Origin of the sequence: Anaeromyxobacter sp. SG64, from assembly GCF_022690745.1 — a bacterium.
GTDB lineage: Bacteria > Myxococcota > Myxococcia > Myxococcales > Anaeromyxobacteraceae > Anaeromyxobacter > Anaeromyxobacter soli.
On the sequence record NZ_JALCZB010000035.1, the window covers coordinates 1 to 44,080 of the forward strand.

Annotated in this window: 47 protein-coding genes; 39 read left to right on the forward strand and 8 right to left on the reverse strand. The window is 73.5% G+C overall.

The window, feature by feature from the left end; all coding sequences use genetic code 11:
- On the forward strand, window positions 1–885 hold an 885-nt coding region (locus tag MNZ29_RS12280), incomplete at its 5' end, for a response regulator (RefSeq protein WP_242355399.1).
- On the opposite strand, the gene MNZ29_RS12285 is transcribed toward MNZ29_RS12280, so the two are convergent.
- Window positions 863–2,701 (reverse strand): PKD domain-containing protein, encoded by a 1,839-nt coding sequence (locus MNZ29_RS12285; protein WP_242355402.1) that lies wholly within the window; start codon window positions 2,699–2,701, stop codon window positions 863–865. The two genes, MNZ29_RS12280 and MNZ29_RS12285, sit on opposite strands and share 23 nt — an antisense overlap.
- 292 nt (window positions 2,702–2,993) lie before the next feature.
- Here MNZ29_RS12285 and MNZ29_RS12290 point away from each other — a divergent pair, with 292 nt between their 5' ends.
- The 4 genes from MNZ29_RS12290 (at window position 2,994) to MNZ29_RS12305 (ending at window position 7,492) form a co-directional block, all read left to right on the forward strand.
- A complete protein-coding gene (locus tag MNZ29_RS12290) occupies window positions 2,994–3,644 on the forward strand; it encodes a hypothetical protein (RefSeq protein ID WP_242355404.1) in 651 nt (216 codons plus the stop codon).
- Between the two features lie 11 nt (window positions 3,645–3,655).
- Window positions 3,656–5,221: a PQQ-binding-like beta-propeller repeat protein gene (locus tag MNZ29_RS12295; protein WP_242355406.1), complete on the forward strand. Its 1,566-nt coding sequence runs from the start codon at window positions 3,656–3,658 to the stop codon at window positions 5,219–5,221.
- Window positions 5,218–6,945 carry a hypothetical protein gene (locus MNZ29_RS12300; RefSeq protein WP_242355408.1) on the forward strand — a complete coding sequence of 576 codons (1,728 nt, stop codon included), beginning with the start codon at window positions 5,218–5,220 and terminating at the stop codon, window positions 6,943–6,945. Before MNZ29_RS12295 ends, MNZ29_RS12300 begins: the two co-directional genes overlap by 4 nt.
- Before the next feature lie 88 nt (window positions 6,946–7,033).
- A complete protein-coding gene (locus tag MNZ29_RS12305; RefSeq protein WP_242355410.1) occupies window positions 7,034–7,492 on the forward strand; it encodes a thioesterase family protein in 459 nt (152 codons plus the stop codon).
- On the opposite strand, the gene MNZ29_RS12310 is transcribed toward MNZ29_RS12305, so the two are convergent.
- Window positions 7,493–8,866: a neutral/alkaline non-lysosomal ceramidase N-terminal domain-containing protein gene (locus tag MNZ29_RS12310; protein WP_242355412.1), complete on the reverse strand. Its 1,374-nt coding sequence runs from the start codon at window positions 8,864–8,866 to the stop codon at window positions 7,493–7,495.
- Window positions 8,867–8,893: 27 nt separating this feature from the next.
- Between MNZ29_RS12310 and purF the strand changes: the two genes are divergently transcribed.
- From purF to MNZ29_RS12330, 4 genes are all read left to right on the forward strand, one after another.
- The gene (gene purF / locus MNZ29_RS12315) at window positions 8,894–10,348 is read left to right on the forward strand and encodes an amidophosphoribosyltransferase (protein WP_242355414.1); all 1,455 of its coding nucleotides are present in this window, start codon (window positions 8,894–8,896) and stop codon (window positions 10,346–10,348) included.
- 101 nt (window positions 10,349–10,449) lie between these two features.
- Window positions 10,450–11,586, forward strand: coding sequence for a hypothetical protein (locus MNZ29_RS12320; protein ID WP_242337062.1), 1,137 nt, complete (start codon window positions 10,450–10,452; stop codon window positions 11,584–11,586).
- A 160-nt stretch (window positions 11,587–11,746) separates the two neighbouring features.
- Window positions 11,747–12,034: an HU family DNA-binding protein gene (locus tag MNZ29_RS12325; protein ID WP_242337065.1), complete on the forward strand. Its 288-nt coding sequence runs from the start codon at window positions 11,747–11,749 to the stop codon at window positions 12,032–12,034.
- Window positions 12,035–12,148: 114 nt separating this feature from the next.
- On the forward strand, window positions 12,149–12,586 hold the full coding sequence (locus MNZ29_RS12330) for a GNAT family N-acetyltransferase (RefSeq protein WP_242337068.1): 438 nt from the start codon (window positions 12,149–12,151) through the stop codon (window positions 12,584–12,586).
- 41 nt (window positions 12,587–12,627) lie between these two features.
- Here MNZ29_RS12330 and MNZ29_RS12335 read toward each other — a convergent pair whose 3' ends face one another.
- Entirely contained in the window at window positions 12,628–13,371 is a 744-nt protein-coding gene (locus MNZ29_RS12335) for a TIGR02266 family protein (protein WP_374109397.1), read from the reverse strand.
- Window positions 13,372–13,469: 98 nt separating this feature from the next.
- Here MNZ29_RS12335 and MNZ29_RS12340 point away from each other — a divergent pair, with 98 nt between their 5' ends.
- The 7 genes from MNZ29_RS12340 to plsY all read left to right on the forward strand — a co-directional run bounded on the left by MNZ29_RS12340 (window position 13,470) and on the right by plsY (window position 18,352).
- Complete coding sequence (locus MNZ29_RS12340; protein ID WP_242337075.1) at window positions 13,470–13,985, forward strand: NAD(P)H-dependent oxidoreductase subunit E; 516 nt, start codon at window positions 13,470–13,472, stop codon at window positions 13,983–13,985.
- Window positions 13,982–15,307, forward strand: a complete 1,326-nt coding sequence (nuoF, locus tag MNZ29_RS12345) for an NADH-quinone oxidoreductase subunit NuoF (protein ID WP_242355416.1) — start codon at window positions 13,982–13,984, stop codon at window positions 15,305–15,307. The genes MNZ29_RS12340 and nuoF overlap by 4 nt, the downstream gene beginning before the upstream one ends.
- A gap of 3 nt (window positions 15,308–15,310) precedes the next feature.
- The gene (locus tag MNZ29_RS12350) at window positions 15,311–15,823 is read left to right on the forward strand and encodes an NADH-quinone oxidoreductase subunit J (protein WP_242337080.1); all 513 of its coding nucleotides are present in this window, start codon (window positions 15,311–15,313) and stop codon (window positions 15,821–15,823) included.
- A gap of 3 nt (window positions 15,824–15,826) precedes the next feature.
- Window positions 15,827–16,129, forward strand: coding sequence for an NADH-quinone oxidoreductase subunit NuoK (nuoK, locus tag MNZ29_RS12355; RefSeq protein ID WP_242337083.1), 303 nt, complete (start codon window positions 15,827–15,829; stop codon window positions 16,127–16,129).
- Between the two features lie 68 nt (window positions 16,130–16,197).
- Window positions 16,198–17,337, forward strand: a complete 1,140-nt coding sequence (locus tag MNZ29_RS12360; RefSeq protein WP_242337086.1) for a YIP1 family protein — start codon at window positions 16,198–16,200, stop codon at window positions 17,335–17,337.
- Window positions 17,334–17,744 carry a DUF2752 domain-containing protein gene (locus MNZ29_RS12365; protein ID WP_242337089.1) on the forward strand — a complete coding sequence of 137 codons (411 nt, stop codon included), beginning with the start codon at window positions 17,334–17,336 and terminating at the stop codon, window positions 17,742–17,744. The genes MNZ29_RS12360 and MNZ29_RS12365 overlap by 4 nt, the downstream gene beginning before the upstream one ends.
- Window positions 17,741–18,352 carry a glycerol-3-phosphate 1-O-acyltransferase PlsY gene (gene plsY / locus MNZ29_RS12370; protein WP_242337093.1) on the forward strand — a complete coding sequence of 204 codons (612 nt, stop codon included), beginning with the start codon at window positions 17,741–17,743 and terminating at the stop codon, window positions 18,350–18,352. The genes MNZ29_RS12365 and plsY overlap by 4 nt, the downstream gene beginning before the upstream one ends.
- Before the next feature lie 28 nt (window positions 18,353–18,380).
- Here the strand turns inward: plsY and MNZ29_RS12375 are convergent, their stop codons facing one another.
- A complete protein-coding gene (locus tag MNZ29_RS12375; RefSeq protein WP_242355418.1) occupies window positions 18,381–21,158 on the reverse strand; it encodes a DNA translocase FtsK in 2,778 nt (925 codons plus the stop codon).
- Window positions 21,159–21,352: 194 nt separating this feature from the next.
- On the opposite strand from MNZ29_RS12375, the gene MNZ29_RS12380 reads away from it, so the two are divergent.
- From MNZ29_RS12380 to MNZ29_RS12425, 10 genes are all read left to right on the forward strand, one after another.
- Entirely contained in the window at window positions 21,353–22,792 is a 1,440-nt protein-coding gene (locus MNZ29_RS12380; RefSeq protein WP_242355420.1) for a zinc-ribbon domain-containing protein, read from the forward strand.
- Window positions 22,793–22,797: 5 nt separating this feature from the next.
- Window positions 22,798–23,139: a zf-TFIIB domain-containing protein gene (locus MNZ29_RS12385; protein ID WP_242337102.1), complete on the forward strand. Its 342-nt coding sequence runs from the start codon at window positions 22,798–22,800 to the stop codon at window positions 23,137–23,139.
- 7 nt (window positions 23,140–23,146) lie between these two features.
- Complete coding sequence (gene gatC / locus MNZ29_RS12390; RefSeq protein WP_242337105.1) at window positions 23,147–23,434, forward strand: Asp-tRNA(Asn)/Glu-tRNA(Gln) amidotransferase subunit GatC; 288 nt, start codon at window positions 23,147–23,149, stop codon at window positions 23,432–23,434.
- The gene (gene gatA, locus MNZ29_RS12395) at window positions 23,431–24,906 is read left to right on the forward strand and encodes an Asp-tRNA(Asn)/Glu-tRNA(Gln) amidotransferase subunit GatA (protein ID WP_242355422.1); all 1,476 of its coding nucleotides are present in this window, start codon (window positions 23,431–23,433) and stop codon (window positions 24,904–24,906) included. Before gatC ends, gatA begins: the two co-directional genes overlap by 4 nt.
- 2 nt (window positions 24,907–24,908) lie before the next feature.
- Complete coding sequence (locus tag MNZ29_RS12400; RefSeq protein ID WP_242355424.1) at window positions 24,909–25,346, forward strand: hypothetical protein; 438 nt, start codon at window positions 24,909–24,911, stop codon at window positions 25,344–25,346.
- Window positions 25,346–26,797 carry an Asp-tRNA(Asn)/Glu-tRNA(Gln) amidotransferase subunit GatB gene (gene gatB / locus MNZ29_RS12405; RefSeq protein WP_242355426.1) on the forward strand — a complete coding sequence of 484 codons (1,452 nt, stop codon included), beginning with the start codon at window positions 25,346–25,348 and terminating at the stop codon, window positions 26,795–26,797. The genes MNZ29_RS12400 and gatB overlap by 1 nt, the downstream gene beginning before the upstream one ends.
- 76 nt (window positions 26,798–26,873) lie before the next feature.
- Complete coding sequence (locus MNZ29_RS12410) at window positions 26,874–27,086, forward strand: hypothetical protein (protein ID WP_242337117.1); 213 nt, start codon at window positions 26,874–26,876, stop codon at window positions 27,084–27,086.
- Window positions 27,083–28,096 carry an S-methyl-5-thioribose-1-phosphate isomerase gene (gene mtnA, locus MNZ29_RS12415; RefSeq protein WP_242337120.1) on the forward strand — a complete coding sequence of 338 codons (1,014 nt, stop codon included), beginning with the start codon at window positions 27,083–27,085 and terminating at the stop codon, window positions 28,094–28,096. The genes MNZ29_RS12410 and mtnA overlap by 4 nt, the downstream gene beginning before the upstream one ends.
- Window positions 28,097–28,148: 52 nt before the next feature.
- Window positions 28,149–29,048, forward strand: coding sequence for a potassium transporter (locus MNZ29_RS12420; RefSeq protein WP_242355428.1), 900 nt, complete (start codon window positions 28,149–28,151; stop codon window positions 29,046–29,048).
- A gap of 78 nt (window positions 29,049–29,126) precedes the next feature.
- Window positions 29,127–29,591, forward strand: a complete 465-nt coding sequence (locus tag MNZ29_RS12425) for a YkvA family protein (RefSeq protein WP_242337126.1) — start codon at window positions 29,127–29,129, stop codon at window positions 29,589–29,591.
- Between the two features lie 30 nt (window positions 29,592–29,621).
- Here the strand turns inward: MNZ29_RS12425 and MNZ29_RS12430 are convergent, their stop codons facing one another.
- The gene (locus MNZ29_RS12430; protein WP_242355430.1) at window positions 29,622–30,503 is read right to left on the reverse strand and encodes an MBL fold metallo-hydrolase; all 882 of its coding nucleotides are present in this window, start codon (window positions 30,501–30,503) and stop codon (window positions 29,622–29,624) included.
- A 71-nt stretch (window positions 30,504–30,574) separates the two neighbouring features.
- A complete protein-coding gene (locus MNZ29_RS12435) occupies window positions 30,575–31,069 on the reverse strand; it encodes a hypothetical protein (protein ID WP_242337132.1) in 495 nt (164 codons plus the stop codon).
- A 210-nt stretch (window positions 31,070–31,279) separates the two neighbouring features.
- Between MNZ29_RS12435 and rplU the strand changes: the two genes are divergently transcribed.
- The 6 genes from rplU (at window position 31,280) to MNZ29_RS12465 (ending at window position 36,168) form a co-directional block, all read left to right on the forward strand.
- Window positions 31,280–31,585 (forward strand): 50S ribosomal protein L21, encoded by a 306-nt coding sequence (gene rplU, locus MNZ29_RS12440; protein WP_242337135.1) that lies wholly within the window; start codon window positions 31,280–31,282, stop codon window positions 31,583–31,585.
- Between the two features lie 47 nt (window positions 31,586–31,632).
- On the forward strand, window positions 31,633–31,890 hold the full coding sequence (rpmA, locus tag MNZ29_RS12445; protein ID WP_242337138.1) for a 50S ribosomal protein L27: 258 nt from the start codon (window positions 31,633–31,635) through the stop codon (window positions 31,888–31,890).
- 105 nt (window positions 31,891–31,995) lie between these two features.
- Entirely contained in the window at window positions 31,996–33,063 is a 1,068-nt protein-coding gene (gene obgE / locus MNZ29_RS12450; protein WP_242337141.1) for a GTPase ObgE, read from the forward strand.
- Entirely contained in the window at window positions 33,060–33,773 is a 714-nt protein-coding gene (locus MNZ29_RS12455; protein WP_242355432.1) for an RNA methyltransferase, read from the forward strand. The genes obgE and MNZ29_RS12455 overlap by 4 nt, the downstream gene beginning before the upstream one ends.
- A 191-nt stretch (window positions 33,774–33,964) precedes the next feature.
- Window positions 33,965–34,828: a hypothetical protein gene (locus MNZ29_RS12460; RefSeq protein WP_242355434.1), complete on the forward strand. Its 864-nt coding sequence runs from the start codon at window positions 33,965–33,967 to the stop codon at window positions 34,826–34,828.
- A gap of 146 nt (window positions 34,829–34,974) precedes the next feature.
- Window positions 34,975–36,168, forward strand: coding sequence for a PLP-dependent aminotransferase family protein (locus MNZ29_RS12465; protein WP_242337150.1), 1,194 nt, complete (start codon window positions 34,975–34,977; stop codon window positions 36,166–36,168).
- Here MNZ29_RS12465 and MNZ29_RS12470 read toward each other — a convergent pair.
- Both MNZ29_RS12470 and MNZ29_RS12475 read right to left on the reverse strand, forming a co-directional pair.
- Window positions 36,165–36,524, reverse strand: coding sequence for a hypothetical protein (locus tag MNZ29_RS12470; RefSeq protein ID WP_242337153.1), 360 nt, complete (start codon window positions 36,522–36,524; stop codon window positions 36,165–36,167). The genes MNZ29_RS12465 and MNZ29_RS12470 overlap by 4 nt on opposite strands.
- Window positions 36,521–37,486 (reverse strand): RluA family pseudouridine synthase, encoded by a 966-nt coding sequence (locus tag MNZ29_RS12475; protein WP_242337155.1) that lies wholly within the window; start codon window positions 37,484–37,486, stop codon window positions 36,521–36,523. The genes MNZ29_RS12470 and MNZ29_RS12475 overlap by 4 nt, the downstream gene beginning before the upstream one ends.
- Before the next feature lie 178 nt (window positions 37,487–37,664).
- Here MNZ29_RS12475 and MNZ29_RS12480 point away from each other — a divergent pair, with 178 nt between their 5' ends.
- The 7 genes from MNZ29_RS12480 (at window position 37,665) to MNZ29_RS12510 (ending at window position 43,981) form a co-directional block, all read left to right on the forward strand.
- The gene (locus tag MNZ29_RS12480) at window positions 37,665–38,303 is read left to right on the forward strand and encodes a hypothetical protein (protein WP_242337157.1); all 639 of its coding nucleotides are present in this window, start codon (window positions 37,665–37,667) and stop codon (window positions 38,301–38,303) included.
- 249 nt (window positions 38,304–38,552) lie between these two features.
- On the forward strand, window positions 38,553–39,284 hold the full coding sequence (kdsB, locus tag MNZ29_RS12485; protein WP_242337159.1) for a 3-deoxy-manno-octulosonate cytidylyltransferase: 732 nt from the start codon (window positions 38,553–38,555) through the stop codon (window positions 39,282–39,284).
- A 20-nt stretch (window positions 39,285–39,304) separates the two neighbouring features.
- The gene (locus MNZ29_RS12490; protein WP_242337161.1) at window positions 39,305–40,978 is read left to right on the forward strand and encodes a CTP synthase; all 1,674 of its coding nucleotides are present in this window, start codon (window positions 39,305–39,307) and stop codon (window positions 40,976–40,978) included.
- Window positions 40,975–41,805, forward strand: coding sequence for a 3-deoxy-8-phosphooctulonate synthase (gene kdsA / locus MNZ29_RS12495; RefSeq protein ID WP_242337163.1), 831 nt, complete (start codon window positions 40,975–40,977; stop codon window positions 41,803–41,805). Before MNZ29_RS12490 ends, kdsA begins: the two co-directional genes overlap by 4 nt.
- A complete protein-coding gene (locus MNZ29_RS12500) occupies window positions 41,802–42,305 on the forward strand; it encodes an HAD family hydrolase (protein ID WP_242337165.1) in 504 nt (167 codons plus the stop codon). Before kdsA ends, MNZ29_RS12500 begins: the two co-directional genes overlap by 4 nt.
- 100 nt (window positions 42,306–42,405) lie before the next feature.
- Window positions 42,406–43,380 (forward strand): lysophospholipid acyltransferase family protein, encoded by a 975-nt coding sequence (locus MNZ29_RS12505; protein ID WP_242337167.1) that lies wholly within the window; start codon window positions 42,406–42,408, stop codon window positions 43,378–43,380.
- A 199-nt stretch (window positions 43,381–43,579) separates the two neighbouring features.
- Window positions 43,580–43,981, forward strand: a complete 402-nt coding sequence (locus MNZ29_RS12510) for a hypothetical protein (protein ID WP_242337169.1) — start codon at window positions 43,580–43,582, stop codon at window positions 43,979–43,981.
- The last annotated feature ends 99 nt before the right edge of the window (window positions 43,982–44,080 follow it).

Sequence of the window (44,080 nt, forward strand, 5' to 3'; positions counted from 1 at the left end):
TCCCCGGCGGCGGCCACCTCCGGGGCGCCCGCCGGCTACACGCTCGCGGTCGAGCCCGCGCCGCCCGCCCTCGCCGCCGCGCTGACCGCGCACGTCGCGCCGCCCGCGCCGTCGCAGTGGGAGATCTCGCGCTCCGCCCCGCGGCTCGAGGTCCACGCGCCGGTGAAGGTGCTCGGCCGGATCGCGCTCCGCCCGGCCGAGGCGGCCTCCGCCATCGCCTGCGCCACGCTCGCCTACGAGACCGGCGCCGAGCTCGAGCAGGACTTCGTGGAGAACCTCTCCCAGGGCGGAGCGTTCGTGCGCACCGCGAGCCCGGCGGCGGTGGGCGCGCCCGTCGCGCTCGCGATCCGACTGCCGGACGGCGGCGACCTCCACACCCGCGCCACCGTGGCCTACGTGAGCGACGAGGGCATGGGCGTGCGCTTCCAGCTCGAGCCCGCGGAGGAGGCGCGCCTCTACGCGGCCATCGTCCAGCTCACCGCAAGGCCGCGCCGCGCGCTCGTGGTGGACGACGACGAGCTCCACCGCCGGATGCTGGGGGACGCGCTCACGGCCCGCGGCTACGAGGTGGTGACCGCCGCCGACGGCGCGGAAGGCCTGCGGGCGCTCGCCGACGAGCTCCTCACCCTCGACCTGCTGCTCACCGACGCCTGTATGCCGGGGATGGACGGCGAGGCGTTCGTCCGCACCATCCGCGAGGCCGGCGGCGAGACCGAGCTCGCGGTGGTCGCGGTGACCGGCCGCTCCGACCCCGAGCTCGCCCCCCGGCTCCGCGCCGCGGGCGCGGACGAGGTGCTCGAGAAGGCGCTCGGGGCAGAGCGGGTGGCGGAGGCGGCGGACGCGGTGCTCGAGCGGAAGCGGCTCACCACGCGCACGAGCGGGTGACCACGAAGGTGGCCGGAGTGCTCGCGGCCCCGTCGGTCGCGCTCATCGTGTAGGTGCGGCTGGTGCTCTCCGAGCACGTCCGATCCGCGGCGAACGAGACCTCCAGGGCGCACTGGGAGGCGAGGCAGACCTGGGTCTGGCCCGTCTGGCTCACGGTCCACTCCACCGGATCCCCGTCCGGATCGGTCACGAAGTCGGTCACCGTCCCGCTGGCGCTCGAGACGGCGAGCTCGTTGACGAGGCACTGGCCGTACTCCCAGCGACAGCAGGTCGCGGTCTCGACGCACTGTGCGCCGAGGCCGAAGGCGTTCTTCGTGAAGACGGGGGCACGGTTCTGGATCTGGATCTGCGCGACGCTCGCGACGGGAGCGGACTCCCAGGGGTCCCGGACCCGCTGCTGGATGTCGTGCGCGCCCACGAAGTTGCCGGCGACGGCGGCGACCGCCGAGGCGAGGGTGCACTGGATCACCACCATGCCGGAGGCGTCGAGGACGTAGCTCGGGCAGGCCGCGTCCCCCGTCGGATCTCCCTGCGCCATGGGATCGCCGTCCGGATCCCGCCACTGGCTCAGCTTGGCGGAGGCGCGGTACTCCCCGGCCGCCGCGTCGTACACGTGCTGCGGGGACACGACCGTCGCGGCCCAGACGACCTCTGGCGGCCGGTTGCCGATGACGACGGGCCACGTCTCGCTCGTCTCGGCGCCGTTCACGTCGCGAACCGAGAACGTGATGGCCCGCTCGAGACCCTCCCCGCCGATGAGGAGGAGCGCGTCCGCGGGGGCGGTGTACGGCAGCTCGATGCTGAAGGCGGCGCGGTCGCCGAGGTCCTCGACCTGGAACGTCGCCGCGCCGTCGCCGACGTGATGCCCCGCGACGGTCCGCCCCTCGAGCGGGTCGCCGTCGGGATCCTCCGCGAGGACGCCGATCGCGCCATGCGCGGAGAACCGCGACGAGGCCGCGTCGAAGGCGTGGTTGAAGACGGGGATCGTTTCCGTCACCACCGGCGGCGCGTTCCCGATGCTGAGGCGCGTGGCCGCGACGCCGATCACGCCGGCCTCGTCCCGGGCCTCCACGCGCAGCACCCAGTCACCCGCGATGGCGGTGCCGTCCGTCTCGATGCGCACGGTGGGGCTGGCGGCGTCGGGCCCCGGCTCGAAGATCGCGCGCCGCTGTGCGTCGAGCGCGTGCCCCGCTGGCGGCTCGACCGTCCAGTGGAAGCTCGCGCCGGCGACGGCCGAGGTCGCGGAGAGCGCGACCGCGCCGCCGAGCTCGGTGACCGGCCGGCACGTGATCGGCTCGCCCTCGCACCGGTGGTCCAACGCGACGTCGGCGCCAGCGGTCACGAGGGGCGCGCCGGAGCGCGGGGCGACCTCCACGAGCGCGCTCGCGGGCGCGCTCTGGACGGAGAGCTCGTCCGCCACGACGAGCGAGACCTCGTAGCGCCCGGGGCAGGCGAACCGCACCGGGGTGGTGGCGGTGGTGCCCGCGACGACGGGAGGCTCGCACGGCGCGTCCACGGCGCGGACCGTCCACGCGTACGCGACGACCGCGTCCTCCGGCGCGTCCGGGTCCGAGCTGCGAGAGCCGTCGAGGGTGACCACGTCGTTCGCCTGGACCGCGCTCAGCGGGCTGATGCGCGCGAGCGGCGCCGCGTCGGCGACGCACGCGCGCGCGAGGCACCGCGAGGCGGGCGGGCACGACTCGGTCGTGTCACAAGTGATGGGGGCGGGCCCGCCCTGCGAGCAGGCGAGCGCGGTCGCGAGCGCGAGGGGAAGCGCGACGTGGAGCGCGGGGACCGCTGTGCGGTGGGTCGGCATCTCTGTTCTCCGGAGAGCGTCGGCTGGAACGACGAAGAGTAAAGGTTCGCCGAGGGTGGGTTCAATCGAGGCGCGCCAATGCGACGATCGTTCCAGCGCCCGCACCGCGTCCGGCGCGCTTCGTCGAGGGGCGAGGGTCCGCGGCGCGGCCGGTCCGGTCCGACACGGGGACACAGGTGCGCCGACGCGCCGATGGGTCGCTCGTCACTCCCGGCGCACATCACTTGCAGTCGCGGCGCGGCTGCTCGAAAATCCACGATCCGTCTCATCCACCCCGGAGGCACCGCCCGACATGGCTCTGTCCGGAGCGCTCACGCTGACCCTCGCGCTGCTCGCCGGCGCGAGCGGGGACCGCCTCCTCCTGTGCCGCCCGCGCGTGGGCGGGGACCCGGTGCTGGCGCGCGGGGACGCGATCGCCGAGGCCGCTCGCAAGGCCGGGAAGTTCCTCGACTACGGGGTCGCGTGCGAGGACGTCGCCGAGGGCGCCCGCGCCGCCCGCCGTGCCGGGCTCCCCTACGCGATCGCCGCCGGGGCCGAGGGGCGGGCGGAAGGGAGCCGCTACGTCCTCGTGCTCGCGGACGCGGCGAGCGAGACCGAGCGGGCGCGTCGCACGCTCGACGTGGCTCCGGGCGCGGACGCAGTGAAGCCGCTGCGAAACGCCCTTCGAGAGCTCGTCCGGACGCTCCCGCCCCCGCCCGGCCCGAGCCCGGCGCGCGTCGCCGCGTGGACGACCGTGGGTGCCGGTGTCGCCGCGGTGGCCGCCGGGACCCTCCTCGCCTTCTCCGCCCGCTCCGCGGCGGACGAGGCGAACGCCGCCGGCGACCCGGCCTCCTACACGCGCTCGCGCCAGACCTGGGAAGACCGGCGCCGCTGGAGCGGCATCTCTTTCGCAGCAGGGGGCACCGCGATCGCCGCCGGGCTCACCTGGCGCTTCGTCTTCTGAGGGGACATCCCATGAGGCTCATCGTCATCTCCGCCGCGGCGCTCGCCCTCGCGTGCAGCTCGGTCGAGGACCGCGCCGCGTGCGCCACCAGCGCGAGCTGCCCGTCGGGCCAGTACTGCGCGCGGACCTCCGACGGGAGCGTCTGCTGGGCGGACGCGGTCCGGCCGGCGGTCTCCCTGGTCACTGCCTCGTGCGCGATGACCCCGTGCGTGCGCGATGGCGTCCTGCGGGTCGAGGCCACGGTCACCGAGGACAAGGAGCTCGCGACCGTCGAGGCGGTGCTCGACCTCGACTCCGGGGCGCGCAAGATCGCGATGACCGCGGCCGGAGGCCGCTGGGTCGCGGAGCTCCCTCTCCGCGACTGGCCCTTCGAGGCCTACGCGCGGCCGGTGGTCGTGAGCGTCGTCGCGCGCGACGGCGCCCGGAACGAGGGCAGCGCAGAGGCGGTGCCGGTGGAGGTGACGAGGTTGAGGTGGGTCTACGACGCCGGCGTGCCGATGAGTCCGGCGGCGGTCATGGATGACGGGACGATCGTCGTCGCGGGCTCCACCATCACCGACCAGCTACTAGCTATCGGCTCAAGCGGAGAGAGCAGATGGTCGGTGACAATCGGCAGCGCGTTCATCACCGCGACCCCGAGCATCGCGGACTCAGCGATCTGGGCTGCGAGTTCCGATGGGCGGCTGTACGCGACGAGCCATGATGGCGTCCGCAATGGAAACGCACCTTGCGCAACGGGTGAGGCGCTGCACGGCGGAGTGGCTCAGGTTCGCGACACGACCGGGAAAGTCGTAGCCGGATCTCAGGCCGCCGTGCTCGCTCTCGCCGACTTGTCTGGCTTCTGTAACTTACCGGCAATCTCTGGTCCGGCTCGGATGTCGCCGGTGGTGCTTCGATCAGGGCTAATCATCGCAGCGGGCGGCTCGCTTCTCGAGGCGTTCTCACTCCAGCCAAACGGTTCGGTCAGACCGACTTGGTCGAGCACCCAAATTCCGAACGTTGGAGACTCGGTTACGGCACCGCTCGCCGTGGACTCAGAAGACGCGACTTGGAGCGTTGCAACCGATGGCTCAGTTCATAGAACGGCACTTGATGGATCAACGTTGCGGGTCGCGACCCTAGGCTCCAGTGCCACAGGAGCTGTCGTGTTGGCTGGTGACGATGTGGTGGTGGGCGACCAATCGAACGTACTTCATCGCATTAATGCCACTCGCCCGCCTTTATGGACTGCGAGCGCGGTCCTAAATGGCATACCGTCCGCTCCACTCGTCGTGAGCGGTCCATCCACCCATCTGATCGTCCCCACCTCGACCGGCCGCCTCTATGCGATCCGCGAGTCCGACGGCAGCATCGCCTGGTCGGTGAAGCTGTCCGCCGCTGGCGCCGCGCTCCAGCCAGCCAACATCTACACGCCGCCCGGTCAGCCCGCGGGCGCGGTGATGAGCACCGCCTACGCGGCGGGGGCAGACGGGAAGCTGTACGCCGTGATCGTGGACGGCGAGCTCGACACCGCCGCGCCCTGGCCGAAGGCATTCCACGATCCGCGAAACACCAACAACGCGGGGACGCAGCCGTGAACGCGCGCGGGGTCCTCGCCCTCGCCGGCGCCCTGTTCGCGCTCGGCGCGGGCGCCTCCGAGCGGCTCGGCGTCATCTCCGTCGCCGATCCGCCGGGCGGGCCGGACGCCGACCTCGCCGAGCTCGCGCACCAGCTCCGCGCCGCTTGCCGCGATCGCATCGGCGGCGTGGTGGACGTGCCGACCATGCGCGCGCGGCTCCTCGGCCAGGCGTCGAACGCCACCCTCTCCGAGCTCGACCGAGCCTACGGCGGCGCGCTCGCCGTGTACCAGAACGGCGAGTTCGAGAGCGCGGTGCGGACGCTCCGCGCCATCGTCGAGGACCTGGAGAGCCTCCCCGAGAGCGACGACGCCTACGCGCAGTGGACGCGGGCGCTGCTCCGCCTCGCCCACGCCGCCGCGACGATCGGGATGGAGCGCGACGCCCAGGCCGCGCTCCTGAAGCTCGCGCGGATGGAGCCCACTCTCCAGCCGGATCCCGACCAGTACTCCCCGGGGTACCGGCGCAGGTTCGAGGAGGTGAAGGCGAAGGTCCGGGCGCTTCCGAAGCGCCGGCTGACCGTCCTCGCCGAGGGCAGGTCCGGCGTCGTCTACGTGAACGGTCGCAACATGGGACCGGCTCCCGTCGCCGTCTCGCTGCCCGCCGGCGCGTACCGGATCGGCGGCGCGGCGGACGCGTTGCGGGTCCCGAGCTTCACCGTCGACCTCGAGGCCGAGGATCGCACCGTGGTGCTCGACTTCGCCCTCGCCGACGCGATCCGCGTGAACGCGGGGCCGGGCCTCGCGCTCGCGCCCGAGCAGCGGGCGTACGGCATCATCCGCGGGGGTGCCTGGCTCGGCGTGGACAAGCTCGTGGTCGCGAGCCGCGTGGTGGAGGGCGGCGCCCAGTTCCTGCTCGGCTCCATCTACGACGTTCGTCGCGGGGCGCTCCTGCGTGAGGGGAGCGTCCGGATGGTGGCCGGCAGCGTGCCTGCGGTGAACCTCGGCGCGCTCGCGTCCTTCCTGCTCACCGGCCAGTCGTCGCGCGACGTGAAGGATCGCACGCCCGACCTGCCTCGCCAGCCGCCCGCGCCGCTCATCGTCGCGACTCCGGCGCCGGTGCAGGCCCCGCCGCCATCCGCAGCGGCGCAGCCCGCTCCGCAGCCGGCACCCGTCACGGCGGCCCAGCAGTCGGGACGGGCTGGCGCCGCGGCGCCGACGGCTGTGGCGAAGCCGGCCTCGCTCGAGAGCGTCAAGCAGCCGCCACCTGCCTCCCCATCGCCCGCTCGTCCCGTGGCCGCGCTGGGGTCCGCGACGCCGGACCCGAAGGCCGCGCGGCCGACGCCTGCGAGCGCCTCGCTCGCCTTCACTCCCCCGGCGGTCTCGAACGAACCGCCGCCATCGGCCCTCACCCTTCGGCCGCGGCGCGCCGCCTGGATGCGCCCCACCGCGATCGCGTCGGGCGCGGCCGCCCTGGTGCTCGCGGCGGTCGCCGTCCAGCAGGGCCTCTCGGCCTCGGGCAAGTCGAGCGACGCGGCCGCGATGGTCGTCGGCGATCCGCCGACGTTCAAGTCCGGCGCGGACCCGGCCCGGTACTACGCCCTCAGGCGCGACGCCGACGCGGCGCGGCGGAACGCCTACGTCTCGGCGGGGTTCGGCGTCGCGCTCGCCGCCGCCGCCGGCGCGCTCGGCTGGATGTCCTGGGATCGGACCCCGGAGCCCGCCGTCGTCGCGTTCAGCTTCTGACCCGCGTCCCTCCTGGCGCGCGCGGCCCGAGCGCGCTCGAGTTACAACGCCCGCCGCCGCGGCTCCGCCGCGCCCGGAGGAGCTCACCATGGACCGCTACACCCAGACCTTCACCGTCCGCTGGGGCGACTGCGACATGAACGGCCACGTGCGGAACACGATGTACAGCGAGTACGCCATCGAGACGCGCATGGCGTACCTGACCGCGAACGGCTTCAGCTACGAGCACTTCGGAGAGCTGCACCTCGGCCCGGTGCTGCTCCGCGAGGAGATCGACTACCTGCGCGAGATCCGCGCCGGCGAGACGGTCACGGTGGACTTCGTCCAGCTCGGCCTCTCGCCCGAGGGCGCGAAGTGGAAGCTCCGCCACGATCTCTGGAAACCGAACGGCAAGCAGGCCGCGAGCATCATCGTCGCGGGCGGGTGGATGGATCTCCACACCCGCAAGCTCGTCCCCGCGCCCGCGGCGCTCGCCGAGGCGATGCGGCGCGTGCCCAGGGACCCGGCCTTCGAGGTCCTGCCCGCGCTCGGCTCCTCGCGGAGGTAGTCAGCGCTCGCCAGCGGCCCGCGAGGCCGCCTCGGCCCCTGCGCCGCGCCGCAGCGGCGCCTCGCCCCGCACGGCCGGATCGGCGCGCACCGCGGCCACCGCCGCCTCGATCCCGTGGCCGAGCCGCGCGGCGAGCTCCGGACCGTAGTACGTGCGCACCGCCTCGCCGCGGCGCGCCGCGATCTGCTCGGGCGTGTCCACGTAGCCCACGTAGCCACCGGCGAGCGAGACGATCTCCGTGCCGGGACCCGCCTCGGCGCGCCATGCCTCCCCCACCTCGGCCACCGGCTCGCCGGGCACGAACGCGAGCACCACCGGGCCGAGGCGCAGCGCGGACAGCGGGGCGCGCGCCGGGACCGCGCGGTAGGCGAGGTTGCCCGCCGCGGAGCGGAGGATCGCCGGCAGCGCGCCGGGCGCGGGCGCCGGGAGGACCACCTCGCCCGTCGCGAAGCCGAGCGCCGGGGAGGCGACGCGCTCGAAGCGGAGCGCCTCCACCGTGCGTGAGAGGGCGTCCGCGTAGCGCTCCGGCGTCACCGGACCCCCCTCGGGCAGCGCCACCGACTGATCCCCGAGCGCTCCCTGGAAGAAGAGCCGCACGCCCGCGCCCGCCGCATCCTCGTGCAGGAAGCGGCCCGGCCAGTCGCCGGAGATGAGCCGGTTCCGCTTTCCGAGCGTGGTGGGATGCGCGGCGAGTACCGTCAGCTCGGCGAGCGGCACACCGCCCCGCCGCGCGAGCCGCACGGCGAGGAGCCGCGCGTCCTTCGGCCCGCCGCCGCGGCCCCGCACGAGCGCCTCCGCCCGCCCGCGCGCGAGCTGGACCTCGACCGGGGTGAGGGCGCCCGCGGCGCGCCGGATCGCCTCCGCGATCCCCGCGACGACCGCCTCGCGCATGCGCGGCTCGTAGGGTGCCGCGCCGATGCGCTCGCCGAGCAGGTTGTCCCAGTAGCCGCCCGGTCCGGCGTGCGTGTGCGTCGCGGCGAGGACGAGGCCGTCGAGGCCGAGATCCTCGACGCGCGCGCGGACGGCGGCCTCGAGCTCCTCGGGGACGACGAGCAGCTCCGCGGACGCGAGCGCGATCCTGCAGCCCGGCGCGCCCAGGACGAGCGCGCGAGCGCCCACCGGGTCGCGGACTCCCTCGCTCGTCCAGCGCAGGCGTGCGAAGCCGGCGATGGGCGCCTCGGCCGGAAGGGTGAAGGCGGCCTCTCCCACGCCTGCCGAGAGGGCGCCCGCTCCGCAGGGGGCGACGGCGATGCGCGCCGGCTCCTCGGGCCGCTCCGGCCGCCACGGGAGCGACGCGATCGCCAGCACGATCACGGGGATGGCGAGGGCCATCGCGGCGCCGCGCAGCGCGCGGGTGGCGGGCAGCTTTTTCAAGCGTGCATCGTTATACTCCGGCGCCTCATGGGGTACGACGCCGTCTACGACAAGATGAAGGACGAGTGCGGGGTCTTCGGGATCTGGGCGCTCGGCCAGTCCGAGGAGGCGTCGAACTACGCCTACCTGGGGCTGCACGCGCTGCAGCACCGCGGGCAGGAGTCGGCCGGGATCGTCGCGACCGACGGCGAGACCCTGCACGTTCACCGCGACATGGGGCTCGTGGCGGACGTGTTCACCGCCGAGACCATCGCGCGCCTCAAGGGCGGCGCCGCCATCGGGCACGTCCGCTACTCGACCGCCGGCGGCTCGCACGTGAAGAACGCGCAGCCGCTCGCCGTGCAGTACCAGGGCGGCGCGGTCGCGGTCGCGCACAACGGCAACCTCGTGAACGCCGAGGCGCTGCGCGCCGATCTCGAGCGCGACGGCTCGATCTTCCAGGCCTCCACCGACACCGAGGTGATCGTCCACCTCCTCGCCCGCGCGCGCGCGCCGGGCGCGCCCGGCTCGGTCGAGCAGCTCGTCGGCGCGGTGCGCGAGGCGCTCTGGCGCGTGACGGGCGCCTACTCGATGCTCTTCCTCTCGCCCAAGGCGCTCGTCGCCGCGCGCGATCCGATGGGCTTCCGCCCGCTCGTGCTCGGCAGGCTCAAGGGCAGCTGGGTGCTCGCGAGCGAGACGACCGCCCTCGACCTCATCGAGGCGGAGTACGTCCGCGAGGTGGAGCCGGGCGAGCTCATCATCGTCGACGGCTCCGGGCTCCGCAGCGAGCGGCTCTTCCCCGCCCAGCCGCCCTCCCGGCTCGGCCGCTGCGTCTTCGAGCACATCTACTTCGCGCGGCCGGACTCGGTGCTGTTCGGCAAGTCGGTCTACGAGGTGCGCCACGCCTTCGGCAAGCGGCTCGCCGAGGAGCACCCCGTGCCGGCGGACCTCGTCATCCCGGTGCCGGACTCGGGCGTGCCCGCCGCCATCGGCTACGCCGAGAAGGCGGGGATCCCCTTCGCGATGGGGCTCGTCCGCTCGCACTACGTCGGCCGCACGTTCATCGAGCCGCAGCAGTCGATCCGGCACTTCGGCGTGAAGCTCAAGCTGAACGCGCTCCGCGGGGTGCTCGCCGGCAAGCGCGTGGTGGTGGTGGACGACTCGGTCGTGCGCGGCACGACGAGCCGCAAGATCGTGAAGATGATCCGCGCGGCCGGCGCGACGGAGGTCCACCTCCGCATCAGCTCGCCGCCCACCGCCTGGCCCTGCTACTACGGCATCGACACGCCCACGCGGCAGGAGCTCATCGCGAGCACGCACTCGATCGAGGACATCGCGACCTACGTCACCGCGGACTCGCTCGGCTACCTCTCGCTGCCCGGCCTCTACGCGGCCATCGGCGAGGACCGCGCCACGTACTGCGACGCGTGCTTCTCGGGCGAGTACCTCGTGGCCTTCCCGAAGCGCACCCCCGCGCCGCCCCTGCGCGTCGTCGGCGCCTGAGCCGCCGGAGCTCCCGAAGCCCGAGGTGAGCGCGCTCAATCGGGGCGGCGCCGCGCCTCGGGCGCACCGCGCGGCCCGAGCGTGCATAAGCTCGGGCGCGCATGGCGGCGAACCCCGAGCGCTTCGTCATCGCGGACGGCAGCGTCCACGTGTACCGCCTCTTCGACGTCGCGGACGCGATCGACCTCGCCGCCGCGGAGCGCGCCGTCGAGGTGGCGATGGCGGCGCCCAAGTCGCGCGCGCGCCTCACCGGCGCGCAGTCCGCCACCGCGCTCGAGCTGCCGCGCCCACCGCTGCGCGTCGCGCTCGGCGCGCGCGAGGCCCCGCTCCGCTCCCGCGGCGCGCGCACCGCCGAGGCGAGCGCGCACGTCTTCGACTACGGCGTCGTCTCGATCCTCTACAAGCTGCCCATCGCGCCCGGCACCGCGCTCGAGGAGCTCGTCGGCCTCGCGGAGGAGCTGTTCGTCTCGCCGCCGCCGGAGATCGACCAGGGGGCGCGGCGCGAGGCGGAGGAGCTCTGCCGCGCCCTGGGCGGCGCGCTCGAGCGGCCGCACCGCTGGGACGGCCTCGAGAGCTACCAGATCTTCTTCGTGCGCCGCTTCGCGGACGGACCCCTCCGCGCCCAGGAGCTGCTCGCCAGCGCCCCCGTGGCGGAGCTGCTCCTCGGCGAGACGAGCCCGGTCCGCCTCTCGACCGCCGAGCGCCAGGAGGTGCTCTCCCACCACTACACCTACCTGGAGGACGACCTCGCGGTGGTGCACTGGAACAGCGCGCTCGTGGTGGAGCCTTCGGGGGTGGAGGACATCCCCGACCTGCTGGAGTTCGCGACCGCCCACCTGCTCGAGCTGCGCTATTACGACGCGCTCCTCGACCGCGAGCTGCACCTCATCTACGACGAGATCGAGCGGGGCGGGAGCCCGGTCGCGAACATCTTCACCCGCCGGTACCGCGGCCTGCAGCGCCGCACCGCCGCTCTCCTGCTCGAGCTCTCCGAGATGGTGGAAAGGCTCGAAAACGCAGTGAAAATCGTGGGGGACTTCTACCTCGCGCGGCTCTACCAGAGCGCGGTCCGCCGCTTCCGGCTCCCGGCCTGGCAGGAGACGGTCCTGCGCAAGCAGCGGCTCCTCGCCGAGGTGAACGACCTCATCGGCGACGCCGCCGACACGAGCCGGAGCGAGCTCCTCGAGCTCGCCATCATCCTCCTCATCGTCTTCGAGATCGTCGCCGCCTTCCGCTGAGGGTGTGGCACGGCTCCCTCCCTGGAGCGGGATCGATCGTCACGATCGGCCCGTTTTTCAGGCCGATCGTGACGGCGTGAAGTTGACGGGGGGATCGGGAAGCGATATCTCCGAGCCATTCGCCGCCCTGGGCGGGCGGTCGACAGGAGGGCTTTCCAACATGACGCAGGCTCAGTTCTTCCAGGCGGTGGCCGAGGGCGCGCAGCTGTCGAAGGCCCAGGTCCGTCAGGTGTTCACGGCGGTCGAGGAGGTCGTGACGAAGCGGCTGAAGGGCGAGGGGAAGATCCCGCTCGGCGGCCTGGGCGCGGTGAAGCTCGTCGATCGCAAGGCGCGCATCGGCCGCAACCCGGCGACGGGCGAGCAGATCAAGATCCCGGCTCGCACCGCCATCAAGATCACGCCCGCCAAGGGCCTGAAGGACATCTTCAACAAGAAGGGCAAGAAGTAGCCCTTCCTCGATCGAGGTCCTCGGCGCCCGCCTGGCCCTGCGGCTCGGCGGGCGTCGCTTTTTCCGGTCATCACCCTTCGTGAACCCAGGGCGCCGCCCCGAGGGAGAGCAGCGATGAGCGTCGTCGTCGTCCCCGCCGACACCCCGGCCCTGCGCGAGCAGGCGTACGCGCTGCGCCACGACGTGTTCGTCGGCGAGCAGCGGGTGCCCGTCGAGCTGGAGCGCGACGAGCACGACGACGCGGCCTTCCACGTCGTCGCGCTCGAGGGCGCGCGCTGCGTCGGCACCGGCCGCCTCGTGCGGCAGGCGGGCGGCGTCGGGCGCGTCGGGCGCATGGCGGTGGAGCGCGGGCACCGCCGCCTGGGCGTGGGCGAGCAGCTCCTCGCCGCGCTCGAGGAGCGGGCGCGCGCCGAGGGGCTCGCCGAGATCGAGCTGCACGCCCAGTGCTACGTCGAGGCGTTCTACGCGCGGGCGGGTTACGCGCGCGCCGGCGAGCGCTTCGAGGAGGCCGGCATCCCGCACGTCGTGATGCGCAAGCGGCTCGTGCCGTGAGCGCCGCGCGGCGAGGCCGGATCAGGCGAAGGTCGTGACCTTCAGCGGATCCGCAGCAGCGTGCGGACCGTCGCGATGATGTCGGCGAACTGGACCGGCTTCTGGAGGTACACGTCGATGCCGAGCTCGGCGGCGCGGTCGCGGGCGTCGGGCCCGCCGGCGCTGATGATGACGATGGGCGTCCCGGCCAGCGCCGGATCGGCCCGCATCCGCTCGACGAGCGTGAAGCCGTCCATGACCGGCATGTACAGGTCGGCCATGACGAGGTCGACGCGGGGCGGCTCGACGAGCCGGGCCAGCGCCTCGTGGCCGTTCGGCGCGTACTCGACGGCGACGTCCACGCCGTCCCCCTCCGAGCGCAGCTTCCGGAGGGCGTACTGGTACATCTCGACCACCCGCGCGTTGTCCTCGACCACCAGCACGCGGTAGGTGCGCTTCGCCTTGCCGCTGCCGGTGCGGGCGGTCTCGGCGATGCGCGCGAGCTTGTGACGGTCGTCCACCCGGTCGATGGGGATCTTGACCGCGACCCCCCGCGGCTGGTCCTTGGCGGCGGCGCGCGTGCGCACGACCTCCACCTCGACCTCCACGGGCTCGAGCAGCCCGGGGAAGCTCACCTGCAGCGGGACGCGATCGCCCTCGCGCAGGGACCGATCCGTGCGTATGAAGAGGCCGCCGGCCGACACGTTCTCCGTGACGTCCCGGACGGCCTGCTGCATGCCTGGGTAATCCACACGGAGCACGAGCGGGACGCGGGGATCGCGACGCTTTTCTCGACCGATTTCCATCCGGAGCGGTCGAGTATACAGCGGCGGATCTCCTTGACAATCTTACATGTGCTCACTAGCCTCGCCCGCGCTTTACGCCCTGCCTTCATCGGACCTCTATGACGAATCCACCACTCGTCGGGACGGCCGAAGAACTGCCGCGGGAAAAGGTCGAGCACTTCGACCGTGAGCTCGCGGAGGTCCTTCGTCGCTACCCGCCCGATCGAAAGGCCGCGGCGATGCTGCCGGCCCTCCGCCTCGGCCAGGAAGTCTTCGGCTACCTCTCCCCCGCGGTTCAGCGGCTCGCCGCCGACCGGCTCGGCACCTCGCCGGCGCGCGCGGAGGAGGTGGCCACGTTCTACGTGATGTTCCACACCGCGCCGATCGGCCGCCATCTCGTGGAGGTGTGCACGAACGTCTCGTGCTGCCTCACCGGCGGCGACCGGCTGTTCGAGTACCTCAAGCACAAGCTCGGGGTCGCGAACGGCGGCACCTCGTCGGACGGGCGCTTCACGCTGCGCGAGGTCGAGTGCCTCGGCGCCTGCGGCACCGCCCCGGCGATGCTCGTGGACGAGGAGATGCACGAGCGGCTCGACCCGAAGAAGGTCGAGGAGATCCTGGGGAGGCTCGAGTGAGCGAGACGCTCATCCTGACGAAGCGCTGGGGGAAGCCCGACTCCGCCGCGCTGCGCACCTATCGCGCGGACGGCGGCTACGCCGCGCTCGACAAGGCGCTCGGCATGGAGCCCGCCGCCGTCGTCGACGAGGTGAAGAAGTCGAACCTCCGCGGCCGCGGCGGCGCCGGCTTCGCGACCGGGCTCAAGTGGACGTTCCTCCCGAAGGACGTCCGTCCCCGTTATCTCACGGTGAACGCGGACGAGTCCGAGCCGGGCACGTTCAAGGACCGCTACATCATCGAGCACGATCCCCACATGCTGATCGAGGGGATCGCCATCACCTGCTACGCGCTCGACATCCACGCCGCCTACGTCTACATCCGCGGCGAGTTCGCGAAGCAGGCGCGCATCCTCGAGGCGGCGGTCGAGGAGGCGCGCGCGGCCGGCATCCTCGGCTCGCGGCTCCTCGGGAAGAAGGACTTCGACCTCGAGATCGTCGTGCACCGCGGCGCGGGCGCGTACATCTGCGGCGAGGAGTCGGCCCTGCTCGAGTCGCTCGAGGGCAAGAAGGGCTACCCCCGCCTCAAGCCCCCGTTCCCGGCGATCGTCGGCCTGTGGGGCAAGCCCACCATCATCAACAACGTCGAGACCATCGCGAACGTCCCCTGGATCGTCGCGAACGGCGGCGACGCGTTCGCCGCGCTCGGCGTGGGCAAGTCGGGCGGCACCCGGCTCTTCGGCGTCTCCGGCCACGTGAACCGGCCGGGCGTCTTCGAGAAGCCGGTCGCCTACAACCTGAAGAAGCTCATCATGGAGGACTGCGGCGGGATCGTCGGCGGCCGGAAGCTCAAGGCCGTCATCCCCGGCGGCTCCTCCTCCCCGGTGCTGCGCGGCGACGAGATCGACATCTCGCTCGAGTTCGACGCGGTGAAGGCGGCCGGCTCGATGTCCGGCTCCGGCGGCGTCATCGTGTTCGACGACTCGACCTGCATGGTCCGCGCGCTCGCCCGCATCTCGAAGTTCTACGCGGAGGAGAGCTGCGGGCAGTGCACCCCCTGCCGCGAGGGCACCTCGTGGATGGAGGGCATCGTCGAGAAGATCGAGCACGGCCACGCCACCGCCGAGGACGTCGCCAAGCTCGAGCAGGTGGCGGGCAACATCGGCGGGCAGACCATCTGCGCGCTCGGTGACGCCGCCTCGATGCCGGTGCAGTCGTTCGTGAAGAAGTTCCGCGACGAGTTCCTGCGCCACGTCGAGGAGCGGCGCTGCCCGTACGGCGACCACGGCTGGGGTCTCGATCAGTCCTCTCGCCCGGCGGTGGTGGGCGGGGTGAGGTACTAGGCGATGCAAATCACGGCCGAGCTCGTCTGCTTCTGGATCTTCGCCATCCCCCTCGTCGTCACCGCGCTCGGCGTGGTGGTCGCGCGGAGCCCGGTGTACGCGGCGATGAACCTCGTCGCGGCCTTCTTCTTCATGGCCGGGCTCTACGTCCTCCTCGCCGCGCACCTCATCGCGTTCATGCAGATCCTGGTGTACGCGGGCGCGGTGATGGTGCTCTTCCTGTTCGTCATCATGCTCCTGTCGCTCGACGAGGAGCACCCGCAGCGCGAGCGCCGCAGGGCGATGCAGTACGTGGGCGTGCTCGGCGCGGTCTCGCTCCTCGCCGTGCTCGCCTCCGCCATCGCCCGCGTGCCCGACGCGGCCATGTCGACGCTCGCCCAGCCGGACCGCTTCGGCACGGTGAAGGCGGTCGGGCAGGTGCTCTACACCGAGTTCCTGCTGCCCTTCGAGGTGACGAGCCTGTTGCTCCTCGTCGCCATCGTCGGTGCGGTCGTCGTCGCGAAGGAGAGGATCTGAGCCATGGTCCCCGTCACCTGGTACCTCTGGCTCGCCGCGGTCCTCTTCACGATCGGCCTCTCCGGCGTCCTCCTGAAGCGCAACGCGCTCATCGTGATGATGAGCGTCGAGCTGATGCTCAACGCGGCGAACCTCACGTTCCTCGCGTTCGCGCGGCAGTCGGGGAACATCGGCGGGCACGCCATCGCCTTCTTCGTCATCGCGGTCGCGGCGGCGGAGGCGGCGGTCGGGCTCGCGGTGGTCATCGCCATCTACCGCACGCGCGGCAGCGTGAACGTGGACGAGGTCCGCGCGCTGCGCGAGTGAGCGTCGGTCCCTGACGGCGTCTCGGCCGACTTTCACCGCCCCGGCGCGCGCCGCGGTAAGCTCGCGGCATGATCGCTCGCTGCGCCCGGTGCCAGGGCACGTTCCAGACCGACCGCTTCGGCCGCCAGATCTGCCCGCACTGCGGCGCGGAGCTGCTCCTCGCCGATCCGAACGCGCCGCCGCCCTCGGCCGTCGAGCCGCCGCCCGCGGCGCCGGCGCAGCCCGAGGCCCCCGCTCCTGCGAGCGAGGCGCCGGCAGGTGCCGGTGCCGCCCCCGAGGTGCCGCGGGAGCCGCCGCCGCCCTCCCCCGAGGCCCCTGCGCCCGAGCCGGCCTGGGCGCGCACGTCCAAGCAGCCGGTGTGGGGCGCACCGCCCCTGCCGCCCGAGCAGGCGGCGGGCAGAGGTCCGGAGCTACCGCCTCCGCCCGGCCCGCCGCCGGGCGGCTACGGGCCGCCGCCCGGGGGATGGGGCCCGCCGCCGCCGGGTGGCTGGGGGCCGCCGCCGGGGGTTCCGCCTGGACCGCAGGGACCGGAGGCGTCCGCGCCGTTCGCCGAGCGGCGGCAGCGCGGCATCTTCTCGTCCTTCGTCGAGACCCTGAAGCTCGTCGCCACGCAGCCGGGCGCCTTCTTCCGGCGCGTGCGCGTCGACCAGCCGGGGAGCGCGGTGCTCTTCGCGGTGATCGCCTACACGGTCGGCACGCTGTTCCAGGGGCTCTACAGCCTCGCGACCGGCAGCCGCGTCGCGGAGATGCTCGAGTCGGTGGCGGAGAACATGCCCGAGGAGCAGGCGCGCTACGTGCGCATGTACGTCGAGAGCATGTCCGGCGCGTCCACGATCGCGCAGATCGTGCTCGCGCCCCTCGCCGCGCTCGTCGGCGTCTACCTGTGGGCGGCGATCGTCCACGGGATCCTGCTGCTCGTCCGCGGCGCGCCGCGCGGCTTCGGCGCGACGCTCACCGCCGTCGGCTACGCGCTCGGCCTCAACGTGCTGCTCATCGTGCCCGGCTGCGGCGGGTTCCTCGCGCTCGTGTGGGGCGTCGTCGCGATGATCATCGGCCTCGGCGAGACCCAGCGCTGCGGGCCCGGGAAGTCCACGCTCGCGGTGCTCTCGCCCGTGCTGCTCGTGCTCGTCTGCTCGTGCTGCGCCGCGATCGGCCTCGGCTTCGGCGGCATGCTGCAGGGCGGGCACGGCCACTCGGTGAGCCTGTGACGGAGGCGGTGCGCTGGCAGCGGACGGCGCGGTTCGGGCACGCCGAGGTGTTCGCGGTGATCGGCGCGCTCTCGTTCTTCGCGGCGCGCTTCCTGCCCCTCCTCTCCCTGCCCTTCGTGTGCCCGCTGCGCGGGCTCGCCGGCATCCCGTGCGCCACCTGCGGCATGACGCACGCCTTCGTCCACCTGGCTCACGGCGAGCTCGGCCGCGCGATCGCCGCGAGCCCGCTCGGCGCCGCGCTCGCCGCCGCCGCCTGGCTCTTCGCCGCGCTCGACCTGTCGCGCGCGGCGCTGGGCGCGCCGCTGCCGGTGCCCTCCGAGCGGCTCGCCCGCGGGGCCGTCGCGCTCGGGGTGCTCGCGCTGTTCGTCAACTGGGCGTACCTCGTCCTCCGGGAGATCGGCTCGTGAGCCACAGCGCGCTCGGCGTCCTGCTCGTCGTCGCCGGCTACCTGGCGGGCTCGATCCCGTTCGGCGTCCTCCTCGGCCGGCTGGTGCTCGGCGTCGACGTGCGCACCGTGGGCTCCGGGAACATCGGCGCGACGAACGTCGCGCGCGCCGGCGGCAAGAAGATGGGCGTCCTGGTCCTGCTCCTCGACGCGGCGAAGGCCATCGTGCCCATCCTCGTCGCGCGGGCGCTCCTCGCCGGCACGCCGCGGGCGGAGCTCTTCACCGTGCTCGTGGCGCTCGCCGCCTTCGTCGGCCACCTCTTCCCGGTGTGGCTCGGGTTCAAGGGCGGCAAGGGCGTCGCGACCGGGCTGGGCATCTTCGTCGTGCTCGCGCCGTGGGCCGCGCTCGGCGGGGTCGTCGCGTACCTCGTCGCCTACGGGACGACGCGCATCTCCTCGGTGGGCTCGCTCGCGGGCACCGCCGTCTGCGCGATCGTGACCTTCGCGCTCCACGGCCCCGCGAGCCCGGTGAGCTGGGCGGGGGTCGCCCTCGCGGCGCTCATCGTGCTGCGCCACCGCGAGAACATCGGGCGGCTCGTGCGCGGCGAGGAGAAGCGGATGCGCGTTTGAGCGCCGCGGCCTTCCCGCGCGCGCCGCGCTACACGTTCGGGATCGGCGAGACCTCGCCCACCGGCCGGATGAGCACCTGGCGAGGCTTCACGCCGTTCGCCGGGCCGACCACGCCCTCGCGCTCCATGCGCTCGATGATCTTCGCGGCCTTGTTGTAGCCGAGGCGCATCTCGCGCTGGAGCTTCGAGACCGAGACCTCCTCCATGCGCGAGACGAGGTCGAGCGCCTGGTCGTAGACCGGGTCGTCGTCGTCGGAGTCGTAGCGGCCATCCCCGCCGCCCTCGCGCGTCTTGAGGATCGAGTCGTCGTAGACCGGCTTGCCCTGCTCCTTGAGGAACTCGACGACGCGCTGCAGCTCCTCCTCGGAGACGAAGGCGCCCTGAACGCGCGTGACCGGCTGCGTGGCGGTCAAGACGAGCATGTCGCCGTCGCCGAGCAGGGCCTCCGCCCCCGGGCCGTTGATGATGGTCTGCGAGTCGTGGCGCGAGGCGAGCCGGAAGCTGATGCGGGCCGGGAAGTTGTTCTTGATCATCCCGGTGATGACGTCCGTCGACGGGCGCTGCGTCGCGACGATGAGGTGGATGCCGGTCGCGCGCGCCTTCTGGGCCAGGCGCGCGAGCGAGATCTCGACCTCGCGCGGCGCGGTCATCATGAGGTCGGCGAGCTCGTCGATGACCACCACGATGTAGGGCAGCTTCTGCGGCAGCTTCTTCTCGTCGCGGGCCGCCACCGGGTCCGCCGGCGGGGGCGCAGTGGGATCCTCGAACTCGGGGCTCGCGAGCACGGGCTCCGGCGCGGCCTCGGCGGCCGCCGCGCGCGCGGCGGCCTCCTCCTCGGTCTCGCCGGCGACCTCGTCGACCACCACGAGCTTCCGGGGCGGCGGCGCGTCCTTCTCCTCGAACGTGCGGCTCTCGGCGCGGAGCTTCTCGACCTTGCCGTTGTAGCTCTTGAGGTCCTTGGAGCCCGTGTCGGCGAGGACCTGCGTCCGGCGCTCCATCTCGTCCACCGCCCACTGCAGCGCCCGGGCGGCCTTCTGCGGATCGGTCACGACCGGGAGGAGCAGGTGCGGGATGTCCTCGTAGAGCGACAGCTCCGTCATCTTCGGGTCGACCATGATCATCCGCACCTCCGCCGGCGTCTGCCGGTAGAGGAGCGAGCAGATCATGGTGTTGAGGCCGACCGACTTGCCCGAGCCGGTGGTGCCGGCGATGAGGAGGTGCGGCATCCGCTGCAGATCCACGCAATACGGGATGCCCTCGATGTTCTTGCCCAGGCCGAGCGGCATGAACCCGCCCGCGGAGGCGAACGCCTCGGACTCGAGGATGTCGCGCAGGTAGACCGTGGCGCGGTCGCGGTTCGGGACCTCGATGCCCACCACGCCCTTGCCCGGGATCGGCGCGATGATGCGGATCCGCGTGGCGCTGAGCGCCATCGTGAGCTCCTTGTCGAGGTTCTCGATGCGGGCGAGCTTCACGCCCGCCACCGGAGAGAACTCGTAGAGCGTCACGACCGGGCCGGGCCGGATGTGCTTGATGACGCCGTCGACGCCGTGCTGCTCGAGCGTCGCGACGATGACGTCGGCGACGCGCGTGAGGGCCTGCTCGTCGACGGCCTTGGCCTTCTCCTCGTGCGCGTCGAGGATCTCCGCCGAGGGGAGCTTGAAGACGTCGCCCGCCTTGGTGAAGGCGAACGCGGGGACCTCCTTCTTCTTGTCCTTCTTCTTCCCGCGCTCGAGCATCGCCTGCGAGACGATGATCTCCGGGCGGGCGGGCGGCGTCGGCGGCTCGGGCAGCGGCTCGGGCGCGGCGGCCTCGGCGGCCGGCAGCTCCACCACCGCAGCGGCCTTCGCCGCGGCGGGCTCCTGCTCCTCGCGCGCCTTGCGGCGCTTCCGGGCCGGGGGCTCGGCGGGCTCCGGCTCCTCGGCGGGGGCCGGGGCGGCGAGGCCGCTCACCCAGGCCGGATCCTCGAACCCGGTGCGGCGCGCGTGCTCGATGGCGAGCGCGGTCGCGACGGCGCGCGCCTCCTCGCGCGAGTCGTCGTCATCCGCCTCGACCGAGGCGGCGTCCGCGAGCGCCTCCTCGCCGGCGCGGCGCTTCCGGTCGGCCTCCTCGTCCGCGCGCAGCTCGGCGACGGCGATGCGGTGCTCCTCGACCGCGGCCGCCACCCGGTCCGACGCGAACCCGAACAGCCCGCGCGCGAGGTCGGTGAGGAAGCCGCCGATCGTCTGCGGCTTCACGTCGGCCGCCACGATGAGGGCGACGACGCCGGTGGCGGTCACGACGATGGCGCTGCCCCAGGTCGAGAGGAGCCCCTCGGCGCTCGCGCTGAGCGCGCGGCCCACCGCGCCGCCCGCCGGGAACGACGCGACGACGTGGGCGCCGAGCGCGAGGTGGCCGAGCGTCGCCACGCAGAGCGTGAGGACGGCGTAGGCGACGGCGGAGACGATGGAGAGCCGCGGCGACGCGCCGCGGAAGAGCCGCCAGGCGGCGGCCCCGAGCGCGACGGGCAGCACGAGCGCGGAGAACCCGAGCACGCCGTAGACGGCCGCGGCGAGGCTGTGCCCGACCGGGCCGACGAGGTTCGAGGGGGCCATGCCGCGCGCGATGAGCGCGCCGTCGAGGGACGAGTAGGTCGCGAGGGCGAGGCCGCTCGTCGCCGCGAGGGCGAGGAGCACCACCGCCCCGACGTCGCGGGCCATCCCGGTGCGCGGCGCCTTCTGCGCCCCGCCGCGCGGCTCCGCCTTCCGATCGCCCTTCTTCGGGCGCTCCTTCTCGGGAAGACGACGGTTGGACCTGGCCTTGCCCATGCGCGCGACCACCTGCCCCTCGCTCCGTGAAACGCCCGCGCCGCGGTGCTGCCACGCGGGCGCACCCGGGCCCGCCTCGAACGGACGAGGTCCCGTCCAGCCGAGGATATCGGGGTGACCCCGGGGGTCAATTTTTCGGCGGACGGCGAAACCTCGCGTAAAATCCGCGGAACTCGCGACTTTTTCGGAGCGCCATGGACGTCCGCTGCGAGCGCTGCAAGGCCCAGTACGTCTTCGACGACGAGCAGATCACGCCGTCGGGGCTGGCGGTCCAGTGCACCAACTGCGGGCACCTCTTCAGGGTGAAGAAGAAGGAGCTCGTGGTGACCGTGCCGGTGAAGCCCGGCGAGCTCGACTTCGCGCCCATGCCGGCGAGCGCGGCCGCGCCCGGCGCGACCGCCTCGGCCGCAGCGCGGAGCAGCGCGCGAGAGTGGCGCGTGAGGCGCCCCGGCGGTGCCGTGCTCACCTGCCGCGAGCTCACGACCGTCCAGAAGTGGATCGTGGAGGGGAAGGTCGCGCGCGAGGACGAGATCTCGGCCGGCGGGGACTCCTGGAGGCGGCTCGGCGAGATCGAGGAGCTCTCGAGCTTCTTCTCGGTGGTGGCGGAGGCGGAGCGCGCTCGAGCGACGCCCGTCGAGACGCAGCGTCCGCCCACGCGCGTGCCGCCGCCGCCGCCCTCCGGCTTTCCGCCGCCCGCGCTGCCGCTCCCCCCGCCCGGAGAGCTCACGTGGCCGGCGCGAGCGAGCGAGGCACGCGCGGCCGAGCCGTCGGCGCGGCCTCGCCGCCGGGGCCTGCGCGCCGCGCTCCTCGTCGCGCTCCTGGCGGTCGCTGCGGGCGCCGGCGCCTACGCGCTCGTCCCTGGCAGGATGGGACGGATGGTGCGCGGGGTCCTGGGGATCGGCCCGACCGCGATCGCGACTCCGACGACGACCGCGACCCCGGCCCCGTCTCCGACCGCGACCTCGACGGCGACCGCGACCGCGACGCCGACCCCGACCTCGACCGCGCCCTCGGACGCGCCCGCTACCCCGACGGCGAGCGCGGCGGCGACACCAGCGGCCGACCCCTCCGCAGCGCCAGCCGGGCGCGCCCCCGAGCCCGCGCCTCCCGCTGAAGCCGCCCACGCGGACGGACGCCCTGCTGGCTCACCGGCTGCCCCGGGCCCTGAGCTCTCGCCCTCCGCCACGCCTGCCGTCCTCGCGCCCGGGGCGGCGCCCGCCGCCGTGGTCCCTGCCTCGGCAGAGGCCGCCCCGGCGGCGAAGCCGGCGCGCCCCCGCGGCCCCAAGGCGCTCCTCGCCGAGGCGGGGCGGCTCCGCGCGCGAGGCGATGCCACCGGTGCGCTCGAGCTCTACGGCCGGCTCGTCTCGGACGATCCCGAGAACGTCGCGGCCCTGACGGGCCGGGGGCTGTGCTATCTCGATCTGTCTCGTTACGCCCCGGCCGCGGCCAGCTTCGAGAGCGCGCTGAAGCTCGTCCCGTCGCACGCGGACGCGCTCCTCGGCCTCGCCGAGGCGTACCGGGCGCAGGGACGGGACGCGGACGCCATCCGCTGCTACGAGAGATACCTGGCGGAGCACCCCGACGGCGAAGAGGCCGCCGTCGCGCGCAACGCCATCGCCGAGCTGAGGAGATGACCGACATGCCGGATCGCGGAACCCCTGGGAAGCCGTCCACCACCGAAGACGAGTACTTCGTCCGCGAGGACGCGGAGAAGAAGCGCAGGCTCGCCCTCCAGGTGAAGAAGCAGACCGAGGCGGCCGAGCTGCAGCGGCTCAAGGAGCTGCACTGGATGCGCTGCCCCAAGTGCGGGATGCAGATGCACGAGGTGCGGCTGCGCGGGGTGGACGTCGACGTGTGCTTCTCCTGCAACGGCGTCTTCCTCGACGAGGGAGAGCTGAGCCACCTCGAGAAGCCCGAGTCGAAGGGCGTCATGGCCTCGATCCTGAACTGGTTCAAGCCCGAGACGAAGAAGCCGGTCTAGGCGCGACATGGCCCTCACGCTCGACGAGGTCCGGCGCATCGCGGCGCTGGCGCGGCTCCGGCTTTCGCCGGAAGAGGAGCAGACCTTCGCTGGTCAGCTCTCGGCCATCCTCGATCACGTCGCGCAGCTCTCCGAGCTCGACGTGTCGGGGGTGGAGCCGATGACGCACGCCCTCGCCGAGGGCGTGCCCCTCCGCGCCGACGAGGTCCGCCCCGGCCTCCTTCCCGACGAGGCGCTCGCGAACGCGCCCGCCCGCGAGGACACGTTCTTCGTCGTGCCGAGGATCATCGAGTGAGCGCGCCGTCCACGGAGCTGACGTCCCTCTCGCTCGCCGACGCGAGCGCGCTCCTCGCGGGGAGGGGCGCCTCGTCGCGGGAGCTCGTCGCCGCCGCGCTCGACCGCATCGCCGCGACCGACGGCCGGATCGGGGCGTTCCTCCGCACGACGCCCGAGCGCGCCCGCGCGGCCGCGGAGGCCGCCGACGCGCGCGCGGCGAAGGGGGCGCGCCGCTCGCCCCTCGACGGCGTCCCCATCGCCCTCAAGGACATCTTCCTCACGAAGGGCGTCGAGACGACCTGCGCGTCGCGGATCCTCGAGGGCTTCGTCCCGCCCTACGACGCCACCGTCGTCGAGCGGCTCGAGCAGGCCGGCGCCGTGGTCGTCGGCAAGCTCAACATGGACGAGTTCGCGATGGGCTCGTCGAACGAGAACAGCGCGTTCAAGCCGTGTCACAACCCGTACGACCTCGCGCGCACGCCCGGCGGCAGCTCGGGCGGCAGCGCCGCGGCCGTCGCCGCACGGCAGGTGTACGGGACGCTCGGCACGGACACGGGCGGCTCGATCCGGCTCCCGGCCGCGTTCTGCGGGGCCGTGGGCGTGAAGCCCACCTACGGCCGCGTCTCGCGCTACGGCGTCATCGCCTTCGCCTCCTCGCTCGATCAGGTCGGCCCGCTCGGCCGCACCGTGCGCGACGCGGCGCTCCTGCTCCAGGCCATCGCCGGCCACGACCCGCGCGACCTGACCTCCTCGACCCGGCCCGTGGACGACTACCTCGCAGGCCTCGAGGGCGGCGCGCGCGGGCTGCGCATCGGCGTGCCCCGCGAGTGGCTCGCGGGCGGGCTCGCGCCCGGGGTCGAGCGCGCGGTGCGCGAGGCGCTCGCACGGTACGAGCGGCTCGGCGCGACGCTCGTCGACGTCTCCCTGCCGCACTCGCGCTACGGCATCGCGGCCTACTACCTCATCGCCCCCGCGGAGGCCTCCTCGAACCTCGCCCGCTACGACGGCGTGCGCTTCGGGCTCCGCGCGGGCGAGGCGCGCGGCCTCAAGGAGATGTACTCGGAGACGCGCGAGCGCGGGTTCGGCGCGGAGCCGAAGCGCCGCATCATGCTCGGGACCTACGCGCTCAGCGCGGGCTACTACGACGCCTACTACCTGCGCGCGCAGAAGGTCCGCACCCTCGTCCGGCGAGACTTCGACGAGGCGTTCCGGGCCTGCGACGTGGTCGCCGGCCCGGTCGCGCCCACGGTCGCCTTCCGCCTGGGCGAGAAGACCGCCGATCCGCTGCAGATGTACCTCGCCGACGTGTTCACCATCACCGCGAACCTCGCCGCGCTCCCCGGCCTGTCGGTGCCCTGCGGGCTCGAGCGCGAGAGCGGGATGCCGGTGGGGCTCCAGCTCGTGGGGCGCCCGTTCGACGAGGCGACGCTGCTCCGGGCGGCGCGCGCGCTGGAGCGCGAGGCGGGGCCGCTGCCGGCGCCGGAGGTGTGACCATGACCCGCCGGATCGCCACGCTCCTGTGGGCGGCGCTCCTCGTCCTGCCCGTCGCCTTCCTGGGCGTGGCGGTGACCCGCGCGCGCGGCGCCTCGCCCGGCGGGCACGCCGCGCTGCTCCTCTGGCTCGCCGTCGTCGCGTCGGCCTTCAACGTGGCGCTCTCGCGCGTCATCCCGCCGCGCCTCGAGGCGGCGCGCCGCGGCGGCCGCGACGCGGTCACGCTCACGCGCTTCCTCGTCGCGTGGGCGCTGTGCGAGGCGGCGGCGCTCTGTCCGCTCGTCGCCTATCTCGTCACGCGCGATCCCCGCCTCGTCGTGGTGCTCCTCCTCGACCTGGCGGCGCTCGCCTTCCTCTATCCGAGCGATCGGCGGTGGGACCGGCTCGCGCCGGCCGGCCCCGGCGGCGCCGCGCTCGGGCCACGCCGGGAGGCGCGCTGATGCCGGTCTCGGACTTCCAGGTGGTCCTCGGGCTCGAGGTCCACGCCCAGCTCCTCACCCGCAGCAAGATCTTCTGCGCCTGCTCGACCGCGTTCGGCGCGGCGCCCAACACGCAGGTCTGCCCGGTGTGCCTCGGGCTGCCCGGCGCGCTGCCCGCGCTGAACGCCCAGGTGCTGGAGCTGGCGGTCCGCGCCGGGCTCGCGCTCGGCTGCGAGATCCGCGCGAAGAGCGTGTTCGCGCGGAAGAACTACTTCTACCCGGACCTGCCGAAGGGCTACCAGATCTCGCAGTACGAGCTGCCCATCTGCGTGGGGGGCGGGGTGGAGATCGCGGTCGACGGGGCGACGCGGTCCATCCGGCTCACGCGGATCCACATGGAGGAGGACGCCGGCAAGAACGTGCACGACGTCACGGCGGCCGGCTCCGGCGTCGACCTCAACCGCGCCGGGGTGCCGCTCCTCGAGATCGTCTCGGAGCCGGACCTGCGCTCGATCGACGAGGCCATCGCGTACCTCAAGACCCTGCGCGCGATCCTCATGACGCTCGGGGTGAACGACGGCAACCTGCAGGAGGGCTCGTTCCGCTGCGACGCGAACGTGTCGGTCATGCGGAAGGGCGCGACCGAGCTCGGCACCCGCTGCGAGCTCAAGAACATGAACTCGTTCCGCTTCCTCCGGCAGGCCATCGACTTCGAGGTGCGCCGACAGGTCGAGCTCATCGAGGCGGGCGGCAAGGTCCAGCAGGAGACGCGGCTGTTCGATCCCGATCGCGGCGAGACGCGCTCGATGCGCTCCAAGGAGGAGGCGCACGACTACCGCTACTTCCCCGAGCCGGATCTCCCGCCGGTCCTGGTCGACGAGGCGCTCGTCGAGCGGGTGCGGCGCGCGCTGCCCGAGCTGCCGCGGGCGCGCTCGGCGCGCTACCAGCGAGCGCTCGGGCTCTCCGCCTACGACGCGGAGCTGCTCGTCGCCGACAAGGCGGTGGCCGAGTTCTTCGACGCGACGCTCGCCGCGTACGGCAGCTCGCCGGAGGCGGCCAAGCGGGCGGCGAACTGGCTGAACGGCGACCTCGCCCGGCTCGCGAACGAGCTCGGGCAGGAGCCCGCCGCCTGGCGCATCACGCCGGCGCAGCTCGCCGAGATCCTGCGACTCCAGGACGCGCAGACCATCGGCGGCCCGGGCGCGAAGCAGGTGGTGGAGGAGGTCTTCCGCACCGGCGCCGCGCCGGCCGAGGTCGTGCGCGTGAAGGGGCTCGCGCAGGTGTCGGACGAGGGCGCCATCGAGGCGGCGGTGGATCGCGTGATCGCCGCGAGCGCGGCGGAGGTGGAGCGCTACCGCGGCGGCAACACGAAGCTCCTCGGCTTCTTCGTCGGGCAGGTCATGAAGGAGATGCGGGGCAAGGGCAACCCGGCCGTCGTGAACGCCCTCCTCAAGAAGAAGCTGGGCGAGTAGAGTCCCCGCGCGGGGTCCGCGCGTGACGGCGCCGGCGCGGGCGGTCTCGTGGCGCGGCGACGGATCGGAGCGAGCCATGGCGAGGTGGGCGGGATGGGGCGCCGGGCCGGCCGGTGCGGGCGCGGCGGGTCCGACGAAGGTGTTCCTGGGGATCGCGCTCGTGAGCTGCGTCGTCGTCGCGGGGGTGCTCGCGAGCGAGCGGCGCCTGCCGGCGGCCGCGGTGGCCGCGCTCGCGGCCGTTTACTTCGCCCTGCGGCTCTTCGCGGGGCTCGGAAGGGAGAGGCGATGAACGCGGAGCCGCTCAGGCCGGTGCTCTACGACGAGGCGCGGGACGTGGTCCGCGTGCTCGACCAGCGGCGCCTGCCGGCCGACGAGGTCTGGCTCGAGCTCGCCTCCGCGGACGAGGTCGTGCAGGCCATCAAGGACCTGACGGTGCGCGGCGCCCCCGCCATCGGCGTCGCCGCGGCGTACGCGCTCGCCCTGGAGTCGCGCCGCGGGGCCGAGCCGCCGCGCCTGCGCGAGGCCGCCGAGCGGCTGGTCCACGCGCGCCCCACCGCCGTGAACCTCGCCTGGGCGGTGCGGCGCATGTCGCGCCGGATGGGCCTCGGGGCGGTGGCGCTCCTCAAGGAGGCGCACGCGATCCGGGACGAGGACGAGGCCGCCTGCCGGCGCATCGGCGCGCTCGGCGCGCCGCTCCTCCCGCCGCGCGCGAGCGTCCTCACCCACTGCAACGCCGGCGCGCTCGCCACCGCCGGCTACGGCACCGCCCTCGGCGTCGTCCGCGCGGCCGTGGAGGCGGGGAACGCCGTCACGGTGTTCGCGGACGAGACGCGCCCGTTCCTGCAGGGCGCCCGGCTCACCGCGTGGGAGCTGAAGCGCGACGGGATCCCGGTGACGCTCCTCACCGACGGCATGGCCGGCTGGCTCATGGCGCGCGGAGAGATCGCCTGCGTGGTCGTGGGCGCCGACCGCATCGCCGCGAACGGCGACGTGGCGAACAAGATCGGCACCTACGCCCTCGCCGTGCTCGCCGCGTACCACCACCTGCCGTTCTACGTGGCGGCGCCGTGGAGCACGGTCGACCTGCAGACCGCGGACGGCGCGGCCATCCCCATCGAGGAGCGCGGCGCCGACGAGGTGCTGATGCTCGCCGGCCAGCGCATCGCGCCCGCCGGCGTGCCGGCCCGCTACCCCGCCTTCGACGTCACGCCTGAGCCGCTCGTCACCGCCCTCATCACGGAGCGCGGGGTGGTGCGCCGTCCGTTCGGGCCCGGCCTCGCGGCGCTCGCCGCGAGGTAGGCAAACCGGCGCCTTCCCGCGCCCGACACCCTCCGTCTAACATCCGCGCCGCATGGCCGACATCGGCTCGACCCGGGTGTTCGGGCACGCTCGCCGCAGCGTGAAGATCATCGGGCTCCGGCGGCGCCCGCTCGCGGACCTCTACCACCGGCTCGTGACCGGGAGCTGGACCCGCCTCGTCACGATCTACGCGCTCGTCTTCTTCGGCACGCAGGCGCTGTTCGGGCTCGCCCACCTCGCCCTCGCGGCGGAGTGGCCGCCGGGCGCGTCGGTGATCCCCGCGCTCCTCGCCGCCGCCGACGCGCCGCCCGCGCCGGCGCCGCCCCTCTCCGGCCGCTGGCTCGCCGGCGGGGCGGTCTCCGCGGTCGAGACCTTCGTGCGCTGGCTGCTCGCCGTCATCGGCGCCGGCATCCTCCTCGCCAAGTACTCGCGCATCCCCGCGCGCGTCATCTTCAGCCGGGTCGCGGTCGTCGGCCCGCACGCCGGCGGCCGGGCGCTCCTGTTCCGCATGGCGAACGAGCGGACGAGCCACATCCTCGACGCCAAGGTCTCGGTCATGCTCGTGCGCAACGAGCGCGGCGAGGACGGCGAGGTGGTGCGCCGCGCCCACGATCTCCCCCTCGCGCGCGACGGCTCGGCGCTCTTCTCCCACGCCTGGACGGCGGTCCACCCGGTCACCCGCGAGAGCCCGCTCTTCGGCGAGACGGAGGCGTCGCTCGCCGCCGAGGACGCCGAGCTCGTCGTGACGCTCTCCGGCTACGACGAGGGGCTCACCCGCGTGATCCACGCGCGCCGCACGTACCTGCCCGAGGAGCTCCGCTGGGACGTGCGCTTCCGCGACATCGTGAAGGTGCTCCCCGGCGGAGCTCAGGCCGTCGACTACCGCCGCTTCCACGAGGTGGTGGCGATCGAGCCTCCCGGCGAGCGGACCCCGCGGCGCGCCGCGCGCTGAGCTCCGCGCACACCGGGGCGGCCCACCGCGCCTGGAGCGCAGGCGGCCGCGACGGCCCCGCGCTAGATTGAGGAGACGATGGCCACCCGGACCTGCCCCGCCTGCGCGCGCCCGCTCGGCTCCAACGCGGACTGCCTCTCCTGCCGCGAGGCCGCCGCGAGCGAGCTCGCGCGCGAGGCGAAGGACATCACGCCCGAGAGCCTCCCCGGGCGCGCCTCGGCCGCCCGGCGCTTCCTGCGCCGGCCGCCGTGGTACGCCCGCCGCGCGCCGGGCGCGTTCCGCGCGAAGCTCAGGCTCCTCTGGATGGTGCTGCGCGATTACGCGAACGGGACGTACCGGAAGGTGCCGTGGAAGTCCGTCGCCGCGCTCGCCGCCGCGGTGGCCTACGTGCTCTCGCCCGTCGACCTCGTGCCGGACTTCCTCTTCCCGGTGGGCCTCGCGGACGACGCGGTGCTCGTCGCGCTGACCTGGGGGCTCGTGAAGCGCGAGCTGCGCGAGTACTGCGCTTGGAAGGGCCTCTCCCCGGCGCACTTCGGGCTGTAGACGGCGAACGATCCCGGGCGGCGGCGCCTCCTACCGCTCCCGCATCTCCGCGGCGAGGTCGCGGACCGCGGCTTGCGCCGCGTCGATGCTCTGCGCGCGCCAGGGTCGCCCGTGGCCGGGGATGACCCACTCGAACCGGTGCGCCGCCAGCCGCTCCATCGAGCGGGTCTGCGAGTCCCAGTCCCACCAGCACACCGACCGCGACGCGCCGAGCCTCCCCTCGGCGTCGCCCCACAGGTGGTCGCCCGTGAAGAGGTACCGCTCGCCGACGAGGAGCGCCGTCGAGCCGGCGGTGTGGCCGGGGACGGGGATGGCGAGGAGGTCGTTCGCGAGGGCGGTGGGCGCGTCGCCCTCGAGGCGGAGCTCGACGCCGCGGGTTCCGGCGGTCACATCGCGCGCGTGGAGCACGCGGGCGCAGCCGAGCGCCTCCGCCCAGCGGGCGTGATCGGCGACGTCGTCGCGGTGACTGAGGAACAGGAAGCGCGCCCCGCCCAGCGCGCGCAGGCGTGCGAGGAGCGGGGCCGTGAAGCGCGGCGAGTCCACGAGCACGTTCCCGCCGCGGCGCAGCACGAGCCACGACGCCGCGCCGAAGGAGGACTCCGCCGCGTAGCCGCAGTCGAGGATGTCGGGGGCGTCCTCCGCGAGCGGGACGGGGAGCGCGCGCGAGGCCTCGCGCACTCCCGCGCCGGAGGTGGAGCCGATCGCGGCGACGGGGCAGGAGACGAGCGCGAGGAGGGCCCGCCGCCGCGCCTCGCCGTCAGACGGCTGCGAGGCGACGAAGGCGCGGTCGTCCTCGCCGCCGCCGAACGTCGCGGGCGCGAGGCGGCGGCAGGTGTCGCAGGAGATGCAGCGATCGTCGACGAAGAGATCGCCGGGCGCGTTCTCCGGGACGGCGCGCGTGCGAAGGGCCACGCCGCTCTGATAAGCGGGCGTGGCCCTCGGGTCAGCGGGCTTCGCGCGAACGCTCCGCCCTAGTGCTTGCCCTAGTGCTTGCCCTTGTGCTTGCCGTTACCGTGGCCGCCGTGGCCGTGGTCGTCGTCGTGATCGCGGTACTCGCGGCGATCGTAGTCCCTGCCGCCGTCGCGGAAGTACGCGGGCGCGGGCTGCGGGCGGCCGCCGTAGTAGGCGGGGCCGTGCTTCTCCCCCTTCCAGCCCTTCTCCGGCTTCCAGTGCTTGTAGTGACCGGGCGGGACCTTCACGAGGGCCACCGGCACCGCGCGGGCGGGCGCCATGACCCAGCCGCCCCGGTGCGAGCGGGAGCGGTACCAGACGTCGTCCTCGCGGACCCAGTAGTAGCCGTTGGTGTAGAACACCTCGTGATCGCACTCGGGCACGACCTGAACGCCCGGGCTGACGACGACGAGCTGGGGCAGGACGACCGGCAGATCGAAGCTGATTCCAGCCGAGGCGCGGAGCTGGGCCTCGGCGATCGACGGCAAAAGGAGCGCTCCGGCGAGCGCGAGCGTGAGCTTTCGCATAAGGTCGGCAGGATCGGGTGATCGGGCGCCCCGCGCAATGTGAGGCGGGGAGGCAGGCGAGCCCACCCCGGGGCGGTCCGGTCCAAGCCCCGGGATTCCTTGACAGCCCCGGCGGCCTGATCGTATATGACCGCCCTTCCGGAGGCCCGGAGGCGCGCCGTTTCGCGGCCGCGCGCTGGTGAAATCCTCCCAGATTTCGAGGAGAAGGCGATGTACGCGGTGATTCGGACCGGCGGGAAGCAGTACCGCGTCGCGCAGGGCGATCGGCTCAAGGTCGAGAAGCTCGCTGGCGACGTCGGCGGCAAGATCAGCTTCGAGGTGCTGCTCGTCGGCGGAGAGGGCGAGGCCAAGATCGGCGCGCCGGTCGTCGCGGGCGCCGCGGTCGAGGGCGAGATCGTCGCCCAGGACAAGCACAAGAAGGTCGTCCACTTCCGCAAGAAGAAGGAAGGCTGGACGAAGAAGCGGGGCCACCGGCAGCCGTACACCGAGGTCCTCATCACGACGGTGCGCGCGTAACGCTCGCGCCCCCGACGACCCGGTTCCGGGTTCAGGTGGAGTAGAAAATGGCTCACAAAAAGGGACAGGGCTCCTCGCGCAACGGCCGTGACTCTCCCGGCCAGCACCGCGGCATCAAGGTCTACGGGTCCGAGAAGGTCGTGGCGGGGAACATCCTCGTCCGCCAGGTCGGCACCCTCGTCCACCCCGGCGCGAACGTCGGGATGGGCAAGGACTTCACGCTCTTCGCGCTCGTGGACGGCACCGTGAAGTACAGCCGCGCCCGGGGCGATCGGCGCTTCGTCTCCATCGTTCCGGGGGCGTAGCGCTCCGCCGCTCCGGTCCGCCCCCGGCGGACGAGGCGGCCTCCACTCATCACGGCGCCGCGGGCCACCCAGGTCCGCGGCGTTCGCGTTTGTAAAAGGCTCCGAATGAAGTTCGTCGACGAGGTCCGCATCCACGTGAAGGCCGGCGACGGCGGCAACGGCGCCGTGGCGTGGCGGCGGGAGAAGTTCATCCCGCGCGGCGGACCGGCCGGCGGCGACGGCGGGAACGGCGGGGACGTGGTGCTGGTCGTCGACCCGCAGCTCTCGACGCTGCTCGACTACCGCTACGTCCGGGAGCACCGCGCGAGGAGCGGCGAGCACGGCCAGGGCTCGGACATGAACGGCAGGGACGGCGACCCGCTCGTCCTGCGCGTGCCGCCGGGCACGGTCGTGAAGGACGCCGGCACCGGCGAGCTCGTCGCGGACCTCGGCGGCGAGGGCGAGCGGCTCGTCGTCGCCAAGGGTGGTCGCGGCGGCCTCGGCAACATGAACTTCGCCACCTCGACGAACCAGGCGCCGCGCTACGCCGAGGACGGCACGCCCGGCGAGGAGCGGGAGCTCGTCCTCGAGCTGAAGCTCCTCGCGGACGTGGGCATCGTCGGCTACCCGAACGCCGGCAAGTCGACGCTCATCAGCCGCATCTCCCGGGCCCGGCCCAAGATCGCGGACTACCCCTTCACGACGCTCGTGCCGAACCTCGGCGTCGTCTCCTGGCGAGGCGAGAAGAGCTTCGTCGTGGCCGACATCCCCGGCCTCATCGAGGGGGCGCACGAGGGCGCTGGGCTCGGCCACCAGTTCCTCCGTCACGTGGAGCGCTGCCGCGTGCTCGTGCACCTCGTCGAGGGCGCGAACCCCGAGGAGGGTCGCTCGCCGAAGGCGGACTACGAGGCCATCAACCGCGAGCTCGCGCTCTACTCGCCGGCCCTCGCGGAGAAGCCGCAGATCCTGGCGGTGACGAAGATCGACGTCCCCGAGTCGCGCGCCGCCGGGGAGAAGCTCAAGAAGGCGTTCGCGCGCCGCAAGCAGCCCGTCGACGTCCACCTCGTGTCGGCGGTCACCGGCGAGGGGATGCCGGAGCTGCTCGACGCGGTGGGGCGCGCCCTCTTCGAGGAGGCGCGGCCGCGGCGCGGCGGCCGAGGGCGCCGGCTCGGGAAGCCGAGGGCCGAGAAGTGAGCCGGCGGGGCGAGGGCGGCGCCGAGCGCGCCGCGGAGGCGCCGGAGCCGGGCGGGCCGGACTTCCTCGTCCCGGAGCGCCGCGCGCGCATCGACGCGGTCGTCGCGAACCGCACCCGGACCCTCACCGTGGTGATGGAGGCGTTCTGCGATCCGCAGAACGTGAACGCCGTCCTCCGCACCTGCGAGGCGTTCGGGATCCAGGAGCTGCACGCGATCGAGGGGCCGATGAAGCCCTTCGACCGCAACAAGAAGATCAGCCAGAACGCGGACAAGTGGCTGGACGTGCGGCGCTGGAGCTCCACGGGAGAGTGCCTCGCGCACCTCAAGGCGGAGGGCTTCGCGATCTACGCCACGCACCTCGGCGAGGGGACGCGCTCGCTCGACGCGCTGCCCTTCGCCGGCAAGGTCGCGCTCGTCTTCGGCAACGAGCACCGCGGCGTCTCGGCCGAGGCGCTGGCCCTCGCCGACGCCTCGTACGCCATCCCGATGCGCGGGTTCGTGCAGTCGCTCAACGTCTCGGTCGCGGCGGCGGTCTCGCTCGCGAAGGCGGTCGAGCGGCGCGAGGCCGAGCGCGGCCGTCACGGCGACCTCTCCGAGCTCGAGGCGGCGGCGCTGCGCGAGCGCTTCTACGTGCTCGCCGTGAAGCAGCGCGCGAAGATCGCCAAGGCCGAGCGCGCCGAGGCGCGGCGCGCGGCGCACCGGCGCTGAAACGGTGGCCGCGCGCGCCTCGCCCCCGCGTACGAATGCTGTCGCGGGTAGGAGCCCGCCGTGTCCGTATCGGTGGTCCGTCGCGCGGCCGGTGAAGGGCGAGTCGCGGTCTCCGCGCTCAGCCGTGCCGAACCTCCGGGGTGGAAGAGGCGGAGCGCCGCCTGGCATGAACGCCGCATCGCTCGTGGCGCATGATCATCGCCCACGTGCTGCTGCTCGTCACCGCTGCCGCCTCTGCCGTGTCGCCGATCTCGCGCGAGGGGCGGGTCTCTGCGCCCGAGGGGTTCCGCGCCGCGCTACCCGCCGGTTTCGAGTATCTCGTCCAAGCCGGCAACGATGGGCTTCCCATCTACGGGGCAACGGCGCGAGACGGCCGTTCGGCCGTGACCGTCTCCACCTCGGTCGCGCAGAGCTCGTTCGAGTGCGGATCCGAGGAAACGGCAGCACTCGGGCTCGAGGAGTTCACCTCGCGCACCGGGTTGCACGGCTGCAAGATCGTGCGTGCGAGCGAGGACGGCACGGCGGCCCTGGCCTTGGCGCTCGTCGGCTCCGGGCGGGCGGTCGTGTTGGTCACCGCGGCCGCACGCTCCGCCAGCGCGGCGGAGCGCCTCGTCGAACAGGTCACGCATTCCGTCGAGATCCGGCCGGAGCTGGTGCGCGCCGCCGCGGAGGCGGACGACCTCGTGCGCGCGCCCGACCGCCGGCTCATCGGGTGCTTCGATCAGGAACTGGGCGTCGGAACGCTGAACAACGGCGCGCGCTCCTTCAAGAAGCGCTGCTTCCGCGAGGACTTCACGTTCGTCGAGACGACCCAGGTCTTCACGTCCTCCACCACGTACGACGAGCCCAACGGCGATCGGCCGTTCACGACCGCGAATACGGTCGCCCGTGCGACCGGGCTCTCCGCGCCGATCGCGGTCGAAGGGACATGGTGGGCCGAGGACGACATGCTGACGCTGACGTTCGAGGACGGGGACGTGGAGGGCGAGCTCGTGATCGGCGACGCCGGGATGATCTTCCGCGGCAACTTCTGGGAGCGCGGGGGCGAGGAGTGAAGGCGTTCGCCAAGGAGGGCTGGGCCGTCGCTTCGGCGCTGGGTCTCATGTCGCGCCGCGCGCGGCGCCGCTGGCGAAAAATCGTCGGAAACGGGCCGTTCGCGAGTCGAGCGGCCTCCGCCCGCGCTTTCCCCTAGACTGGGGGAATGCCGGCCGCCCCCGAGTACCCCTTCTCCACCCGCGTCGCGTCGCTGAAGAGCTCCGCCATCCGGGAGATCCTGCGCGTCGTCGCCCGCCCCGACGTCATCTCCTTCGCCGGGGGACTGCCCGCGCCCGAGCTCTTCCCGACCGAGGCCCTCGCCTCGCTCGCGCGGGAGCTGCTCTCGTCGCCGCGCGGCCCGGCGGCGCTCCAGTACGCCGAGACCGAGGGCCACGAGGGCCTGCGCGCGCGCATCCTCGGGCGCGTGCCGTTCCCGGTGGGCGCGTTCGGTGACGACGGGGTCCTCGTCACGCAGGGCTCGCAGCAGGGGCTCGATCTCCTCGCCAAGCTGTTCCTCGACCCGGGCGACGAGGTCCTCGTCGAGACTCCTGCCTACCTCGGCGCGCTCCAGGTGTTCCGCTTCTTCGGGGCGCGCGTCACGTTCCTGCCCTGCGACGCCGAGGGGCTCAGGCCCGACGCGCTCGCGGACGCGCTCCGGCGCCGCCCGAAGCTCCTCTACCTCACCCCCACGTTCCAGAACCCGAGCGGCGTCTGCTACCCGGAGGCGCGCCGGCGAGAGGTGCGCGAGGTCCTGCGGAGCTCCGAGGTGATCGTGGCCGAGGACGATCCGTACCGCGACATCTGGTTCGACGAGGCGCCGCCCGCGCCGGTGGTGCTCGGACACGACCCGGCGCGCAGCGTGTACCTCGGCAGCTTCTCCAAGACCGCGGTCCCGGGCCTGCGCGTCGGCTTCCTGCTCGGGCCCCCGGCCATCGTCCGCCGCTGCGTCCTCGCGAAGCAGGCGACGGATCTCCAGACCAACTCGCTCGGCCAGCACCTGCTCTTCGACCTGCTCGGCCAGGAGGGCTTCGCGCGCCACGTCGAGGGGCTCCGGCGCGAGTACCGCGCGCGCCGCGACGCGCTCGACCGCGGCCTCGCGGCGACGCTCGGGGAGCGGCTCACCTGGAACCGGCCCGGGGGCGGCATGTTCCTGTGGGCGCGCCTCACCGGCGGCGGGGACGCCGCGGAGCTCCTCACCCACGCCCTGGCGGAGGGGCTCGCGTTCGTGCCGGGCGGCGAGTTTCACCCGGAGGGCGAGGGCAAGGCCACGCTCCGCCTCAACTTCACCCACAGCGCGCCCGCGCGGATCGCGGAGGGCGTGGCGCGGCTCGGGCGCGCGTTCGGGCGGTGGGGACGCTAGGCCTCCGGCTCTCCGGGGGCTGCCGCCGTTTCCGCCTCCTCCGCCCGCGCGCGGCGCCGCGCGCTCCGCAGCGCCGAGAGGACCGCGACGGCGAGGATGAAGGCGGCGAGCCACGGCGCGCCGCGGTCGAGCTCCCGTCGCAGCACGCTGCGCTCCGCCGCCCAGAAGAGCGCGATCCCGGAGAAGACGAAGGTCGCGCCCGCGGAGAGGAGCCCGCGCGCCACGCGGCCCTTGCCGGGACGGCCCCGGACCAACGCCAGGCGCAGCCCGGCGCCCGCGGCGAGCAGGAGCCCGAGGAGGACGAGCCACAGGCCGGCCACGCCGCCGACGAGCCCGGGGAAATCGTAGAGGGTCATGCGGCCTCCTCGGTGCAGCCGTCCCAGAACGCCGCGAGGTCGGCCGGGAGCGGCACCTCGAGCCGGACCGGCTCCCGCGTGCGCGGGTGCGGGAGCTCGAGCCGCCACGCGTGCAGCGCGTGGCGCGGCAGCCGCAGGCGCGCGCGGTCCTCGTCGGTGAGGGCGTGGCGGGTGAAGCGATCGAAGATGTTCTCGTCGGGCCCGTAGATCTTGTCGCCCACCATGGGCAGGCCGGCGTGCGCGAGGTGGGCGCGGATCTGGTGCTGGCGGCCCGTGCGGGGCCGGCAGGCGAGCAGCGTGACCGGGGTTCCGCCCGCGAGGACGCGCCTCGACAGCACCTCGAAGTCGGTCGCCGACGGGAGCCCGCCCGCGGTCACGTGCATGCGGACGCGCACCGCCGACGCGCCGGTGAGCGCGAGCGGCGCGTCCACCGTGAAGGCGTCCTCGCGCGGCGCGCCCTCGGTGATGGCGAGGTAGGTCTTCGCGACGCGCCCGCCCGCGAAGTCGCGCTTCATGCGCGACGTCCACTCCGGCGCGCTGCCGCAGGCGAGCAGCCCCGAGGTCTCGCGGTCGAGGCGGTGGGCGGGGTCGACCTTCCGGTCCGGGAAGCGCGCCCGGGCGAGCGTGGTGAAGGTGTTCGCCGAGTAGCGGGCGGTGGGGTGCACGGGCAGCCCGGCGGGCTTGTCAACCACGAGGAGCGCGCCGTCGTCGTGGACGACGTCGAAGACCTGCGGCGTCTCCGGCTCGGGCTCGGCGTCCTTGAGGAGCGCGAAGGAGAGGCCCGGCGTGACCCGCGTCGAGGGCTTCAGCCGGCGACCGTCCTCGGTCTCGAGGCGGCGCTCGATGAGCCGCTGCACGCGCTCGCGGGAGAGGCGCCGGATCTTCTCCTGCAGGTAGCGATCGAGCCGCCAGCCCGCGTAGTTCGGCTCGACGGTGAAGCGGACGCGGACGACCTCGGGCACGGGCGGACCATACCACCGCGACCGCGCGGCGGTCGCCGCCGGGCCTGTCGCCGCGGTGCAGGGCGCGGCGACGGTGTCGCACACGCGCCTCCCGCGCGAGCCGGCGCGGACGATGACCGATGAATCCCCGAGCAGGTAACATCGTCCGTTCGTTCGCCCACCCCTCCAGGAGCCAACCATGCGGAAGCTGCTCGCCCTGCTCATCGCCTTCCCCCTCGCCGCGGCCGCCCAGGATCCGGGGCCGCAGCCGCCCTACACGCCAGGGTCGCGCGCGCCGCGCTACGCGCCCGCCCAGCAGCGCGACAACTGGTACATCGGCTTCGGCGTCGGCATGGGGGACGGGAGCGTCTCCGGCCAGGGCGACAGCCTGTCGTTCAAGGAGCTGAACTACGATCGCGACCCGACCCGCCTCGCGCTCAACTTCAAGGTCGGCTGGACCGTCACCCCGCGCCTCCTCCTCGGCCTCGACATCACCGCTGCGCGCGCCCAGGCGAGCGGCAGCGGCCTGACGACCTCCGCCCAGATCACGAACTACGACGCGGTCGCGACGTTCTTCCCCATGGAGCGGGGCTTCTTCGTGCGCGGCGGCCTCGGCCTGTCCGCGCTGTCCCTCGCGTACGACGACGGGTTCGACGACGTCACGGACACCTACGGCGGCACGAACATCCTCGGCGGCCTCGGCTACGCGTTCTGGCTCGGGAAGCAGTTCAACCTGACCGTGAACCTGGACGCCTCGAAGCAGTTCTACGGCTCGAGCGACACGGCGCCGGAAGGCTCCCAGTTCTGGATGCTGTACGCCGGCTTCGACTGGTACTAGGGCTCCGCGTACGCCGACGTCTCGCGCGCCGGGCCTCGAGGGGGGCCCGGCGCAGAGCGAGCGAACCGCGCCGGCGCGTGGCGCCCGCGGCAGACGGGCGCCGTTCGCCGACCCGGGTGCCCCGACGCGAGGGCCTGGGCCCGCGAGCCGCCACGCGCACGCTCTCTCGCGCGGAGTGGGATCCACATAGGCCGTGCGGCAGTCGCGGGTTGACGCGATCGGTCCCTTCCCGTACTTTGCGGTCCCGGTTTGAGACGCATCGCCGTCATCATCCCGGCCCGGTTCGGAGCCCAGCGCTTCCCCGGAAAGCCCCTCGCCGAACTGGCAGGCCTGCCCCTGATCGCCCATGTGGTCGACCGGGCGCGTGCTGCGCGTGGCGTCGACGCCGTCGCGGTCGCGACGGACGATGACCGCATCGCACGTGCCGCGGCCGCCGCGGGCGCGGAGGCGATCCTGACGGGTCCGGCGAGCACCGGGACGGACCGGGTGGCGGAGGCGGCGCGGCGGCTCGCGCCGGCGCCGGACGTCGTGGTGAACCTGCAGGGCGACGAGCCGCTCATCGAGCCGGCGGCGATCGAGACGCTCGTCCGGGCGATGGACGGCGACGTCGAGATGGCGACGCTCGCCCGCCCGCTCGAGCCGGAGGAGCTCGAGCGGACGCAGGTCGTGAAGGTGGTGACCGATCTGCGGGGCGACGCGCTCTACTTCTCTCGCGCGCCGATCCCGCACCGCCGCGCGGGCGGACAGAGCCCGCTCGCGCGCGCGCACGTGGGCATCTACGCGTTCACCGCCGCGTTCCTCCAGCAGTTCGCCGCGTTGCCGCCCGGGCGGCTCGAGGCGGAGGAGTCGCTCGAGCAGCTGCGCGCGCTCGAGCACGGGCACAGGATCCGCGTGGCCGACACCGCCTACCGGGGTTTCGGCATCGACACGCCAGAGGACCTCGACCGGGCGCGGGCGCTGCTCGCCGCCGGTCGCGCATGAGTGAGGGGAAGGGGACACGGATGGTGAAGCGAGGCAAGAAGACCAAGTACCTGTTCGTCACCGGCGGCGTCGTGAGCTCGCTCGGGAAGGGCCTCGCGGCCGCGTCCATCGGCGCGCTCCTCGAGAACCGGGGGCTCGAGGTCACGCACCTCAAGCTCGACCCGTACATCAACGTCGATCCCGGGACGATGAGCCCGTTCCAGCACGGCGAGGTGTACGTCACCGACGACGGCGCGGAGACGGACCTCGACCTCGGGCACTACGAGCGCTTCACCAGCGCCAAGATGACCCGGAAGAACAACTACACGACCGGGCGCATCTACTCGAACGTCATCCAGCGCGAGCGGCGCGGCGAGTACCTGGGGAAGACCGTGCAGGTCATCCCCCACATCACCGACGAGATCAAGGCGGTCATCCGCGAGGCGGCGGGCGGCGTCGACATCCTCATCGTGGAGGTCGGCGGCACCGTGGGCGACATCGAGTCGCTGCCGTTCCTCGAGGCGATCCGCCAGATGAAGTACGACGTGGGCGAGGAGAACGCGGTCTACGCGCACCTCACGCTCGTGCCGTTCATCGCCGCCGCCGGCGAGCTCAAGACGAAGCCCACCCAGCACTCCGTGAAGGAGCTGCGCGAGATCGGCATCCAGCCGGACCTCCTGCTCTGCCGCTCGGATCGCGAGATCTCGCGGGAGATGAAGGACAAGATCGCGCTCTTCTGCAACGTGGACCCGTCGGCGGTGTTCACCGCGCTCGACGTGAAGTCGATCTACGAGGTGCCGCTCGAGCTCCACAAGGAGGGGCTCGACGACAAGCTCGCCGAGCTCTTCAACATCTGGAGCCGGGCGCCGCGCCTCGACAAGTGGGAGCAGATCGTCCAGAAGGTGAAGGCGCCCAAGCACGGCGAGGTGCGCATCGGCGTGGTCGGCAAGTACGTCGAGCTGCACGAGAGCTACAAGAGCCTCAACGAGGCGCTCGTGCACGGCGGCATCGCCGGCGACGTGCGGGTGACGCAGGTCTTCATCGACTCGACGAAGCTCGAGGAGGGCGATCTCTCCGAGCTCGACCAGGTGGACGCGATCCTCGTCCCCGGCGGCTTCGGCGTGCGCGGCACGGAGGGGAAGATCCTCGCGGTGCACCACGCGCGCGAGCACAAGATCCCGTTCTTCGGGATCTGCCTCGGCCTGCAGATGGCGGTCATCGAGTTCGGGCGCACCGTGCTCGGCCTCGAGCGCGCGAACTCGCTCGAGTTCGACGAGCAGACGCCGCACCCGGTCGTCACGCTCATGGAGGCGCAGAAGGCCGTGGCCGAGAAGGGCGGCACCATGCGGCTCGGCAGCTACCCCTGCGCCCTCAAGGAGGGGACGAAGGCGCGCGAGCTGTACGGCGTCGAGCTCGTCCAGGAGCGCCACCGCCACCGGTACGAGTTCAACAACGCCTACCGCGCGCAGTACGAGGCGCAGGGGATGGTGTTCTCCGGGACGAACCCCGAGCTCAACCTCGTCGAGATGATCGAGCTCAACAACCACCCGCACTTCGTAGGCTGCCAGTTCCACCCCGAGTTCAAGTCGAAGCCGTTCGCCCCCCACCCGCTCTTCGCCGGGTTCGTGCGCGCGGCGCGCGAGCACCGCGACCAGCAGGCCGGCCGCCACGCGGCGGTGACGAAGCTCCCGGTCGGGAAGAACGTCCAGGGATGAGCGAGCGCGTTCTCGCCCGCATCGGCGGGCACGAGGTCGGCGACGGCCGGCGGCTCCTCCTCATCGCGGGGCCGTGCGTCATGGAGTCCGAGGCCCACGCGCTCGCGCACGCGCGCAAGGTGAAGGCGCTCGCCGAGAAGCACGGGCTCCCCGCGGTGTTCAAGGCGAGCTTCGACAAGGCGAACCGCTCCTCCGGCAAGAGCTACCGCGGCGTCGGGCTCGAGCGGGGGCTCGCCGCGTTCGAGGCGGTGAAGCGCGAGACCGGCCTCCCCTGCACGACCGACGTCCACGAGACCTGGCAGGCGGAGGCGGCCGGGCGCGTGGTGGACGTGCTGCAGGTGCCGGCGTTCCTCTGCCGGCAAACGGATCTCGTCCTCGCCTGCGCGCGCCACGGCAAGAGCGTCTCCGTGAAGAAGGGGCAGTTCCTCGCGCCGCGGGAGATGCGCCACGCGGTGGCCAAGTGCCGCGAGGCCGGCCAGGAGAACGTGCTCCTCGTCGAGCGCGGCGCCACCTTCGGCTACGGCAACCTCGTCGTCGACATGCGCGGGCTCGTGATCATGCGCGAGCTCGGCGTGCCGGTGTGCCTCGACGCGACGCACTCGGTGCAGCTCCCGGGCGGCGGCGGGGACACCACCGGCGGCGAGCGGCAGTACGTGGCGCCGCTCGCGCGCGCCGCCGCCGCGGTCGGCATCGACGCGCTCTTCATCGAGATCCACGAGGACCCCGCGCTGGCGAAGTCCGACGGCCCGAACTCGCTCGACTTCGACATGGCGGACCGGCTCCTCACCGAGGTGCTCGCGGTCCGGCGCGCCCTGGGGCAGCCGTGAGCCCGCAGGACGACCTCCTCGCGCGCGCCGCGCGCGTGCGGCTCGTCCTGCTCGACGTGGACGGCGTCCTCACCGACGGGCGGATCTGGTACGGCCCCGAGGGCGAGGCGCTGAAGGCGTTCGACGTGCGGGACGGGCACGGCGTCGTGCTCCTCCGCGACCACGTGGACTTCGGCGTCATCTCCGGCCGGCCGGGGAAGGCGACCGAGGTCCGGCTCGTGGAGCTCCGCTTCAAGCACCTCATCTTCGGCGAGCGCGACAAGCTCGAGGGCTACGCCCGCCTCGCGCACCTGGGCCTTCCGGACGAGGCGGTCGCGTACATGGGCGACGACGTGAACGACGTGCCGCTCCTCCGCCGGGTGGGGCTCGCCGCGGCGCCCGCCGACGCCCGCCCCGAGGCGAGGGCCGCCGCGCACCTCGTCACCGCGGCCCCGGGCGGCCGCGGCGCCGTCCGGGAGCTCTGCGACCTGCTCCTCGCAGCGAAGCACATCGCCGTCTAGCCCGCACGAGGGGGGCGCGCGCGAGCGCGCCGAAACCCTCGAAGTCAAGGGCCCGCGCCCCTGCCGATCCCCCCGGATCACGTGCTAGTTTCGCGCCGCCATGACGGTCCCGCTGCGCAAGCGGATCAAGCGGAGCGTGCGGTCGGCGATCGTGCGCGCCGCCATCCGGCTCCTCTCGCTCCTGCCCCTCTCCGTGGCGCTCGCGCTCGGCGGCGCCCTCGGCCGGCTCGGCTACCTCCTCGCCGGCAAGACGCGAAGGCTCGCCCTCCGGCACCTCGCGCTCGCGTTCCCGGAGAGGTCCGAAGCGGAGCGCGAGGCCATCGCGCGCCGCATGTTCGTGCACCTCGGCCGCGCCGCGATGGAGGTGGTGACGATCCGCTCCTACGACGCGCGGCTCGAGACCTACGTGGAGCTCGCGAACGGCGAGGTGCTCCGCGAGGTGATGGCGCGGGGCAAGGGGATGATGTTCGTCACCGGCCACGTCGGGAACTGGGAGCTCCTCGCCCGGCGCATCGCCCGCGCGGGCGTGCCGAACGCGGTCATCGCCAAGGCAGGCCACGACCCCAGGCTCAACGCGCTGGCCGAGGAGTTCCGCGCCTCCGGCGGCGTGACGACGCTCTGGCGCGAGAACCCGGAGACCGGCCGGGCCATCATCCGCACCTTCCGCCAGGGGCGGGCCCTCGGGCTCCTCATCGACCAGGACACCGACGTGCAGGGCGTCCACGTGCCCTTCTTCGGCCGCCTGGCCTACACGCCTCGCGCGGCGGCGGACCTCGCGCTCCGCTTCGGCGCGCCGGTCGTGGTCGGCACCATCCGCCGCAGGGGGCCGCGCGCCGGGGACGGGCACCTCCTCGAGGTGGTGGAGATCCCGTACGACCCGTCCGCGCAGGACCGAGAGGCCGAGGCCGTCCGGCTGACCGCCGCCTGCTCCCTCGCGCTCGAGACCGCCATCCGACGTAGCCCGGAAGAGTGGGTCTGGATGCACGAGCGCTGGAAGACCCGCCCGCCCGCCGAGGCCGGCTCGCCGCAGCAAGCAAGCACGATGCCGAAAAGCTCTGAGCTTTCCGGCGCCTAGGCGCACCCCGCATAGCAAGGTGTGTGCCCGTCGATCGGGGTTGGAAAGAATGCTACCGTTTCCGCGGTTTTCGACATGGGCAGTGCGGGCGGTCTCGCTCGCTGCCGCCCTCCTGGCGACGCCGGGATGCCGTTCGAACCAACCACGGGAGGCCGAGCAGGTGGCGCCGGAGCTGAAGCTCGAAGGGGTACGATTCCGCATGTACCGGCGGGAAGAGCTGCGCGCCTCGGGCGAGGCGGCCTCCGCCACGCTGCGGCGTGACTCGACCCGCGTCACCGCGCACGACCTCGTGGCCGTCCTGCCCGGGGAGGGTGCGCCGGTCCGGATCACCGCCCCCCGCGGCGAAGGGGTGCTCTCGAAGAGCGTCTTCTCCGCGACCGGCGGGGTGGTGGTGAGCAGGCGCGAGGACGTCGCCCGGACCGCCAGCGCCCGCTACGAGCCCTCGGATGGCGGCGGCCTCGTCCGCGGCGACGAGCCCGTCGTCGTCGAGGGGACCGGCTACCGGCTGACCGGGCCGCGCTTCACGCTCGACCCCGCCGTCGGGCAGATCGTGATCGACGGGGGCGCCCACCTCGAGGCCGGGCGTGGGGCCGCACGATGACGCTCGCCGCCCTGCTCGCCCTGGCCGCGCTCGCCGGTGCGCCGCAGGCGCCCGCCCGCGCGAAGCCGCAGCGCGCCGCCGCGAGCGCCGCGCCGCGGG

Excerpts from the sequence above, each read along its gene's own strand:
- MNZ29_RS12285 (WP_242355402.1), bottom strand. The coding sequence starts at position 2,701 with ATGCCGACCCACCGCACAGCGGTCCCCGCGCTCCACGTCGCGCTTCCC.
- MNZ29_RS12290 (WP_242355404.1), top strand. The coding sequence starts at position 2,994 with ATGGCTCTGTCCGGAGCGCTCACGCTGACCCTCGCGCTGCTCGCCGGC.
- MNZ29_RS12295 (WP_242355406.1), top strand. The coding sequence starts at position 3,656 with ATGAGGCTCATCGTCATCTCCGCCGCGGCGCTCGCCCTCGCGTGCAGC.
- MNZ29_RS12305 (WP_242355410.1), top strand. The coding sequence starts at position 7,034 with ATGGACCGCTACACCCAGACCTTCACCGTCCGCTGGGGCGACTGCGAC.
- purF (WP_242355414.1), top strand. The coding sequence starts at position 8,894 with ATGGGGTACGACGCCGTCTACGACAAGATGAAGGACGAGTGCGGGGTC.
- MNZ29_RS12320 (WP_242337062.1), top strand. The coding sequence starts at position 10,450 with ATGGCGGCGAACCCCGAGCGCTTCGTCATCGCGGACGGCAGCGTCCAC.
- MNZ29_RS12325 (WP_242337065.1), top strand. The coding sequence starts at position 11,747 with ATGACGCAGGCTCAGTTCTTCCAGGCGGTGGCCGAGGGCGCGCAGCTG.
- MNZ29_RS12330 (WP_242337068.1), top strand. The coding sequence starts at position 12,149 with ATGAGCGTCGTCGTCGTCCCCGCCGACACCCCGGCCCTGCGCGAGCAG.
- MNZ29_RS12335 (WP_374109397.1), bottom strand. The coding sequence starts at position 13,371 with ATGGAAATCGGTCGAGAAAAGCGTCGCGATCCCCGCGTCCCGCTCGTG.
- MNZ29_RS12340 (WP_242337075.1), top strand. The coding sequence starts at position 13,470 with ATGACGAATCCACCACTCGTCGGGACGGCCGAAGAACTGCCGCGGGAA.
- MNZ29_RS12350 (WP_242337080.1), top strand. The coding sequence starts at position 15,311 with ATGCAAATCACGGCCGAGCTCGTCTGCTTCTGGATCTTCGCCATCCCC.
- nuoK (WP_242337083.1), top strand. The coding sequence starts at position 15,827 with ATGGTCCCCGTCACCTGGTACCTCTGGCTCGCCGCGGTCCTCTTCACG.
- MNZ29_RS12360 (WP_242337086.1), top strand. The coding sequence starts at position 16,198 with ATGATCGCTCGCTGCGCCCGGTGCCAGGGCACGTTCCAGACCGACCGC.
- MNZ29_RS12375 (WP_242355418.1), bottom strand. The coding sequence starts at position 21,158 with ATGGGCAAGGCCAGGTCCAACCGTCGTCTTCCCGAGAAGGAGCGCCCG.
- MNZ29_RS12380 (WP_242355420.1), top strand. The coding sequence starts at position 21,353 with ATGGACGTCCGCTGCGAGCGCTGCAAGGCCCAGTACGTCTTCGACGAC.
- MNZ29_RS12385 (WP_242337102.1), top strand. The coding sequence starts at position 22,798 with ATGCCGGATCGCGGAACCCCTGGGAAGCCGTCCACCACCGAAGACGAG.
- gatC (WP_242337105.1), top strand. The coding sequence starts at position 23,147 with ATGGCCCTCACGCTCGACGAGGTCCGGCGCATCGCGGCGCTGGCGCGG.
- MNZ29_RS12400 (WP_242355424.1), top strand. The coding sequence starts at position 24,909 with ATGACCCGCCGGATCGCCACGCTCCTGTGGGCGGCGCTCCTCGTCCTG.
- gatB (WP_242355426.1), top strand. The coding sequence starts at position 25,346 with ATGCCGGTCTCGGACTTCCAGGTGGTCCTCGGGCTCGAGGTCCACGCC.
- MNZ29_RS12410 (WP_242337117.1), top strand. The coding sequence starts at position 26,874 with ATGGCGAGGTGGGCGGGATGGGGCGCCGGGCCGGCCGGTGCGGGCGCG.
- mtnA (WP_242337120.1), top strand. The coding sequence starts at position 27,083 with ATGAACGCGGAGCCGCTCAGGCCGGTGCTCTACGACGAGGCGCGGGAC.
- MNZ29_RS12420 (WP_242355428.1), top strand. The coding sequence starts at position 28,149 with ATGGCCGACATCGGCTCGACCCGGGTGTTCGGGCACGCTCGCCGCAGC.
- MNZ29_RS12425 (WP_242337126.1), top strand. The coding sequence starts at position 29,127 with ATGGCCACCCGGACCTGCCCCGCCTGCGCGCGCCCGCTCGGCTCCAAC.
- MNZ29_RS12435 (WP_242337132.1), bottom strand. The coding sequence starts at position 31,069 with ATGCGAAAGCTCACGCTCGCGCTCGCCGGAGCGCTCCTTTTGCCGTCG.
- rplU (WP_242337135.1), top strand. The coding sequence starts at position 31,280 with ATGTACGCGGTGATTCGGACCGGCGGGAAGCAGTACCGCGTCGCGCAG.
- rpmA (WP_242337138.1), top strand. The coding sequence starts at position 31,633 with ATGGCTCACAAAAAGGGACAGGGCTCCTCGCGCAACGGCCGTGACTCT.
- obgE (WP_242337141.1), top strand. The coding sequence starts at position 31,996 with ATGAAGTTCGTCGACGAGGTCCGCATCCACGTGAAGGCCGGCGACGGC.
- MNZ29_RS12460 (WP_242355434.1), top strand. The coding sequence starts at position 33,965 with ATGATCATCGCCCACGTGCTGCTGCTCGTCACCGCTGCCGCCTCTGCC.
- MNZ29_RS12465 (WP_242337150.1), top strand. The coding sequence starts at position 34,975 with ATGCCGGCCGCCCCCGAGTACCCCTTCTCCACCCGCGTCGCGTCGCTG.
- MNZ29_RS12470 (WP_242337153.1), bottom strand. The coding sequence starts at position 36,524 with ATGACCCTCTACGATTTCCCCGGGCTCGTCGGCGGCGTGGCCGGCCTG.
- MNZ29_RS12480 (WP_242337157.1), top strand. The coding sequence starts at position 37,665 with ATGCGGAAGCTGCTCGCCCTGCTCATCGCCTTCCCCCTCGCCGCGGCC.
- MNZ29_RS12490 (WP_242337161.1), top strand. The coding sequence starts at position 39,305 with ATGGTGAAGCGAGGCAAGAAGACCAAGTACCTGTTCGTCACCGGCGGC.
- kdsA (WP_242337163.1), top strand. The coding sequence starts at position 40,975 with ATGAGCGAGCGCGTTCTCGCCCGCATCGGCGGGCACGAGGTCGGCGAC.
- MNZ29_RS12505 (WP_242337167.1), top strand. The coding sequence starts at position 42,406 with ATGACGGTCCCGCTGCGCAAGCGGATCAAGCGGAGCGTGCGGTCGGCG.
- MNZ29_RS12510 (WP_242337169.1), top strand. The coding sequence starts at position 43,580 with ATGTACCGGCGGGAAGAGCTGCGCGCCTCGGGCGAGGCGGCCTCCGCC.